Annotated in this window: 55 protein-coding genes and 1 pseudogene (2 of these 56 only partly in view); 22 read left to right on the top strand and 34 right to left on the bottom strand. The window is 50.3% G+C overall.

From position 1 onward, the window contains the following. The 9 genes from SPIGRAPES_RS13865 to SPIGRAPES_RS13905 all read left to right on the top strand — a co-directional run. On the top strand, positions 1 to 228 hold the final stretch of the coding sequence (locus SPIGRAPES_RS13865) for a TRAP transporter substrate-binding protein (protein ID WP_014271376.1). It extends 762 nt beyond the left edge of the window; only the last 228 of its 990 coding nucleotides appear in the window; the start codon falls outside the window, past its left edge; the stop codon is at positions 226 to 228. 122 nt (positions 229 to 350) lie between these two features. Beyond that, positions 351 to 1370: a TRAP transporter substrate-binding protein gene (locus SPIGRAPES_RS13870; protein ID WP_014271377.1), complete on the top strand. Its 1020-nt coding sequence runs from the start codon at positions 351 to 353 to the stop codon at positions 1368 to 1370. 69 nt (positions 1371 to 1439) lie between these two features. Then, positions 1440 to 1979, top strand: coding sequence for a TRAP transporter small permease (locus SPIGRAPES_RS13875; RefSeq protein WP_014271378.1), 540 nt, complete (start codon positions 1440 to 1442; stop codon positions 1977 to 1979). Then, entirely contained in the window at positions 1979 to 3295 is a 1317-nt protein-coding gene (locus SPIGRAPES_RS13880; RefSeq protein WP_014271379.1) for a TRAP transporter large permease, read from the top strand. The genes SPIGRAPES_RS13875 and SPIGRAPES_RS13880 overlap by 1 nt, the downstream gene beginning before the upstream one ends. Positions 3296 to 3632: 337 nt before the next feature. Next, positions 3633 to 4034 carry an IS66 family transposase gene (locus tag SPIGRAPES_RS13885; RefSeq protein ID WP_425358214.1) on the top strand — a complete coding sequence of 134 codons (402 nt, stop codon included), beginning with the start codon at positions 3633 to 3635 and terminating at the stop codon, positions 4032 to 4034. Positions 4035 to 4477: 443 nt separating this feature from the next. Further along, entirely contained in the window at positions 4478 to 5467 is a 990-nt protein-coding gene (locus SPIGRAPES_RS13890) for a substrate-binding domain-containing protein (RefSeq protein ID WP_014271381.1), read from the top strand. Between the two features lie 117 nt (positions 5468 to 5584). Further along, positions 5585 to 7093 carry a sugar ABC transporter ATP-binding protein gene (locus SPIGRAPES_RS13895; protein WP_014271382.1) on the top strand — a complete coding sequence of 503 codons (1509 nt, stop codon included), beginning with the start codon at positions 5585 to 5587 and terminating at the stop codon, positions 7091 to 7093. Beyond that, positions 7090 to 8181, top strand: a complete 1092-nt coding sequence (locus SPIGRAPES_RS13900; RefSeq protein ID WP_014271383.1) for an ABC transporter permease — start codon at positions 7090 to 7092, stop codon at positions 8179 to 8181. The genes SPIGRAPES_RS13895 and SPIGRAPES_RS13900 overlap by 4 nt, the downstream gene beginning before the upstream one ends. A gap of 1 nt (position 8182) precedes the next feature. Further along, a complete protein-coding gene (locus tag SPIGRAPES_RS13905) occupies positions 8183 to 9268 on the top strand; it encodes an ABC transporter permease (protein ID WP_014271384.1) in 1086 nt (361 codons plus the stop codon). A gap of 34 nt (positions 9269 to 9302) precedes the next feature. On the opposite strand, the gene SPIGRAPES_RS13910 is transcribed toward SPIGRAPES_RS13905, so the two are convergent. From SPIGRAPES_RS13910 to SPIGRAPES_RS13920, 3 genes are read right to left on the bottom strand one after another with little or no spacing between them, the layout of a single operon-like run. Then, on the bottom strand, positions 9303 to 10892 hold the full coding sequence (locus SPIGRAPES_RS13910) for a response regulator (protein WP_014271385.1): 1590 nt from the start codon (positions 10890 to 10892) through the stop codon (positions 9303 to 9305). Then, a complete protein-coding gene (locus tag SPIGRAPES_RS13915; RefSeq protein ID WP_014271386.1) occupies positions 10885 to 12357 on the bottom strand; it encodes a sensor histidine kinase in 1473 nt (490 codons plus the stop codon). Before SPIGRAPES_RS13915 ends, SPIGRAPES_RS13910 begins: the two co-directional genes overlap by 8 nt. A 1-nt stretch (position 12358) precedes the next feature. Further along, complete coding sequence (locus tag SPIGRAPES_RS13920) at positions 12359 to 13363, bottom strand: ABC transporter substrate-binding protein (protein WP_014271387.1); 1005 nt, start codon at positions 13361 to 13363, stop codon at positions 12359 to 12361. 783 nt (positions 13364 to 14146) lie between these two features. Here SPIGRAPES_RS13920 and SPIGRAPES_RS13925 point away from each other — a divergent pair. Further along, positions 14147 to 14482, top strand: a complete 336-nt coding sequence (locus SPIGRAPES_RS13925) for a SymE family type I addiction module toxin (RefSeq protein WP_014271388.1) — start codon at positions 14147 to 14149, stop codon at positions 14480 to 14482. Positions 14483 to 14557: 75 nt separating this feature from the next. Here SPIGRAPES_RS13925 and SPIGRAPES_RS13930 read toward each other — a convergent pair whose 3' ends face one another. The 4 genes from SPIGRAPES_RS13930 to SPIGRAPES_RS13940 are packed head-to-tail and all read right to left on the bottom strand — an operon-like array spanning position 14558 to position 18505. Continuing rightward, complete coding sequence (locus SPIGRAPES_RS13930) at positions 14558 to 16582, bottom strand: recombinase family protein (RefSeq protein WP_014271389.1); 2025 nt, start codon at positions 16580 to 16582, stop codon at positions 14558 to 14560. After that, positions 16570 to 17874 (bottom strand): recombinase family protein, encoded by a 1305-nt coding sequence (locus SPIGRAPES_RS13935; RefSeq protein ID WP_014271390.1) that lies wholly within the window; start codon positions 17872 to 17874, stop codon positions 16570 to 16572. The genes SPIGRAPES_RS13930 and SPIGRAPES_RS13935 overlap by 13 nt, the downstream gene beginning before the upstream one ends. Before the next feature lie 53 nt (positions 17875 to 17927). Further along, entirely contained in the window at positions 17928 to 18089 is a 162-nt protein-coding gene (locus SPIGRAPES_RS17070; protein WP_014271391.1) for an SHOCT domain-containing protein, read from the bottom strand. Beyond that, positions 18086 to 18505, bottom strand: coding sequence for a hypothetical protein (locus SPIGRAPES_RS13940; RefSeq protein WP_014271392.1), 420 nt, complete (start codon positions 18503 to 18505; stop codon positions 18086 to 18088). The genes SPIGRAPES_RS17070 and SPIGRAPES_RS13940 overlap by 4 nt, the downstream gene beginning before the upstream one ends. Before the next feature lie 1243 nt (positions 18506 to 19748). Here SPIGRAPES_RS13940 and SPIGRAPES_RS13950 point away from each other — a divergent pair. Continuing rightward, positions 19749 to 20144 carry a hypothetical protein gene (locus SPIGRAPES_RS13950; RefSeq protein ID WP_014271394.1) on the top strand — a complete coding sequence of 132 codons (396 nt, stop codon included), beginning with the start codon at positions 19749 to 19751 and terminating at the stop codon, positions 20142 to 20144. Positions 20145 to 20176: 32 nt separating this feature from the next. Continuing rightward, positions 20177 to 20647: a hypothetical protein gene (locus SPIGRAPES_RS13955; RefSeq protein ID WP_014271395.1), complete on the top strand. Its 471-nt coding sequence runs from the start codon at positions 20177 to 20179 to the stop codon at positions 20645 to 20647. 24 nt (positions 20648 to 20671) lie between these two features. On the opposite strand, the gene SPIGRAPES_RS13960 is transcribed toward SPIGRAPES_RS13955, so the two are convergent. Next, on the bottom strand, positions 20672 to 22048 hold the full coding sequence (locus SPIGRAPES_RS13960) for a lipoprotein N-acyltransferase Lnb domain-containing protein (RefSeq protein ID WP_014271396.1): 1377 nt from the start codon (positions 22046 to 22048) through the stop codon (positions 20672 to 20674). Between the two features lie 302 nt (positions 22049 to 22350). Here SPIGRAPES_RS13960 and SPIGRAPES_RS13965 point away from each other — a divergent pair, with 302 nt between their 5' ends. Further along, positions 22351 to 22722, top strand: coding sequence for an ArsR/SmtB family transcription factor (locus SPIGRAPES_RS13965; protein WP_014271397.1), 372 nt, complete (start codon positions 22351 to 22353; stop codon positions 22720 to 22722). Between the two features lie 3 nt (positions 22723 to 22725). Further along, on the top strand, positions 22726 to 24897 hold the full coding sequence (locus SPIGRAPES_RS13970; protein ID WP_014271398.1) for a heavy metal translocating P-type ATPase: 2172 nt from the start codon (positions 22726 to 22728) through the stop codon (positions 24895 to 24897). Positions 24898 to 25440: 543 nt separating this feature from the next. Here the strand turns inward: SPIGRAPES_RS13970 and SPIGRAPES_RS17075 are convergent. Beyond that, positions 25441 to 25584, bottom strand: a complete 144-nt coding sequence (locus SPIGRAPES_RS17075) for a hypothetical protein (protein ID WP_155816765.1) — start codon at positions 25582 to 25584, stop codon at positions 25441 to 25443. Positions 25585 to 25837: 253 nt separating this feature from the next. Here SPIGRAPES_RS17075 and hflK (SPIGRAPES_RS13980) point away from each other — a divergent pair, with 253 nt between their 5' ends. The 6 genes from hflK (SPIGRAPES_RS13980) (at position 25838) to SPIGRAPES_RS14005 (ending at position 34166) form a co-directional block, all read left to right on the top strand. Continuing rightward, the gene (gene hflK, locus SPIGRAPES_RS13980; RefSeq protein ID WP_014271400.1) at positions 25838 to 27352 is read left to right on the top strand and encodes an FtsH protease activity modulator HflK; all 1515 of its coding nucleotides are present in this window, start codon (positions 25838 to 25840) and stop codon (positions 27350 to 27352) included. 118 nt (positions 27353 to 27470) lie between these two features. Next, positions 27471 to 28367, top strand: a complete 897-nt coding sequence (gene hflC / locus SPIGRAPES_RS13985; RefSeq protein WP_014271401.1) for a protease modulator HflC — start codon at positions 27471 to 27473, stop codon at positions 28365 to 28367. A 23-nt stretch (positions 28368 to 28390) separates the two neighbouring features. After that, positions 28391 to 29560, top strand: coding sequence for an FtsH protease activity modulator HflK (hflK, locus tag SPIGRAPES_RS13990; protein ID WP_014271402.1), 1170 nt, complete (start codon positions 28391 to 28393; stop codon positions 29558 to 29560). A 15-nt stretch (positions 29561 to 29575) separates the two neighbouring features. After that, positions 29576 to 31702 carry a peptidylprolyl isomerase gene (locus SPIGRAPES_RS13995; RefSeq protein WP_014271403.1) on the top strand — a complete coding sequence of 709 codons (2127 nt, stop codon included), beginning with the start codon at positions 29576 to 29578 and terminating at the stop codon, positions 31700 to 31702. A 380-nt stretch (positions 31703 to 32082) separates the two neighbouring features. Continuing rightward, the gene (locus SPIGRAPES_RS14000; RefSeq protein WP_050805780.1) at positions 32083 to 32790 is read left to right on the top strand and encodes a response regulator transcription factor; all 708 of its coding nucleotides are present in this window, start codon (positions 32083 to 32085) and stop codon (positions 32788 to 32790) included. Beyond that, the gene (locus tag SPIGRAPES_RS14005; protein WP_014271405.1) at positions 32787 to 34166 is read left to right on the top strand and encodes an ATP-binding protein; all 1380 of its coding nucleotides are present in this window, start codon (positions 32787 to 32789) and stop codon (positions 34164 to 34166) included. The genes SPIGRAPES_RS14000 and SPIGRAPES_RS14005 overlap by 4 nt, the downstream gene beginning before the upstream one ends. Positions 34167 to 34351: 185 nt before the next feature. On the opposite strand, the gene SPIGRAPES_RS17490 is transcribed toward SPIGRAPES_RS14005, so the two are convergent. The 5 genes and pseudogenes from SPIGRAPES_RS17490 to SPIGRAPES_RS17610 form a co-directional block, all read right to left on the bottom strand. Beyond that, positions 34352 to 34483, bottom strand: a complete 132-nt coding sequence (locus tag SPIGRAPES_RS17490; RefSeq protein ID WP_281047892.1) for a hypothetical protein — start codon at positions 34481 to 34483, stop codon at positions 34352 to 34354. Positions 34484 to 34512: 29 nt separating this feature from the next. Beyond that, positions 34513 to 34995 (bottom strand): hypothetical protein, encoded by a 483-nt coding sequence (locus SPIGRAPES_RS14010; protein WP_041384707.1) that lies wholly within the window; start codon positions 34993 to 34995, stop codon positions 34513 to 34515. Positions 34996 to 35094: 99 nt separating this feature from the next. Next, entirely contained in the window at positions 35095 to 35931 is an 837-nt protein-coding gene (locus tag SPIGRAPES_RS14015) for a hypothetical protein (protein ID WP_155816767.1), read from the bottom strand. Positions 35932 to 35952: 21 nt separating this feature from the next. Next, positions 35953 to 36363, bottom strand: a pseudogene (locus tag SPIGRAPES_RS17605) (radical SAM protein); the annotation flags it as partial. Between the two features lies 1 nt (position 36364). Continuing rightward, complete coding sequence (locus SPIGRAPES_RS17610) at positions 36365 to 36922, bottom strand: hypothetical protein (protein WP_425358206.1); 558 nt, start codon at positions 36920 to 36922, stop codon at positions 36365 to 36367. Positions 36923 to 37023: 101 nt separating this feature from the next. On the opposite strand from SPIGRAPES_RS17610, the gene SPIGRAPES_RS17085 reads away from it, so the two are divergent. Beyond that, on the top strand, positions 37024 to 37341 hold the full coding sequence (locus tag SPIGRAPES_RS17085; protein WP_155816769.1) for a hypothetical protein: 318 nt from the start codon (positions 37024 to 37026) through the stop codon (positions 37339 to 37341). On the opposite strand, the gene SPIGRAPES_RS14030 is transcribed toward SPIGRAPES_RS17085, so the two are convergent. The 18 genes from SPIGRAPES_RS14030 to SPIGRAPES_RS14115 form a co-directional block, all read right to left on the bottom strand. Continuing rightward, the gene (locus SPIGRAPES_RS14030; RefSeq protein WP_014271409.1) at positions 37338 to 40655 is read right to left on the bottom strand and encodes a hypothetical protein; all 3318 of its coding nucleotides are present in this window, start codon (positions 40653 to 40655) and stop codon (positions 37338 to 37340) included. The genes SPIGRAPES_RS17085 and SPIGRAPES_RS14030 overlap by 4 nt on opposite strands. A gap of 15 nt (positions 40656 to 40670) precedes the next feature. After that, positions 40671 to 41717: a hypothetical protein gene (locus SPIGRAPES_RS14035; protein ID WP_014271410.1), complete on the bottom strand. Its 1047-nt coding sequence runs from the start codon at positions 41715 to 41717 to the stop codon at positions 40671 to 40673. Positions 41718 to 41729: 12 nt separating this feature from the next. Beyond that, the gene (locus SPIGRAPES_RS14040) at positions 41730 to 43466 is read right to left on the bottom strand and encodes a hypothetical protein (protein ID WP_155816770.1); all 1737 of its coding nucleotides are present in this window, start codon (positions 43464 to 43466) and stop codon (positions 41730 to 41732) included. A 69-nt stretch (positions 43467 to 43535) separates the two neighbouring features. Beyond that, positions 43536 to 45860 (bottom strand): tape measure protein, encoded by a 2325-nt coding sequence (locus SPIGRAPES_RS14045; protein WP_014271412.1) that lies wholly within the window; start codon positions 45858 to 45860, stop codon positions 43536 to 43538. A 224-nt stretch (positions 45861 to 46084) separates the two neighbouring features. Beyond that, on the bottom strand, positions 46085 to 46534 hold the full coding sequence (locus SPIGRAPES_RS14050; protein WP_014271413.1) for a hypothetical protein: 450 nt from the start codon (positions 46532 to 46534) through the stop codon (positions 46085 to 46087). Between the two features lie 5 nt (positions 46535 to 46539). Beyond that, positions 46540 to 47499 (bottom strand): phage tail tube protein, encoded by a 960-nt coding sequence (locus tag SPIGRAPES_RS14055; protein ID WP_014271414.1) that lies wholly within the window; start codon positions 47497 to 47499, stop codon positions 46540 to 46542. A gap of 23 nt (positions 47500 to 47522) precedes the next feature. After that, on the bottom strand, positions 47523 to 47981 hold the full coding sequence (locus SPIGRAPES_RS14060) for a hypothetical protein (RefSeq protein ID WP_014271415.1): 459 nt from the start codon (positions 47979 to 47981) through the stop codon (positions 47523 to 47525). Beyond that, complete coding sequence (locus SPIGRAPES_RS14065; protein WP_014271416.1) at positions 47978 to 48496, bottom strand: hypothetical protein; 519 nt, start codon at positions 48494 to 48496, stop codon at positions 47978 to 47980. Before SPIGRAPES_RS14065 ends, SPIGRAPES_RS14060 begins: the two co-directional genes overlap by 4 nt. A gap of 1 nt (position 48497) precedes the next feature. After that, complete coding sequence (locus SPIGRAPES_RS16680; protein WP_014271417.1) at positions 48498 to 49043, bottom strand: hypothetical protein; 546 nt, start codon at positions 49041 to 49043, stop codon at positions 48498 to 48500. Positions 49044 to 49123: 80 nt separating this feature from the next. Continuing rightward, positions 49124 to 49372 (bottom strand): head fiber protein, encoded by a 249-nt coding sequence (locus SPIGRAPES_RS14075; protein ID WP_014271418.1) that lies wholly within the window; start codon positions 49370 to 49372, stop codon positions 49124 to 49126. A gap of 12 nt (positions 49373 to 49384) precedes the next feature. After that, positions 49385 to 50587: a phage major capsid protein gene (locus SPIGRAPES_RS14080; protein ID WP_014271419.1), complete on the bottom strand. Its 1203-nt coding sequence runs from the start codon at positions 50585 to 50587 to the stop codon at positions 49385 to 49387. An 11-nt stretch (positions 50588 to 50598) separates the two neighbouring features. Continuing rightward, positions 50599 to 51327 carry a head maturation protease, ClpP-related gene (locus SPIGRAPES_RS14085; protein WP_014271420.1) on the bottom strand — a complete coding sequence of 243 codons (729 nt, stop codon included), beginning with the start codon at positions 51325 to 51327 and terminating at the stop codon, positions 50599 to 50601. Continuing rightward, complete coding sequence (locus SPIGRAPES_RS14090; protein WP_014271421.1) at positions 51260 to 52588, bottom strand: phage portal protein; 1329 nt, start codon at positions 52586 to 52588, stop codon at positions 51260 to 51262. The genes SPIGRAPES_RS14085 and SPIGRAPES_RS14090 overlap by 68 nt, the downstream gene beginning before the upstream one ends. 18 nt (positions 52589 to 52606) lie before the next feature. Next, positions 52607 to 54208 carry a terminase large subunit gene (locus tag SPIGRAPES_RS14095; protein ID WP_014271422.1) on the bottom strand — a complete coding sequence of 534 codons (1602 nt, stop codon included), beginning with the start codon at positions 54206 to 54208 and terminating at the stop codon, positions 52607 to 52609. Between the two features lie 71 nt (positions 54209 to 54279). Then, positions 54280 to 54504: a DUF7678 domain-containing protein gene (locus SPIGRAPES_RS14100; protein WP_014271423.1), complete on the bottom strand. Its 225-nt coding sequence runs from the start codon at positions 54502 to 54504 to the stop codon at positions 54280 to 54282. A 136-nt stretch (positions 54505 to 54640) separates the two neighbouring features. Beyond that, complete coding sequence (locus SPIGRAPES_RS14105) at positions 54641 to 54820, bottom strand: DUF5049 domain-containing protein (RefSeq protein ID WP_014271424.1); 180 nt, start codon at positions 54818 to 54820, stop codon at positions 54641 to 54643. Next, positions 54813 to 55259, bottom strand: a complete 447-nt coding sequence (locus SPIGRAPES_RS14110) for a gamma-glutamylcyclotransferase family protein (protein ID WP_014271425.1) — start codon at positions 55257 to 55259, stop codon at positions 54813 to 54815. The genes SPIGRAPES_RS14105 and SPIGRAPES_RS14110 overlap by 8 nt, the downstream gene beginning before the upstream one ends. Positions 55260 to 55339: 80 nt before the next feature. Further along, positions 55340 to 56245, bottom strand: coding sequence for an amidoligase family protein (locus SPIGRAPES_RS14115; protein WP_014271426.1), 906 nt, complete (start codon positions 56243 to 56245; stop codon positions 55340 to 55342). 207 nt (positions 56246 to 56452) lie between these two features. Between SPIGRAPES_RS14115 and SPIGRAPES_RS14120 the strand changes: the two genes are divergently transcribed. After that, positions 56453 to 57202 carry a hypothetical protein gene (locus SPIGRAPES_RS14120; RefSeq protein WP_014271427.1) on the top strand — a complete coding sequence of 250 codons (750 nt, stop codon included), beginning with the start codon at positions 56453 to 56455 and terminating at the stop codon, positions 57200 to 57202. Here SPIGRAPES_RS14120 and SPIGRAPES_RS14125 read toward each other — a convergent pair. Beyond that, a complete protein-coding gene (locus tag SPIGRAPES_RS14125) occupies positions 57159 to 57407 on the bottom strand; it encodes a DUF4314 domain-containing protein (RefSeq protein ID WP_014271428.1) in 249 nt (82 codons plus the stop codon). The genes SPIGRAPES_RS14120 and SPIGRAPES_RS14125 overlap by 44 nt on opposite strands. Positions 57408 to 57471: 64 nt before the next feature. Next, on the bottom strand, positions 57472 to 57671 hold the 3' portion of the coding sequence (locus tag SPIGRAPES_RS16685) for a hypothetical protein (RefSeq protein WP_014271429.1). The gene runs 37 nt beyond the window's last position; the window shows 200 of its 237 coding nt (coding positions 38-237); its start codon lies off the right edge, out of view — the gene reads right to left on this strand; its stop codon occupies positions 57472 to 57474.

The following is a 57671-nucleotide window of genomic DNA, read 5'->3' on the forward strand; positions in this document are numbered from 1 at the left end:
TTGTTTGTCGATGTCCTTATCGAGTGTGCAAAGGAGAGCGGACTGTATGAACGAAAGCTTTGGCAGGAAGAGGAGAAACGCGCCTACGAGGCAGCAGTGGAATCCGGGGTGATATTCACCATTCCCAGCAAGGAAGACCTGCTTGAGCTGAAGAAATCCATGGAGCCACTGTACGAGGAACTCAGCCCGCAACAGCGCGAAATTGTTAAGAGAATTGGCGATGCCTAGAGTTTTCAATTTTTTGGATAGGTTGCACTTTCTTTAACTGGCACTTGCGTTCCCGATTTCTCGCTCTTACATTTTTGCTTATGCCTGTGGTAATCAGGTCGAATGTATTAGAGGAGGCTATTATGAAACGTGTAGCGTTTGTTCTTTTGGCACTTTTACTCTGTTCTTCCCAGGTTTTTGCTGCGGGAGAGAAAGAAAGTACAGCTGCAGCTCCTGCAGGCGAAAAAAACGTCAAGCTTGTATACGCAGAGGTCAATCCACTTGATACCATTGTGGGAAAGACCGGCCTGTATTTCAAGGAACAGGTTGAAAAGCTCAGTGATGGTTCAGTTACCATCGACATCCAGGCTTCAGGTGTACTTGGCTCAGAGAATGATGTGCTTGACTCAATCCTCGGCGGTGCTACGTCGATCGATATGTCCAGAATCTCCGCCTTCGCACTTACCAGCTATGGCGCTGAGAAGTCCAAGCTTCTTTCCATCCCGTTCACTTTTGAGAACCGGGCACATTTCTGGGCTTTTGCAAACTCCGAACTTGCTCCGGAATTCCTGAACGAGCCCCAGACCATCGGTCTTCCTATCCGCGGAGTGTTTTACGGTGAGGAAGGGTTCAGACATTTCTTTACAGTCAAAAAGGTTGAAAAGATGGGCGACCTCAAGGGAATGAAGCTTCGTGTATCCAACGACCCTGTTATGAACGGCATGGTAAAAGGTCTTGGTGCTTCTCCCACCGTTGTTTCCTTTGGTGAGCTGTATTCTGCTCTGCAGACCGGGGTCGTCGATGGAGCCGAACAGCCGATTGCAAACTACAAGTCCAATGCATTCCATGAAGTTGCCCCCAACATGATTCTTGACGGCCATACCCTTGGTGCCATCCAGGTCATTATCACGGATAATGCTTGGAACAAGCTTTCCGAGAAGCAGAGAACCGCCATCATGGAAGCTGGAAAGCTTGCACAGGCGTATAATGCGCAGATTAGTGAAAATGCAGAGAACGAGGTTCTTACCTCACTCAAAACAGCAGGTGTGAATATTGTGGAAGTCACCAACAAGGGTGAATGGGCCGACGCCTGTAAGGCTGTGATTGAACAGAATACCAAGAGCCAGGCAGCTCTGTATCAGAAAATCAAGGCTATGAAATAAGGGTTTACAACCAGCGCCAGGTGGGATTGATGTTTCAATCCCACCTTTTCAATTCTCAGGAGATTAACCATGCCAAAGTTCTTTGCAACTGTGGACAAAATTAAAAAGGCATATGATTGGACAGATAGGATTGTACTGCTAGTTTGTAAAATTTTACTTATAGCTGACATTTCGATAACCAGTTATGCAGTAGCCGGCCGTATGCTCAATCAGTACTTTCCCTTTCTGAAGGATCCGGCTTGGTCGGAAGAAGTGGTGCTGACCTGCATGTCCTATATGGCAGTTCTTTCCGCAGCCCTTGCCATACGAAAGGGTTCACATATCAGGATGACGGCTTTCGATAAATATCTTCCCAAGCTTGCTATCAAGATTCTCGATATCCTCTCCGATATTGCCGTCCTCAGTCTTGGCTTGATCATGGCGCATGTCGGTTGGCGGTATGCCACAACGCTGGGAGGACGAGGCTTCTATGTTTCCATGCCGTGGCTTAGCCGATTTTGGATGTATTTCCCTGTACCTCTTGCAGGAGTTGCCATGATCATTTTTGAGCTTGAGTCGATTTATAACCATATTAAGTCCTTCTATGTGAAGGAAGAGGAGAAGGCCTGATGGACGTTAATAGCATCGCAGTCCTAATACTGCTAGGGAGCTTTTTTGTCATGATCTTTCTCCGTTTCCCTATCGCCTATGCGGTAGGCCTTTCCTCTGTCTTTTGCATGCTCTTCCAAGGGAACAATTTGAATGATATCTGCCGACTTATGGTCAAAGGCATCAGCTCGTTCTCCTTGATGGCTGTTCCTTTTTTCATCACCATGGGTGTGTTGATGGGTTCCGGTGGAATCTCACAAAAGCTCATCGCTTTGGCAAATGCCTGCGTAGGGTGGATGAGGGGAGGGTTGGCCCAAGTAAATATTGTTGCTTCCTACTTCTTCGGGGGCATCTCCGGGTCGGCTGCTGCCGATACTGCTTCCCTCGGTTCAATCCTCATTCCTATGATGGTCAATGAAGGTTATGATGCAGACTTCTCCACTGCCGTCACCATTACCAGTTCCTGTGAGGGACTGCTTGTACCTCCGAGTCACAACATGGTCATCTATGCGACAACGATAGGGGGAATTTCCGTTGGAAGCCTTTTCCTAGCCGGCTATCTACCTGGCGCGCTCCTTGCTGTCACCTTGATGATCGGCTCTTACATTTTCGCGGTGAAGCGCGGTTATCCAAAGGGAGAAAAGTTCAGTCCAAAGAACTTCATTATCCAGTTGGGGAAATCCTTCTGGGCGCTCGCAGCAGTTATAATCGTTGTCATCGGTGTTGTGGCAGGCTTTTTTACTGCCACTGAATCTGCTGCAATTGCAGTAATCTATTCCTTGATTGTTTCGGTCTTCGTGTACAAAGGCCTAACTTGGAAGGGTGTATGGAAGGTCTTGGATGATTGTGTGGGTACGCTTGCCATAGTACTCATTCTCATCTCTACTTCCTCAGTGTTCGGGTATTGTCTCACTACGCTTCATGTTCCCGATCTTGCAGCTGCTGCAATCACCAGTCTTACCAGCAATAGGATACTTTTGATTTTGCTTTTGAATGTCATTCTCTTGGTGTTGGGTGCGATCATGGATATGGCACCGATCATTCTCATTGCAACTCCGATTTTGTTCCCGATAGCAACAGGAGCCTGTGGCCTCGATCCTATCCAGTTCGGCATTATGGTGGTGCTCAACTGTGGTATCGGGCTGTTGACCCCTCCGGTAGGAGCAGTGCTGTTCATTGGGTCGGCTGTAGCAAAGATTTCCATGGAACGGGTTGTCAAGGCAACGCTTCCTTTCTATATGTGCATGATTATAGCGCTGCTGTTGGTATCATTCGTTCCAGACATCAGTCTTTTTCTGCCTAAAGTTATCGGGGGGTATGTTCCTTTTGGTGTGTAGTGTTTTAACGTAACGTATTTCATGTACAAAGAGGCCATCTCAAAATCAAGTTTTGAAATGGCCTCTTTCGCATTTACCCAGGCATGGACAATACCCTGAGATCCCTTCGTCTCAGAATGCATGAAGGGATCTCATAAGATATAAGATGCCAAACACTGAAGCAAACTGTGAATGTCAAGGAAGTTTTTCATTGAGGAGGTGAAGACATTATCTTGGACTCCATAACGAGAGGGGAATGTATTCATACGAAGAAAGGAAGAAAGCCGTTGAACTTTATATAAAGTTTGACAAGAGCGCTTGTTCCGTCGTAAGGGAACTTGGGTATCCCACCGGGGTCCTGTGCAGTGCGACTCCCCACAAGCCGGCCGCTTATTTCCAGTATGACCTATCACGCTCCAGCGATGTGCTGAAGGGCATGGTGGGGGAGTACAACGGATATCTGCAGGCTGACGCCGACGCCGGCTACCAGACCAGCAAACAGGATTACCGGTTCACCCTCTGCCTTTGTGCTGCGCACCTGAGGAGGAAATTCGTCGATGCCCAGAAGGCCGGCGCCTACAAGCAGGGTTCGCCCGGGTACATCACCCTTGAACGAAAAATTCCGCCGGTGAAGCCGAGCTCACAGGCTCTTTTCTATCAGAAATACCAAACCGATTATATGTTCTTTACGCTGCTCATTTGTCTCGTTTCAGTACTGAAAAGCATTCAACAAAAAACCAGGATTGGTTTCTGCTGTTGACTATTTACAGAAATCAAGTTGACTGGTCTTGCCAGAGGACGATGCAAGTCATGCTGTGGATGTGTTTTATGCTTATCCTACGGTTTATCAGACAGATCCCTTCATCAGAAGTAGCCAATAACCTATAACGCATTCCTTACGTAAGAATGCATCTCTACTTTGGATAAATGTAATTGTGGAATTCCCATTTTCTATGCTAACTTTTCATGACAGGTGCACAAATTCATCTAGAATCGGAAGAAAACAAACCTTTATCGTAAAATAACATACCTTTTTTCTCTTTGCTTTGGATTTGGCTTGAAAGCGTAAAATAATATACCAAACTCGATAGAATACAACATGTACTTCTGGTATTGCAGGATTTAGTCTTTTAGCAATGGAAGCGGCGTTGCCGCTGAATGACTATCCAAATTTTTTTTGTGATTCCTTAAAAGGAGGAGAACATGAAAAAAGCTCTAAGCATTATGTTGATTCTGGTTCTGTTGGGGGCAGGTGTTCTGTTCGCAGCTGGTGCAAAGGAAACTGCTGGTCAGACAAAGATTGGTATTGTTAATCTGCCGCCAGAAGAATCCGGATATCGCCAGGCTAATGTTGAAGACATGAACAATGTGTTCTCAACTGCTAACGGCTATGATGCAAAGCAGACCAATACAGGCGACAACAGCGAGCAGATCGCTGCCGCTAAGGGTTACATTCGAGACGGAGTGGACTATCTCTTGATTTCAGCGGCTAACGCTTCTGGATGGGATGACACCCTGAAGTCAGCAAAAGATGCTGGTATTAAAGTAATTCTGTTTGACCGCGCAATCGATACTGACGCGTCCAATTACCAGGCAGCAATCCTTTCGGATATGGGCTATGAAGGTAAGAAGGCAGTGGAATGGGTTTTGAACCTTGGTCTTAATAAGATCAATCTAATCCTCATTCGTGGACAGATGGGTTCTGCAGCTGAGATTGGCCGTAGTGCAGCAGTGCTCGAAGCTGCAAAAGCTGGAAAACTCAACATAGTTGCCGATGGAACTGGTGGAGATAGCTGGAGTCTTGAAGAAGCCCGTAAGGTTGTTGAAGCAGCAATTGCAGCTGGCAAAGATTTTAACGTCATCTATGCCCAGAACGATGGTATGGCACAAGGTGCAGTACAGGCTCTCGAAGCAGCTGGCATCACTCATGGAAAGGGCGGAAAGGTCAAGGTCATTGGATTTGACTTTAACAGATTTGCACTTCGGAACGTACAGGCTGGTTACTGGGATGCCGACATGCAGTGCAACCCCCGTCAGGCAGCAGAGATCGCCAAGTGGATTAAGAGTGGAACCATTCCTAACGGAATCGTCTATCAGGAAGAGCTTCTCTTGACAACCGATACCATTACCGATGAACTCATCGATAAGTGGGGAATCAACGCAGATCCTGGTAAGGGCGTAGTCACAAGATAAGTATTTGTAATAATTTACAAACACCACTATGTTAGATATGCAGTGCGGTACGCGGATATAATTCTGCATACCGCACCGCAGTTAGGTTGTACCGTATCAGTATAAGGAGATCTTTGATTGTTGTCAGAAATCATACTTGAAATGAAGGATATCAGCAAATCATTTCCAGGGGTCAAAGCTCTGGATGGAGTGGACTTCAAGCTGCGAAAAGGTGAAATCCATGCCCTCATGGGCGAAAACGGGGCAGGTAAATCCACACTGATAAAAATCATTACCGGAGTCTACGAGAAAGACGCTGGTTTAATTACCTTGCAGGGAGAACCTATCCACTTTAAGACGCCCCAAGAAGCGCAAGACAAAGGAATAGGTACAGTATATCAGGAAATAATGCTGTGTTCCAATTTGACTGTGGCTGAAAATATGTTTATCGGCCGTAGTCACGGCCCAGTCGTTAAATGGAAACAGATGAACGAAAAAGCGGAACAGTTGCTTGCCTCACTCGGTATTCCGGCAAGCCCAACGCAGGAACTTTCAAGCTGTTCGCTTGCAGTGCAACAGATGATTGCGATTGCTCGTGCAGTCGATATGGACTGTAAAATACTTATTCTGGACGAACCAACATCTTCTCTTGACGAAGATGAGGTACATAAACTCTTTGAGCTCATGCGTGAGCTGAAAGATAGAGGTGTGGGAATCATCTTTATTACCCACTTTCTCGAACAAGTATACGAAATCAGCGACAGGATTACCGTGCTTCGCAATGGTAAGCTGGTCGGAGAATATGAAACAGCCTCACTTCCTCAAATCGAACTGATCTCGAAGATGCTGGGGAATGTTCTTGAGGACATCACAAAACTAAAGAAACATGAGTCTGTTGTAACCGACACCTCAGACCCTGTCTTTGAAGGGATAGGGCTTTCCAGTGTTGCGGGGGTGAGACCCTTCAACTTTGCCATACAAAAAGGTGAAGTGAACGGGTTTGCCGGCCTCCTCGGTTCCGGACGCAGTGAAAGTGCCCGCGCGATTTTTACTGCAGACAAGGTAACAGGTGGCGAGGTGAAGATGAAGGGCAAACGGGTAAAGATCAAAACACCTTTACATGCCATAAAGCAAGGAATAGGCTATCTGCCTGAGGACCGCAAGGGTGATGGTATTATTGCTGACCTGTCGGTACGGGACAATATCATCCTAACGCTGCAGGTCCTGAAAGGCTTTTTCAAACCTTTCTCATTAAAGCAGGCTGAGGAATTTGCCGATGATTATATTGAAAAGTTAAACATCAAGACTCCGACTGCCAATACTCCGATCAGATCTCTGTCTGGAGGAAACCAGCAGAAAGTCATTCTGGCCCGCTGGCTGCTCACTCACCCAGAGTACTTGATTCTGGATGAACCAACCCGTGGAATTGATGTTGGAACCAAAGTTGAGATTCAGAAACTTGTGATTCAACTTGCTAATGAAGGAATGAGCGTGACATTCATCTCCTCAGAAATTGGCGAGATGATCAGAACCTGTTCCCGCTTGATAGTCATGAAAGACCGTGAAATCGTAGGGGAACTCAGGGGAACGGGTTTGACGGAGAACGATGTAATGAACGTAATAGCAAAGGGAGGAAAGAACGTATGAGTAAAATGAAAAAAAGCTTTTCTCACCTTTTTCTCCCACTCTCGGTTATGGCTCTGCTTATTATCATCAATCTGGTAAAGGGCGCCGATTATTTCCGCATTACCATGGTTAATGGGGCATTATACGGAAATATCCCGAATATCTTGTTTGGGGCTTCGGAGTTAGTCATTTTGTCCATAGGTATGACTTTGATAACTGCATCTTCACGAGGACAGGACATCAGTATTGGGGAAAGTGCGACCATTACTTCCGCAATATTTGTCCAATATGTCCTTCAAGCCAGTGAGGTCACACCTCTTACCATAGTTGTAGCTTTCCTTTTAAGTTGCGTCGTGGGCTTGGTTCTTGGTGCATTTAACGGCACCCTGGTTTCTATATTCAAGGTTCAGCCGATGGTTGCATCCCTCATACTGTTTACCGGGGGCAGGTCTATAGCCTTTATGATCGACGGGAAATTGTCTCCCATCCTGGCTAACGATATATCGAATAAAATCGGCACTGTAATACCGGGAATACCAATACCAACTCCAATTATCCTGACTGTTGTTTTCATTGTTCTTATCGCAGTGGTGTTCAAGACAACGAATCTCAGGCTCTATGTAGAGGCTGTTGGAATAAACCCGAATGCGGCACGTCTGAATGGTATCAATCCAAAGAAAATCATATTTCTGACCTTTTTGATTATGGGTTTCTGTTCTGCAGTTGCGGGCTTCATCGCAGTTAACAAGGCAGGTCGTCACGATAGTGTAAACTTGCTCAAACTGATCATGATGGATGCAATCCTTGCCGTGGCAATAGGCGGAAACTCTCTAGGCGGTGGAAAGTTCAGCATTACCGGTTCCATAATCGGTGCATACACCATAGAGATGCTGAACAGGACCCTGCTTAGGCTGGAGATTGAACCGGCGATGATCAAGGTATTCAAGGCAATCTTCATTATCATTCTCATGGTAGTTGCATCGCCTGTAGCCAGAGCTTTTTTCACGAAAGCACTGGATAAGGTACGCTCTTTAAATAAGAGAAAGGGAAGTGTCCCAAACGATGCTCATATTCCCACCATGAACATAGCAGGGAAGAAGGAGGAATAGGATGGCTTCTGTGAACGTAATCAAACCAAAAACAAGGATGTCGAATTCGAATATTCTGTTTCTCATAGCTGCGGTCATATTTGTATTGATGTACCTATTTGCAATCATCAGTTATCCAGGCAGTTTCACGCAGTTTCAGACTTTCTTCGACTTGTTCAATCTGAATGCTCCACTCATCATTATGACACTGGGTTTGTGCATCGTAATGGTCGGTGGAGGTATCGATATCTCTATTGGTTCAGTGTGCGGGTTGGTGACAATGGCCTGTGCCGTATTTCTGGAATCCGATAAGGGGAACATCGGTGGTGCCATCCTTATTTCTCTGGGCATAGGTATCGCTTTCGGTATCTTACAGGGGTATCTCATATCCTATCTAGAGATTCAACCGTTTATCATTACCTTGTCAGGGTTGTTCTTGGCTCAGGGATTGCTGACCACACTTCACAAAGATCCAATCAACGTAACCATGCCTGCATTCGTGAGGTTAAGGGATTTTGATATTGTGATTACATGGCTTGGCACGAAAAACAGACTGGGTGTTTTCATTCCGTGTGAAATTAAACCAGGCACGATAATTGTTGTAATCCTTCTTATCCTGCTTGCATCCGTGATGAAGTGGTCTCGTTTCGGGCGCAATGTCTACGCCGTTGGTGGCAATAGTCATAGCGCTAATATGCTCGGCATCAACGTTAAGAAAACGATGTTTCTCACCTATGTGATAAGTGGATTGACAGCTGGTCTCGCGGGCTTTGTGTACATAATGACAACAGGAGCCGGCAATGTCGGGAATGCGTCTGGAGCCGAAATGAAAGCAATAGCTTCGGCTATCATTGGTGGTACACTGCTCAACGGCGGGGTAGGAAACCTGCTTGGGGCACCAATAGGCACCCTAACTCTCTTGGTAATTAACGAACTGATCCGTGCAGCTGGTGTTCAATCAAACTTTCAAGCGATGGTAAGCGGACTTCTGCTATATTTCTTCATAGTGTTGCAAAGTATCATCATGTCGCTTCGTGACAAGAAGAGATTTAGTTTAGCTCTACCGTCTTGGCTGCGATTGTCAAACAAAGGACAGCCCGGAAACTAAAGGAAGCCGTTACAGTCATAGAGGGACTACTTCCTTAATTCAGGCATTTGCTTCCGGTTCTAAACTCCCGGGGGGAAATGCCTGTATATTTCTTGAAAATAAAACTGAAATAATGGGGATCTCCAAATCCTACTTCATATGCGATATCCACGCTTCTCAGTTGTGTGGTCAGTAATAGGTCTTTTGATTTGTTTATTCGGACCCGTGTAAGATATTCGATGAAGGTTTCTCCGGTTTCCTGAGAAAAGATGGTACTGAAATGATTTGGGCTTACATTTGCGACCGATGCCACTGAATGCAGGGAAATATCTTGGTCGGCAGAATGAAGGTTTATATACTGCTTCGCTTTCTGGATCATTTCATAATATTTTCCCGCTGATTTTGATTCCCTGAAATCTATGAACGTATTGAGGATTAATTTCACCCCGTCACAGAATGTCTCTTTTGAGCTTGCAATCTCTGAAAGCTGTGTTTTCTGTAATCCCCAGGGTATCACTTCCTGAACAACACCACCCAGTTCATCAATGATCTTAGATATGGCAACCATAAGATCATACAGAAGGTAATATCCAATGAGTGTGGTCTGGAAAGGGTGTTCTCCTACCATGGTGATGTATTGGGCAATGATTTCATCAATGCCTGACTTCTTCACATATTTCAGCCGCTCCGATATGGGACTTCCATCCAGTTTCAAGAAATCTATCTCGGAAAAGGCGTTCAGATCATGTGATCCGACTATGAGTTTCTGACCGGTCTTAACAGAGAATTTCACAGCTTTTTCCGCTTCAGCATATGATTGGGACAAGCTTCCGATTCGTTCAACCAATGAGCCTATTCCGATTACAACCATGCATTCTGTGTTTCGTTCAACCTCATATTTAATTGCCTGGCCTAATGTATAAGCAGTTTCCTCGAGAGATTCGGATACAAGCTGCTTCAACAACAAGATGATGGTATCCCTGCTTTGGGAGAAGCATAATACCTCTTCCTGATTGTCTATAAGGCTGTTTATATGGAGCTTGGCGGTAATCAAATCTGAATAGTTTTCTGAGGAGGTGGATAGCTTGATGATTACAACAAGGTAACCATGAGCAATGAGGTCGATGCCCATATTACCGCCTTTCTCAAGTGCATCTTCCGTCTTTACGATTCCGGTTACAAGGTCGCATAACCAGCGTTCCTTAATTAGGTCAGAATTGGACTGGGCCTGCTGTTTTAGATTTTCTATACTTGAAAGATGGTTTTTCTCTTGTTCAATCCTATCTACCATTTTATTGAGTGTTGACAGCATATCTGAAGCGGAAATGGGCTTTAGCATGTATTCATCAACACCAATTGATATAGCCTCTTGTGCATACTGAAATTCGTCATGACCTGAGATTATGATTATTTTTATCCAGGGAAGTATTTTTTTGATAATTCTCGAAAGACTGAGTCCATCAACAAAAGGCATCCTGATATCAGTAATCAGTATGTCAGGTTTCACATCCTTCATAATTGACAAGGCCATCTCACCATCTGAAGATTCACCTACAAGAACAAAAGGGCCTGTCCCAGACTGTATGCTGTTTCGCAGTCCTTCACGTACTACTATCTCATCTTCTGCAATAAAAACTTTATACATTGAGTCCAGCCTCTGGTATGCTGAAATATACAGTAGTACCCTTTTTATACTGACTTGTTATTTGCAGCTTCGTGTCTTTATCATAATACAGCTCAAGTCTCTTGTTAACATTGTATAATCCATAGATATTATTCAGATCTTCAAGATCGGCAGAACCACTAATCTGTTCCACGATAGATGCAAGCTTTTCTTCGGTCATACCGATACCATTGTCTTCCACGGAAAAACAAAGGTGATTGTCTTCACGCCAGCCCTTCACCGACAATAATCCACGACCTCTTTTGTACTTAATTCCATGGTACAATGCGTTTTCAACGAGAGGCTGGAGAAGAAGCTTCAATATTTGACAGTTAGCCATTTCAGGCTGGTACTCAATTGTATAGTCCAGGATGTCACTGTATCTGATTTTCTGAATGGTCAGATAACTCCTGACATGTTCAAATTCTTCACTTACCGTTAAAAAGTCTTTACCTTTGTTGAGAGATATCCTGAAAAAGCTTGAAAATGCACGTGTGATGTCAATAACCTGATCATTCTTCTTTTCCTCGGCAAGCCAGACTATTGTATCGAATGTATTGTAGAGAAAATGGGGTGTAATCTGAGCCTGAAGAGCTTTCATCTCTGATTTTTGGAAATTCTGCTGTTCTCTGACATTTTCTGCGATTAAAGCCTGGATTTTGACTGCCATGATGTTCAGGTTGTCGGTAAGGCCATCAAGCTCGCTTACCTGAGGAAGTTCCACTCTTGCAGTGAAATCTCCCTCAGCAATTCTCTTTGACAGGTTTTCAAGTTTCTTGATTGGATTATTGATACTGGCGGTAACTGAGCGCTGCGTTAGGATTGCGAAGATGGTAACAAGAAATACGGTGAAAATCTGGATTATGGTAAGTGCGAAAGTAATGCGTTTGAAATGCTCATTTGATATTGTGGCCGACTCTATTACGCGTACCGTATAATTCTGAAGGATGTCAGAGATTAGGGCTGATACACCTCGAATTTCATCGAGGCTCTCCTCGTTTTCACTCACCAGGGAATGGTTTGCCATCTGGTTTCCCAGTCTGTCGACATTACGCTTCAGTGTATCGACTGCACGACCGGCAACTTCGAGCATCTGTCTGTTCTCTCGATCTTCAGTCGTTCTCATGATATCTTCCAGGCTCTCATTGATGCCATCAATAATGTTGTACTGTCTGCCTTCCTCGAATTTCTTGTTTCCAGCCACGATGTCCCATACTTCATTGGAGATATCCATCTTCACCGTCTGGTTGAGGCGGTTCGTCTTACTGACACTGGTTATAATACGGTCATAGCGACCCATTTGGACAATAAACGAAAAAATCGTGATAACCGGAGGTGTTATCATCAGAAGGATTATGATTACATAGGAAATTTTAATTTTCTCTTTTATGCTACTACTCTTAAATACTGAAAAAATTCTTTCAATAATGGATATCTGTTTCTTCATGCTAATACCCGCGGGGCTCTATGAGTGAAAGATCATCTGTTTCATAGAACACTTCTTCATGAACATATTGTAATCGTGGTATGCTCTCACCGGCTGCCAGTTTCTCAGCCAGCTCGATTATTTCTGGACCGGTTTTTGGGTTGCACTCGATGACACAATTCACCTTGCCTCCGCGCAGCGCATCGATTGCTGCCTGCTGTGCATCAATAGTGATAATGACGATATCTTTGCCAGGACGAAGTCCTTTCTCTTCCATCGCCTCGATAGCACCAAGGGTCATCCCGTCATTGTGGGAGTAAATGACATCGATATCATCATACATCTCAAGAAATTCAATAGCCAACTCGTACCCTCTTGAGCGGAGGAAGTCACCTGATTTACTGTATATGATGCGGTATTCGGGATGGTCCTTTAGAACTTCCCTAAAACCTTCAGCTCTTCCGAGTGCTACTGAAGAACCTTCTGTTCCGAATAACTCCACGATATTGATATGATCTTTGTCACGTTTGCTTTCAAATGTATCCAATACAAATTGTCCGGCATTCCTGCCTTCTTTAAGGCTGTCGGTACCAATAAATCCTGCATATAACGATTGATTTTCGACATCAATTTTACGGTCAGTGACTAAAACAGGAATTCCGGCATCCCGGGCTTCTTGCAATACATTATCCCAACCATCAGTTACGATCGGTACAAATACTATTACATCAACTTGATAAGCGATAAAGGAACGTAATGCTTTGATTTGATTCTCTTGTTTCTGTTCAGCATTGTCATATACCAGCTGCACCCCTCGCGCAGCTGCAGCTTCCTGTACAGAACGGGTGTTACATGTTCTCCATGCGCTTTCAGCACCGATTTGCGAAAAACCTACAATAATCCCGTTGTCTTTTTCAATTTTGGAAGTATCCTTTTTTGATGCGTTGCATCCAAGAAAACAACATATGCATATGAAGAAAATGATAATACGGAATTGTTTACTGATTTTCTTTTTGGTTAGAAACATTGAAAAGACCCTTTTATGTGTAAGCTGACTAATTATACATTCACTACACAAGAATTAACAAGGAAAATTGCGGGTATGCATCCTTTCCTGCCGGTATTCTTGCAGCAGTAATTTGCACAGCTTCAAGTCCAAAAAGTTCGCGCATTGTTTAGCATGATGAGATCTTTATAGAATAGGAAATGGTGGCTGTTTCCTTGGACGAATGATTCACCCTATATGATTTTATCAATATAAGTACTTGATAATTCCAGGGAGAGGCTCCTGTTATGAGCAAAATTCTGCTCCGGCTAATATTTTAAAATGGTTTGCTTATGAGCATTTTGAATTGCGAACTGCCTACAGAAGACCTAAAGGATTTCCTTTTCATATTGGGCTGTTATCCTGGCGAAAGGAGCGTGTAGCTCCTTTAAATCTTGTAGGTTGGGAAGTATGAGAGCACTGGCGGCACCAAGATGAGGGTGCATTATGTAATACATAGAAGTTATGTTGATCTATCTTTATACCGAAAGGAGAAGTTATCATAAAGACCGTTTTGGCAGTAAATCCGAATAGTAGGAAAACCACTGAAGCAATATGACTCCAAATGTGTCTACAGTTCTGAACACCTTTTTGGAACGTACCCCTGAAAGCTGGGCTTGAGCCTGGAGAGGATCTGAACCACAAGGTGTTTGGAGGCTGGTATGAATAATTTGAATTCTGTGCTGCTTGACGTTTGTATTTCTAACTCTATATATTGTAACGAGTTAACTGTGTATTGCTATGGCTTGAGTAGGGGAGGTCGCCATGAATTATCAAGATGATGAATTGATGCAATTCTTTTCAATGTTGGATCTTCACTCGAGCGCGGATCGGAGTAACCTAGATAACGTACTTGATAAAATCTCCTATCCTGAGCAATGTTTTGACCCCATCAAACGATATCGTTTGGAGACTAAAACACACCGAAAGCTGAAGATCTGTGCCCAAAGTGGCTATAAATACCAGGCTGTTCCAGCAATAAGATTGCAGGGGAAATGGCTTGAACAGTTTGGTTTTTCTGTTGGTCAGGAAATCAATGTCCAATGCCAGAAGGGCTGTCTGATCATCCATTTGGAAGACAAGCCCTCTGATGCACGATAGCAAGCAATCAGATAACTGAAGGCAGGCTATGCTGATGCAAAACCTGCCTTTCATGATTTTTCTAAAAAGCAGAGGTCAGTCCCTTGAATCTCCTTCTTGCCCCCTGTGCTCGGAATAGCACTTTCGGCTGCAATATTTTCGGTTGGTGCCGTAGGTCACAAACGTCTCGCCACAGTTTTGACAAGTAACTTTGTTTGTAGCCCGTCCTTCGCCGGCTTTGAATTTTGCATACCGATTCCACCAATCCTGCCTGCAGCCGTCCGAGCAAAAAATCTTTTTCCTAAACCCGGGGGTATGCTCTAGCTCTTTTCCGCAAGTCTTGCAGAGCACATGCTCTCCATCTTCTTGTACAGCAGCCTCATTCCCCGAAGTTCTGGAAAGGCAGAAGCTGCGAACCTGTCCACGAGGAAGGTTCAGCTTTTCTCCGATCTTCGCATAAGACATTCCATCTCGCCGAAGACTGCTGATCTCAGTCATCTGTTTCTCTGTGAGAGGAGGGCGTTTCTTTTCCTCTTCGGATAAGTCAACCTTGATTTCAGATCCATCGCGGAAGATGAATCGGACATCATTTGGAGAATGCACCTTGAGATGATCAACCAGTCCGCTCCATAGGTCCTCATCAAAACGCACGACCTGGCTATTCTGTTTCTTGAGATTATCGAAGAATGAAGTTGCAAGTGCTTTTTTGGCTACCTTGTCCTGGATAGTATTGTCGAGCTCCTCTTTACGTTTCTCAGCCTGCTCATATCGTATCTGTAGTGCTTGATACTCTTGAGTATGGGTATATCCATTGGATCTTGAGCTGGGTTGTCCGCTCGACATACGCTCCATGAGTTCGGCTGTAACACTCATGTCAGCTATGAGTGCCGTCCTTTCCCTTTCCAGACCAGCGGTATCGAAAACCGTATCGTAGACAAGTTTCTGTGTTTCAAGAATGCTGGATGAATCCTTCAGTAGTCTGTTGACTGCTACAACGAACATTCTCTGGACATCCTGTTCTATCAAGTTGCCTGAGGTACATTGGGAGTGTGCCTTATCATATTTCCCATTGCATTGCCAAACCACTTTCTGATATTTGCTGTTTGGATGCCATTTCTTCTCTCCAAACCAAGATCCGCACTGGGCACAGAGGATTCGTCCTGAAAGCATTCTCCGGCGGTTTCGTCTGCCAGGCATTCCATCGCGCCGTTTCATCTCGTTCTGGACTAGAGCAAACATTTCTTTGGATACGATCGGTTCATGATGGTCTTCCACATAGTACTGAGGTACCTCACCTTCGTTCACCTTCTGCTTGTGGGTAAGGAAATCTACGGTGAAGCTTTTTTGCAACAAGGCATCACCGATGTATTTTTCATTCTGCAGGATACTCTTTATGCAGGAGGAAACCCATTGTTTCCCACGTCCGGGTGAGGGGATGTTTTTCTCGGTGAGAATCTCGGCGATCCCATTCGGGCTCTTTCCCTGAAGGAACAGAGCGTAGATGAGTCTTACCAATTCAGCTTGTTCCTCATTCACGACCATGTTTCCATCAGGCCCTTTGTCATACCCAAGGAAGTTGCTGTAGGGAACTGAAACCTTGCCATCCTTGGCTTGCTTTCGCTTACCCCATGTGGTGTTTTCGGAGATCGACCGGCTTTCTTCCTGTGCGATTGAGCTCATGATGGTTATCAATAATTCACCTTTTCCGTCGAAGGTCCAAATGTTTTCCTTCTCGAAGTAGCATTCTACATTCTTCTCCTTGAGCATGCGAATGGTGGTCAGGCTGTCTACAGTATTTCTGGCAAACCGGCTTACCGATTTTGTGACGATAAGATCGATCTCTCCCAATAAGGCGTCGTTTATCATCTGCTTGAAGCCTTCCCTGCGATTGGTGCTGGTCCCACTCACGCCTTCATCGGTATAAACCTTGATGAATTCCCAATCAGGACGACTCTTGATGAATTCGGTATAGTACTCGATCTGGGCTTCATAACTGGTGAATTGTTCATCACTGTCAGTCGAAACCCGGGCATAGCCTGCGACCCTTCTTTTCGTTGAATGGGGGTTGTTGCGATTGTTTGTTATGATTTTCTTTGCTGGAATTATCCTTACCTTTGCCATGCATGCGCTCCGTTGTCATTGGTTTTTCTTCTTCTATCGATTGCTGCCTTATAGGCTTTTTCCCTGGAAGGCCAGAACCGGTTGATTTGCCGTCCATCACGAAAATGGAAGGTATATGAGCCCTCTCCATCACCGGAGATGTGATCGACCTCCTTGTAAAAGGCTTGCTCATCAAACTCGTCGATCCCCAACATGAAATTGGACAGAATCTTCAACTGTTCCTCATTGATACCGATGCTCCTGCATCCTTTGATTCCATCTCTTCGGTTGGATTTGCATCTCCAATTCGCATTGGTTGGTGTCTTGTAAGTCCGGATATAGTTGTTTCCGCATTTCTCGCAGATGATTTTACCGGTGAAACAACGCCGACTCACCTTCGGCATGTTGTACACCCCGAGTTCTCTTCGACGGTCAATCTCTCTCGAGACGGCTTCGAATATTTCCCGCTTGATGATCGGTGGGTGCGTATCCTCGACATAGTACATGGGATGCTCCCCGCGATTCTTCTTCCGGGGCTGGGACATGAAATCCACGCAATACGTTTTCTGGAGCAAGGTATCACCGATATAACGCTCATTGTGTAGAATGGTATGGATAGCCACATCATTGAAAGGTTTCCCAAAGTGTAGGATGGAACGATTGTTCAGTTCGTCTGCAATACGTTTCATCGACTTTCCCTTCAGATAATCCCTGAATATCTTTCTCACTACCTTTGCGGTCATCGGTTCAATGACGAGCTCCTTGCCGGTCCACCGGTATCCATAGACGCGGTGATGCAGGCTGATTCCCTTCTCGTAACGCTTTCTGACTCCCCACCTGAGGTTTTCAGAAGTACTTCTGCTTTCCTCTTGAGCAAATGATGCCAAGACGGTCAGAAGGAATTCTCCTGTACTCGAGATTGTTTCAATATTTTCTTTCTCGAACCTGACATCGATGTTGAGTTCCTTCAACCGCCTTACAGTCTCAAGCAAGTCGACCGTGTTTCTGGCAAATCGCGATATCGATTTCGTCAGCACAATATCAATCATGCCTTGCTCGCATTTGGTGATGAGTTCTTGGAATTGCGTTCTGCCAGATATCTGTGTTCCAGAGACGCCATCATCAATGTAGATCCCCTGGTATTCCCATTCAGGATTAGCTTGAATCAGTCTCTTGTAATGATCGACCTGGGATTCAAGCGAATGCTCTTGTCGTTCATGTACCGTAGAGACCCGTGCATAGGCTGCAACTCGCTTTTTTCGATTTTTGGTTGCCAGTTGCTTTGGTTTTTGTATCAGCTTAATTGTTCTCACTGGTTCCTCCTAGGTCTATACATCCCTACGAATTGAGATTAAATCAAGTCATGTCAAGGAGATAGATTGCCAATTATTGGCTGGTATCTAACAATGAGTTTTCCTTGGACAGTCTTGAATTCCTCGTCAGTCAACAGGTCCTGAGCAAACAGATTCTTGATGAGCAAAAGAGCCATCTGGTAATCGGCCTCTGCCTTGAACTGCTCTTTTGTCATTTGCTTACTTCCTTCTTGAACCTTGTTTTGATATAGCACTCGTGGCTGCAGTAACTGCGTTTGGCATTCCCATATGCCGAGAATGATTTGCCGCAGCAAACGCAGGTGAATTGGTAGAAGGCCTTACGCTTCACCTGATCCTGATGGGCATTCCACCAGTCCATGCGACAGCCATCCGAGCAGTACTGTTTCTTCCTTTTGCCGGGAGTATGCTCCAAACGTTTACCACAGGTCTTGCAATAATCTTTTCCCAGATCTTGAGGAACATGGCTAGGAGATCTCCTACCCCTGAGATTGTGGGTTCTACAGAAGGACCGGACGCAATCCTTGGATAACCCGAGCCTTGATGCGATGGTGGTGTATCCCAGACCATCATTTCTCATTTCAGTGATTTGTGTAGTTTCTTTTTCAGTCATTGTGTTCTCCTGCTTGATACCGGAGAACCGTACCCCTGAAGTTTTTTGAAGCCCCTGAATGGCAAGGGAACAAGAGAACTATCGTCAATCTTCTGCTCCAATCCTTATGGCTTACTCTGATGAACTACATTGGAGTAATCTGCAGGAATCATTGGGTTTTGAAATTTGAGGTTGAGAGCTGAATCAGCGATAATGAAGAGGATTCGTGAAATTGGGAGATGCTTAACAACTCTTACTTGGTATGGTAATTGCTGGGAGTAATTAAAAAGATTGGCCGGTAAAAACCGGCCAAACACGATTCCAAAGAATACTATTCCTTGGATAGTTTCAACAAAATCCCTAGCAACTGATTTAAGGTTCGTTTCCTTAATCGAAGTTTGGGACCCCTGCTACTTTTCCCTCTTGGAAAAACGAGCCTTGATATAGCAAGAATGGCTGCAGTAGACTCTTTTTGCATTTCCGTATGAGCTGAAGGTCTTACCACATTCGGCGCATGTGAACGAATAGTATGCTTTTCGCTTCACCTTGTCCTGATGCGCATTCCACCAATCCATACGACAAGCATCCGAGCAGTACTGTTTCTTTCTCTTTCCAGGAGTGTGCTGCAAGTATCTCCCACAAGTTCGGCAAGTGTTGTTACCCACTTCCTTATCCACATGCGAGGAGGATCTCCTCCCCGTAAGTCCGTGAGTCCTGCAATAAGATTTTACGCATTCCTTTGGAAGCCCTATTTGGTTTGCAATCGTAGAATATCCAAAGCCACTTTCTCTCATGTTCGTAATCTGCGTTGATTGTTGATCAGTCATTACCTTCTCCTCGTTTAATTTGTTGGTCTATACATTCCTACAAGTGGGATGTAAGTCAACTTGATAAAACGTTATAAAGAGAAAAGTTGGTAATCCTCAGCATAGGTGAAAGATACTTATTCGACTATACAGAAGGAGTCCGCTTTCTTGTCACTGTCATGATAGCAAATGAACAGCAATCATCGCATACCGCTGACAGCTTCACATCAAGTATCCAGTAATGACCAAAACTGATGTGGAATAAGTTCATTTCGTCCTATGTGTTCTTCCATAAGCTTTCCAAAAAATAAGGTAATGATTGCTCATCCAAAGGACTCAGGAATGGGTAACACGGTTATCGTATCCCAAAACAGCTGCATTATTTTCTTGGTTGATTGACAATTACTGTGATGGCCTCATAGTGTTACCATAGTCTACTATTAAAGGATGGTTCAAATATGAAAAGCACAATCGATTATTCAGAAATTGTAAGCCTTTCGGGTATTAATGAGATCGAACAATTGGTGACTACTTATTACATCAAATATTATAGGGCACCCAAAGATCTTAAGGTGGAGATTTTACAGTCACTCAAGGATGGTATGTTTACCGGTAAGTGCAACTATGCATTCTGGGGTCCCGGCCAATTTGATCCTTATCGGGATTTGCATAGTTATCCCTCGGTTGAACAAGCATTGCATTTTTCAATCAATGGCTTTCGGCATAATGATAAACCCGACTATCCGAATGACTTGGTTTTCTGGAGATCCGATAATGGAAAGTACTTAGATGGTAATGGAAAGCAAGTGACTATTAAGGAAATCCAAGAAAGAAGAAATAGACTCAAGCATTAAAAAACCTGATGTCTGATTATGGAGGGAATGGGATGTCTGAGGAAATCAAATCACGTGAGGATTTGTATAGGGCTGTTTGGTCAAAACCTATGATGAAATTGGCCGAAGAATTTGGAATATCAGGAAGAGGGCTGGCAAAATTATGTGAGAGGCTCAAGGTTCCTGTTCCTCCGAGAGGTTACTGGAGGAAAATCAGCCTTGGACAGTTAATCAAGAAGATACCTTTACCCGAGGTGGAATTCACCAAGTATGAGCTATGGAAAAATCAATCATCCCTTGATGATCTTGAAAGACGTAGAAAAGCAGAAGAAGAACGTTCAGCTATTTTCAACAATCCAGATATTGAGATTAAAGACAAAGACATCCAGGAGATTGCTTCCAATACATTACGGGCCGAACAAGCTAGAAATCCAATGGTGCTTGTGTCCGAGCAAGATATAACCAGCCCTCTGGTCAAGAAATTACTAATATCACAGACACGTAACAAAACTGCTCCACCATAGCAGGTGGACAAAGGGGACAATAGTTTAGGAATCGGAATCGTCGATGGTACGGTGGCGAGGAATGAGGAGTCGCTCGAACGGTATAGTGCTATTTGCCAAATAGAGCGGGAGAACGGTGAGCACAATATGCCAATTCTGCTGGATCAGATGGTCGATGAATACCAACTTCATCACCATCCAGGTTATGGTGATGATTACCATCAACATGTTGGCCCGGCGGAATCGAACGAGGGGGCGGTTGTGGCCGAATCCTCCGCGAAGTGCCTGAATTCCCATCAACATGAGATACGGGTTGATAAAAATGATGTTCTCATTGAAGTAAGTCACATCATGGTTGCTGACAATCATCATGAACGTAAGCAAGAGAGCCAGCCCACCTCCTGTAGTGTATAAAAGGAAATTGATTGTACCGTAGACGAATCGTCGTGCGCGGCGCAACGGAATCGGGAACTGAGTCTTCTGGAACCCTCCAAGGAGGATGGTCAGTATCGCGGTGCCGATTCCAAACAAGGTGAACCGAATGGTATAACTTGTCCAGGAATCGAGTGGCCTTTCCCGTATCCCCCCAGTTGCCATATTCAGGATTTGACGTCCGGTGGTCAACGGCATAACATTGCCCTCTGTATTGATGTAGGTGAACCCGAGGAGCGCCGATTCGAAAATTTGCGGGAGGAACATAGCCTCCCATAGGGTTATGGGTTTATCAATCGAGCCGCTTTGGAGAAAGTCAAGGATCCATTCGATTGCTGGGTTTGTTCGGGTATACCGACCGACGAGCATGCGAATCGTCTCCTCCATTGGGATTGAGGTGGACCAAGCCCGAAGTTGGCCGTCAGTCGCTTTGTCGATAATATCGCGGAGCCTCGTCGAACAGTTCTCCTCATACTGATGATACAGGTAGGTATTAGGACCCTCCTGGATGTTGTAGTTCAAGAATTTGAGTACCTCGAGTCGTGCTGAAAGAGGAAGGTCAAGAATAATCTCGGTCATATCCCTATTTTCTTTGATGGCGAGATCGATGCGTGCCGGGGTGGATGTCGCCCAGACCTCATAACTGAGCCGACCAAGCACGAATGTACGGTAGAAATCGTCTTTGAAGTTGAAAATTCCATAATCATACATCACGCTTTTGTTGTTACTTGTGTTTGTGGCCACAAGTCCCGAGTGGCCGAACCAACTATAAAGCGGATCGCCCCGACCCGTTGTCACCAACGAGATTCGCAAATCCTTCACAGGTTCGGCTTCACCAGGTGCCAGGTCCCGCAGAAAGTTTCTACCTTCCAGAAGTTTTTCTGACGCATACGGATCAGTGAACATAGGTTCTTGGCGTAACGAGGCGCCAAAGAGCGAAGAGAGGGTGAGGAACACCAGAAAGATTGAACACAACCGGCTGCTGGACATACGAGCATCATAGCACAGTACAACCTGTTTTGTATTATCGAGAGGTGAAGTATCAATCTTTGTGGTTGTTCAGTGAAGATATTACCTTTCCAGATAAGAGAGCATCAAGTTTGTAGGATGCAATGGATAGTGATTGCCACCTGCTTCTCGTTATGCTTCCTTCTTTTCTGCCATAGTCGCTTCCGGTAGAAACGTCTTGATTCCATAGAATGCCACATCTCAAGCGTGTGCAGTTGACAATATCTGGACGACTTGTTACAATTAAACAAACATTTAATTGTTGTAGATATGGAGAAACTTCTATGAAACAAAAGATTCTTGAGCGACACCCAGATGTATGTTCAGAGTACAGCATAAACTGTAGGGATAACGAGGGTGAGCTTCGCAGTTCGCTCTTTGAGGTATTGGGGCTCTCGGAGTTATTCCACGTACTCGCCGATGAGACGCGAACGAAGATTCTTTTCTTGCTTTCCAAGCAAGAGTTGTGTGTTTGTGATCTTGCTTATCTATTGGAGATGTCTTCACCAGCGATTTCACACCATCTGCGATTGTTGAAGATGAGACACTTGGTTCGAGCACGACGGGAAGGCAAACAGGTGTTCTACACACTTGACGATGAGCATGTGCTGGCTCTGATCAAGACAAGTCAAGAACACTATAAGGAGGAGCGTTAAACTATGTCAAAGAAAGAAAATATGAAGAAGTATCGTATCAATGGTCTGGATTGTGCACAGTGTGCGAACGAGATCGAGTCGGGACTCCGTAAGATAGAGGGTTTTGAAGATGCGACGGTCAGCTTCGGAACCGAGTCGATTGTTATTCCTGAATCCGGCCTACAGACTGCCCAAGATGTGATCGCACGAATTGAACCGGATGCGCGAATCGTTGGCATCAATGTTGATTCACATACACATACCGACCATGGCCACTCCCACGATCATAACGGAACTTCTGGAGATGACGAAAATACAGGTTGGCGTGTTGTACGTATGGTGCTAGCCCTCGTTCTTACTGGAGCTGGAATCATCTTCAATGAGACCCTTCATGCGACGCAGTATCAGGTGGCCGAGTACGTTGTCCTCCTTTCCGCATATCTGCTCGTCGGCGGACCGGTGCTGCTGAGTGCAGGAAGGAATATTCTTCGAGGTCGCCTGTTTGACGAAATGTTCCTGATGAGCGTTGCAACATTGGGAGCTATTGCCATCCATGAGTTACCTGAAGCGGTCGCGGTAATGCTTTTTTATTCCATCGGTGAGTACATACAGGACCTTGCTGTCGGTCGGTCGCGTAGATCGATATCCTCTTTGATGGACCTCCGTCCGGATTCCGCGCGCGTTATCTCAGACGACGGAATGAGAGAAGTCAGTCCCGACGTTGTAGAGGTCGGTGCGATTATCGAGGTCCGGCCAGGAGAGCGTATCCCGCTTGATGGGGAAGTTACCCAAGGCGAATCGGCTGTTGATACATCCGCGCTTACCGGTGAGTCGGTCCCGCGATCGGTTGGGATTGGTGATACTGTACTTTCAGGTTTTGTGAACGACTCGGGAACGATACGGATCCGGGTTACTAAGCCATACAAGGAATCTTCAGTTTCCCGAATCCTTGAACTAGTGGAGGACGCCGCCGCCCGCAAGGCCCCCACAGAAAAATTCATTTCCAAATTCGCATCTGTCTATACACCGATTGTTGTCGGTCTTGCTGCGTTGGTCGCATTCTTGCCCCCCTTGTTTGTTCCGGGTGCCGTTTTGAGTGAGTGGGTCTACCGGGCTCTTGTTGTCCTTGTCATCTCTTGCCCCTGTGCTTTGGTCATTTCGGTACCGCTCGGTTATTTTGGGGGTATCGGAGGTGCGTCACGCAAAGGAATACTTATCAAGGGAGCAAACTACGTTGATGCCCTCAGGGATGTCTCTACAGTAGTCGTCGACAAGACGGGAACACTTACGAAGGGCGTCTTTAAGGTGACAAAGACGGTGCCGAGAAACGGCTTCACCGCCGATGATGTGCTTCGTTTGGCGGCAAGCGCCGAAGCCCATTCGACGCATCCGATTGCACGATCAATAAGGGAAGCATACAAACACAACATCGACATGGAGACAATCACTGATGTTAAAGAGGAAAAGGGTTATGGTGTGATCGCTCATGTAGGGGGTCGGAAGGTTATGGCCGGCAGTGATCGGCTCCTTCACCGTGAAAACATTGAGCATGGCGACTGCGACGCGGAAGGAACGGTAGTGTATGTGGTGTTGGATAAAAGCTACGTAGGGCATCTGGTAATTGCTGATGAGATCAAAGCGGAAGCCGCCGAGGCTATAGCTGACCTGAGGGCTGCCGGTGTACAGCGGGTGGTGATGCTTACTGGAGATAATGAAGCGGTTGCTCGCAGTGTCGCCGAGGTTGTCAAAGTTGATTTGTGGTATGCCGGGCTACTACCTGAAGATAAGGTGAGGATTGTCGAACAACTCTCTAAAGAGCTCCCGAAGGGGCAGCGATTGGCGTTCGTGGGAGATGGCATAAACGACGCTCCGGTTCTTATGCGTGCGGATGTCGGATTCGCAATGGGCGCACTCGGTTCGGATGCGGCTATAGAAGCTGCCGATGTGGTTCTTATGGATGACAAAGTCAACGGAATCGGCTCAGCGATACGTGTCGCCAAACATACCCGGTCGGTGGTCATGCAAAATATTTCCCTTGCGCTGCTAGTCAAGTTTGCCTTTCTGGCACTCGGTGCGGTCGGTTTCGCTACCATGTGGGAAGCGGTCATCGCGGATGTTGGGGTCTCCCTGCTTGCTGTCCTCAACTCGACACGGACGTTGCGGTATTCGCGACGAATCGGTGATGGACCAAAGTAATGCATGATGCCGATGATTGTATCGGAAACATCGTTGGCTTGCATGAGATGTAATCACAGTGAGATTGAAGTGCGGTCGAGGTGTCTATTTAGAACACAAGTTTCCATATACCACGGTTCATCATCATTGCTGTAACAGTAATAACTGAATATCCGAAAGGAATAGGTTTTGATAATTTTTGACAACTGATGCCAACGGGGGAGCCAGCAATGACTAGTCCCCTTGGCGGAATGAAACAACTGCAGGGGTATTTTGCTGGAATGGAAAACTATCCAAGTGGCAATAACAGACTGCCTCGCCTCGGGTATCTCCGATATGTTTCGTCATTATTTAAATCTGTTTGCATTTGGGCCCAAGGGAATGGGGGATACCGCTCAAGCATTGGGACCCGGACTACATATCCCCAGACAGCAATTGCGATGGTAGAAGTAATTGACTACTGCTCAAGATCAAAAGCTTCTCTTGGCTGTTTCCCCAAAAAATTCTTCAAGGTTTGAGGCTGAACGGAGAATAGTATTATCCACACGACTTCATTCGTCACGTTTATATCGAGGCAACAATAGATACAATCGTTGACGAATAGGAGCCAGTTGTGTCCCCTTTATGAAAGTAGCGGATACATTGGGCAATATGGAACGAGACATGCCAGAAGCGTCCACAGGCGGCATACATTTCATCAACCAACACTTACCGCTAACTCCTCCGGTGAATCTACCGCAACCTAAAAGGGTGGCAATAGTCACTTGACTGATTGCCTTGGTTTACTAGAGAGAATTTTATGAAGGATAAACATGTGTTGAAAATTCATTTTTTGTTCATATGGAGACATTAACGTTCAAAGACATGAATGCGCTTGTGTGAATACTGGACAATCACGGCAAATCGCCGGGTGAGTAGGCCGGGGTCAATTCCAACTGACGAACGGTATATGAGGTGAGGTATGAACAGAAAAGAGAATACGATTCTGGTTACCATTGTTGCCAATTTATTGTTGGTTAGCCTAAAGTTCGGACTGGCGATTTGGTCCGGCAGTTTTGCATTGCGGGCAAGTGCTTGGCATTCCATGGGTGATGTGTTCATTTCCCTTTTTGTACTCGCAGGTCTGATTGCTGGTCGCTGGGAGGCAAAACGACGTCATCGCGTGGGATTAATAGAGAATATCGTTGCCTTGGTCGTCTCAGGATTCATTTTCTACGTGGCGTATACTATTTTCATTGAGGTAGTTCTTGCAGGCGAGCAAGCCGGACTGCGCAATCCATGGTTGGTGGCGCTTACGTCCCTACTTACGATTGCGGTAACCTACTTCATTGCCCGGCTTAAAAATTATGTGGGCAAAGCCACCAATTCTCCAAGTCTGATTGCAAGTGGCTATCATTCCCGAATGGATATGTACGCTTCAGCACTGGTAGTGACGAGTCTGATCGCTTCCGCTCTAGGTCTCGGTTCCCTGGATCTTATCGTCTCACTTGCTGTTATTCTGCTCGTCCTCAAATCTGGATGGGAGATAGCAGCATCGGCAATAAAAGCTCTCTTCTCTGGTGGTCTTCTCAATCTGGAGGAGGATAATATCGCTCGCGTGAGGCGCCATACCAAGCGCTTCGCATCTATCGGTATTGGGGCACTAATAATCGGGATATTCTTATCAGGCGTCTATGCCATTCAACCTGATGAACGCGGTATCGTTCGGCAATTTGGTCAAGTAGTTGCTGATGTGGGACCGGGTTTGCATTATCGATTGCCGTTGGTCAGCCGGATGGACCGGGTAGCTCTCGACCGGGTGAGGCAACTGCAGACCGAGAACACTCTGGTGCTTACCGGAGACACCAACCTGATCGAAGTCAAGGTGGGTGTCCAGTACATCGTATCGGATCCAAATGCATTCCTTTTTAATGTTGTGAACTCCGAGCAGCTTGTAGAACAAGAAGCTGAGTCATCCGTCCGACAGATTGTCGCGCAGCGAAGTGTTGATGAGCTTCTAACCACCGGAAGGGGGGAGATCAATAACCAAGCGAAGAATCTAACCCAGGCGCTGGTTGATGAGCATCAGGCTGGGTTGAAGATTGTAAATGTACAGCTACTCGCGGTTAATCCTCCCTCCTCGGTTGCAGACGCATTCCGTGATGTATCCAGTGCGCGGGAAGACAGGAGCACATACATCAATGAAGCGATGGCCTACCGAAATGAAGTCATCCCGTCTGCTCGGGGCCAGGCTGTTGGTATTATAGAGACCGCGCGGGCGGAAAAGACTCGAAAGATCGATTTCGCGATTGGGGAAGCGGCAGGCTTCGAGTCTCAACTGGCAGCCTATCTGGTTGCTCCCGGTGTGACCCGAACCCGTCTCTATCTCGAGACGCTCGAGAGAGTACTACCAAGTGTCAACAAATTTATCATCGATCCGACTGTACGGACCGACGGTACCGAGTTGTGGCTCACGAATCCTGAGGCAACGAAATGATGTCAAGGAGCATTGTCTCTGCGGAAATTTAATTGCCTCTCGATCAGGATCATTTGTCCATTTCAAAGGATGCCAGGAGGGACTTGATGCCCTTCCAAAGTATTATAGGAGGAACGTTATGCGTGTGTTTCGTTACCTTATTCCGGCGCTGATTGCAGTTTCAGTCATTGTCGTTGGACTATCACTGTTTCAGGTAGACACTACTGAATATGTTATTGTTACTCAGTTCGGCAAGCCAGTCAGGGCGATTACCGAGCCAGGTTTGTATGGTAAGTGGCCTGCTCCCGTACAGAGCGTCATCCGACTGGACCGGCGCTTGCAGATGTACAACGTAATGGAGACTGAATTGCTTACGAAAGATAAGAAGAATATCTTGGTCGAAGCCTATACAACATGGAAAATTGACGATCCGCTAAAATTTTTCACGAGTGTACGCGATCCTTCGGGGGCTAATAGCCGTCTCTCTGACATCATGTCGTCTGAATTGGGGGTGGCTCTGAGCCAATATGACTTGACAAATCTGGTCACGACAGATCCCGCATCGATGCAACTGACGACCATGACAGAACGGATCACCAACCAAGTTGCACTTCGAGTGGCACCTTACGGATTTTCCGTTACAGATGTAAGGCTCAAGATGCTTAATTTCCCAGAGGCGAACCGACAGAGTGTTTTCCAGCGGATGCGTGCCGAACGTCAAAGAATCGCTCGGCAGCTACGATCCGAAGGAACTGAGCTGGCTACCGTCATCCGTGCTGAGGCGGAGGCTGAACGGACAACAATCCTATCTGAAGCCCAGAAGCAGGCAGAACGTATCAGGGGAGAAGGAGAAGCTGAAGCCATTAGAATCTACGCCGAGGCATTTGGCCAGGATCCGGAATTCTACCAATTCCTACGCACTCTCGAAGCCTATGACGATGTCATTACACCGGGAACGACGCTCATTCTTCCCTCCGACTCCGAGTTGCTAAAGTATCTCGATGCTGATGGCACAGTCGTCCGACCCGGAGCCTGAAAGCGTAAAATGAGGAGATCATGATGAATGACAGACATTCGAAAAACGATTCTTCGCCGGAATTCGAAGCAGATTCGAAACAGGTTGCAGAGGACATGAACGCAAATAAATCCGAACCAGTCTTGAATAGGTTGCGTCAGGTTATCCATCGTGTTCGTGGAATGGTGAGGAAGGGATTTGAATCACAGGAAGACGGATTGTCACCATTGGACGATGTGAAGAGTGCGTTTAAACATCTGGACCTTAGATTCATTGTAATGGCAGCAATATTGCTGATCATTCTAGTTTACATACTATCAGGCGTATACACTGTCCAACCTGGAGAAATAGGAGTGGTTCAACGGTTTGGCCGGGTGATCGCGACAAATGTGCCCGCCGGTTTGCATTATCGTTTACCATGGCCCATTGAGTCTGAAACAGTTGTGAATATCGCACAGGTTCGCCGAGAGAGCGTGGGAGTATCGGAATCAGAGGAACATCCGCTTCACCTTGATGGTCCTCGAAAACTGCAGGTTTTAAGTGGAGACACGAACATCATCGACTTTGAGGTAATTGTCCAGTATCAAATCAATGATCCTGTTGCTTATCTGTTCAATATCGACTATCCCGCGTACCAGTTGGTCAGGGATAGTGTTCGATCGGCGGTCGCTGGTCTCAGCGGGCGATCAGCAGTGGACGATATCTTGACAACTGCAAGACAGCAATTGCAGAACGATGTGCGTGATAAGGCTCAATCCGTGCTTGACGGATATGATAGCGGCATTCGCATCATCAGCACGAGTTTCCAGAAGGCATATCCCCCAGAAGTTGTAGCCGACGCGTTTCGTGATGTCTCGAGTGCAAGAGAAGACAAGGATAAGATGGTAAACGACGCTGAGGGGTACCGCAACAGTGTGGTCCCACAAGCAAGGGGCGAGGCGAAGAGCATCCTGTCCCAAGCAAAAAGCGCGGCACAAGCTCAAAAAGATAAAGCCGCAGGTGCTGCCCAGAGTTTTAATGCCGTACTGGCTCAATATCGTACGAACAGCAAGATTTTTGGAGAGGATGTGACCAAATTCCGATTGTATCTGGAGAAGATGGAGAAGGTTCTGCCCAAGGTGAACACGTATGTTGTTCCGCCATCCGAGAAAATTGATCTGCGTATTCTGAATGGAAGTAGAACGTCAACCTTTCCACCAAAACTGGACAGATGAGAGGAGAACGAAAGCATGATTGAAGGCTGGCGACAGATATTACGTGACATTAGGGCTGCTTTAAAATTGCCGGTAAATGGATCAAACACACATCCGGGACAGAACGGTGATCAACGGAACCCTGAGCAACTGGCGGGAGGAGAACCACCGGTCCATGGAAGTGATGCACAGATACTTGAGATGACACGTACGAAGAAGAATATTGAAGACGATTCGCCACAGGTGTCTGATCTGAGCGAACAGCAAACCAATAAGATGGCTGAAAGCAAGATTCGTGCAAAAGGGTTTTCCGTTAGCTATACAGTGAAGTGGTGGATTGTTGTGATGATCGTGGTGTTGATTGGCACTTCGCTGTTGTTCGGTGAGAAGTTGTTCGGCAAAAGCGCACCGGCTCCGGGAGTCGTAGCGACTTTTGTTGGGGGGCAAGTAACTGTTGGGGATATACGAAAGCACATCGAGGAACTTGCGCTGAATGAACCTCAACTGAACGAACAGCTGCAAACTATTGAAGGTTATCGTGCGATGGTTGAGGAAATGGTATCGGACGAGTTGGTGCGGCAATGGTCGAAGACACGTGATGTTAAGCAAGAACAAGATTTCCGCCATGTGATGGAGCACATCGAAGAGGACATCAACCTTGGAGATATCGATGCAGCTCTGCACGAGAAGGGGATGGGGGTGAGTGAGGAGGATCTCCAGTCGTATTACGATGCCAATCGGGAAGATTTTGGTGAACTGACACTTACCCAGGCAAAGGATGATATCCGGTTGTTCCTGCAATCACAGCGGGAAGGAGAATTTGTCAAGCTTTACATTGATAATTTGAGGACTAATGCCAGCATCACCAGTAATCTTGAGCTACTTGAAGTACCAGAACCTAGCGAGTCGGACTACCTCAGGTTTTTTTCCGAAAATGAGGAGAAATTTCAAGTACCAGCAAGGATACAGGTGGACGAAATCCGGATACCCGTTGGTGCTGATATCGAAGCGGCAAGGAACAAGGCTTCCCAAATTCTTATTCGTTTACGGTCAGGTGAGACCTTGGGTGCCATTGGTACGACATCGGGAACATCTGTAAAATCGGGGTTGATTGTGAACAATGGCCAGAACCCACCAGGTTACGATGAAGTTCTTGACAACTTGGATTACAAAGAGTTCAGTGAAGTGTTCCTGGCAGGAGAGTCCTTCTACATTCTTCGCCTGATCTCGAGAGAACCTCAGCGGACATTGACACTTTCCGAGGCTAAGCCAGCCATAAGGACTATTATTCTTCCGGAAATACAGGACCGATGGTTTGATTCAAAGAGCGATCAAACTTTGTTGACCGTTAATGGCCAACGACTGACTGTGGGAGAATTCTGGCAGGAATTCAAGGAACTCCCGACAAGTTTTGCATTGGAGTATCAAGGCATACCAGGGTGGAAACTCCTTGCTGAACGATTAATCGATCGTCTTTTGCTATTGGATGACAGTTCGAGGCAACTGACAGATTCCGATGATTCCATTGCCATTGAAGAAGCCCAACTCGATGTACTTGCCCAAATGATGGAGCAGGAAGAGGTTGACGATCTCATTGAGGTGACTGAACAAGAGACCAAGACATATTATGAGGAAATCAAGGAAAAGCTTGTAAGACCACCACAGTCCCAAATCCGATTCATCATGGTGGATTTAGGCCAGTCCGAAGAAGATTCTCGCCGTGCGTGGGATCGTGCAAAGGAAGCCTACGAATTGCTTGTTCCTGGTCTCTTCAGAGATGGTTCGGATTTTGCCGATGTTGCTCGGGAATATTCTGACGATGAGACCACCGCCGAGCAGGGCGGCCTGTTGGAGGGCTGGATTGGTGAAGGTCCTGATCTATTTATGGAAACGGAAGTCCATAGTTTCCACCAATCGGTTATGGCGATCGATGTTGGAGAAATCAGCCGACCGTTTGAATGGAATGGGGCTATCTATATCATTCAGGTTACGGACAGGACCGAAGCAGAACAACTTACATTTGAAGAAGCCAAACATTTCTTGGATGAGGATTTGCGTTCCCAGAAACATAAGGAGCTTCGCGATAGACTGTCTTCGAAGCTCATGGAGCGGTACGATGTCGAGTTCTATGAGAAAGAGCTGAAAGCGGCTTTCGATGAGTAAAAATTAAATATTCACGAACGGTTGGATTCGATTGCACTATTAGCCTTCCTGTTCTTTGAATTATATCATTGACCGCGTTAAGGATCTCTAGGGAGACGTAGTGACTGAGCTCGACGGCGGGTATGATCAGAATCCGAGAGGCAGGGATCGTGTTCATAGACAGGTACAATTACACCTTGGACTCTACTGGTGTATCATTATCCAGACCGATTGTGTGTTCAAGCATCTTTTCCTGGTTTAGGGAAGTTTGATAAGGAAGGTTGGTAAGATACATGCCGCATCAGATTTTGGTTATGAATGGTTCCCTTAGTGCCTCAATAACAGTGATAGGTAATTGAGTATGCTTGATATTAGTTCCATTCCCACATATGATTATTTGCATGTCAACGCGGAAAAATTTGAAAGCCCGAGGAACAGTTCCAAGCATATTGGTGATAGATGATGAAGTTGCATTCGCGGACTACTTGTGTCGAGGCCTGAGTTATGAAGGATACAAAGTAACGGCTGCGCAGAATGCTGAGGAGGGTTGGGATCTGATCTTGCTTAGTAATCCAGACCTTGTGATTCTCGACGTTGGATTGCCGGACGTGGATGGAATAAGTTTATGCCGTTCCCTTCGGCTTGAAAGACACCAAATGCCCATTTTAATGCTTACCGCACGTATCAATGTATCTGATCGTGTATTGGGCTTGAATGCAGGCGCAGATGACTATTTACCGAAACCGTTTGCGTTTGATGAACTTATTGCAAGAATTTCAGCTCTGCTTCGCAGGACAGGTGCCAACGGCGATCAACTATGTCTTGGTGATTTGAGCCTTTATTCCCAAGAGAGAAGAATTCGAAGAAATGACATCACCATTTCACTGACACCAAAGGAGTTTGAACTGTTATACTTGCTCTTTCAACACCCCCGGCAGATTGTCCCCAGAGAGACAATATTATCTCATGTTTGGGGATTTGAGTATGAGCCGGAATCGAACGTCGTTGAGGTTTACATTCGCAGGCTTAGAAAAAAACTTGGCCCTCCGAATATGATAGAGACAGCTCACGGTCTTGGCTATATCTTACGGGAACCCGACCGAGTATGATGTTATCATTGCGTCAACGTTTGATTATATGGCAAATGGGGTTCTTTGTAACAGCACTGGTGTCATTTGCGGCCATTTCGTACAGCTTCCTAGCTGTAGGTATGGAATCTGGAATCGATGAAACATTGCGTGAAAGGGCAGAACATGTATCCGAAGCCCTTCAGGAGGTCCCAAACCGAGGATTTGATATGATAGATAGCGCAACTGACGACTTTACGCAGTTGGGGGTTTATGTCCAAGTTTTAAAACCCGATGGAGAAGTAGTTGCTCGCTCTTATAACATTGGACCGCACAGTCTCCCAGTCGACCAAGCTGTTATTGACCAAGTTCTCGGTGGCGATACACCCTACACAACGACTACTTTAAACGATCAACAGATTAGACTCTATTATCAGCCTATTATTCGGGATGGAATCCCAGTGGGTGTGGTACAAGTGGGTCAATCACTTCAGGAATTGACTGAAACGCTGTTGCGGTTGAAAGCTCTTTATATGATTGGGATTGTCGTAACCCTCCTACTGGGAACTGGAATCAGCTTGTTCTTGCTTCAACTGAGTCTACGGCCTATTGTGGAGATTTCACGAACTGCGACTTTTATCTCCGAATCCGTCGATCTGAAAGCAAGATTACAGTATCGAAATGTTGGTGACGAAATTGGGCAGCTTATGCATGCATTCAATCTGATGATGGAGCGACTGGAAACCGTAGTTGATTACCAGCGAAGATTCATCGCCGACACAGCTCATGAACTTCGAACGCCGTTGGCGACCATAAGGGGCAATGCCGATCTTCTGGTTCGCTTCGGACAAAATGCCGAGCGGAGGAATTTGGCTATTGCAGGTATTAAACAAGAGACTGACCGTACCACCCGTCTCGTGACAAACCTTCTTTTAATTGCCCAGGCGGATGCCGGTCTGGTAATGGTACCAACACCGCTCGAGTTGGATGAGATCCTTTTGAGTGTCTACGAACAACTAATTTTCTTGCCAGGCAAAACAAGGGTTGTTTTAAAGCGGTGTGATTCCACAAAAGTGATGGGCGACAAGGACAGACTCAAGCAAGTTATCCTAAATCTGGTTGATAATGCTCTTCGTCACACCGACCCTTCGGGTAGGGTGGTTTTGTCTTTGTGTTCCGATGAAAGGACGGCCCAACTCACCGTGAGTGATACTGGAACAGGCATCGCTGAAGCCGATTTGCCACACATCTTCGACCGATATTACAAAGGTTCCGGTAAATCGTCGGGCTCCGGGTTGGGGCTTTCGATTGTCAAGTGGTTTGTCGCCGAACACTCTGGTGAAGTAAGCGTTGAGAGTAGGTTGGGGTATGGGACAACCTTCACCATTAGCTTGCCTACCTTGAGGGAGAAGGAATAGTCGAACAGTATATAGATTATGGCATACAGCACGGATACAGGATTGGGCGGGTTTTCTGATTTTGGTCTTGCTGGAGTTCCTCGGAGGACGAGACCTACAACAGTTACGCGTGGAACCAGTTTTTCTGCGACGGTAATTAAAGTAACTACAGGTGTAAGAAGCGACAAGTCTTCATACGGTATAATCTATACTTGGATCTCCATCCCATTCTTGAAAATAAACCGCACATCTTCTTTGCTGTAGATCACAGCATGATCGGCAAGGAAATACCAAAGGTGCTCGGTGAATTCGGTAACCACACCCTCCTGCTTCTTCAACCCTTGAGAAACAGTTCTGTTTTTGTCTTTCAAGACTTCCGTTCATGTATCGCGCCTTCCAAATTTGTCAGATGTTTGTTGACCTCGGTGTACTCGCTGCTAAGTTGTTTGAAACGGTCCTGATATGTGTGCTGGTCCATTGCTACATTGGCATTCTCGGTATTGAGTTTTTCCATGCGTGAGACAATTTCGCGACGTTCAACTCTCACCGCTTCCAGCTGTGCTTCATTTTGGGAAGTGTTGAAGATTTCTTCGGTTAGCTTCCCAAAGTTTCCTATGATTTCATCCTTACGAGTGATGATACTGTTGACCGCTTTTACGAACATGTCTTGCAATGCATCCTCATACAAGTGTGGAGAGCTGCACTTGTGGTGACGATCAGCATATTTTTCATTGCACTGCCAGACAATCTTAATGAAATATTGGGAAGAGCTGTCCTCACAGTTAATACTATTGAAAAGATTGCAAACCAGATCAGTTCGCAGCAAAAGGTTCAAAACGATGATAGACATATAGATCTTTCTGAGTTTCCAACAGAGACGATTCTAGCAAAAGAGTAATTTACTTCATCCCTAAGAATATCGTCCCAAGCATTGGATATTCAATGCCGTTCATTGTTTGATACTCTGGATCCCATGCCGGTTCCCTTTCTCCATTGCTTCAACAGCCCAGTCGATCGGTTCCAATCCCTCAAGCCGGTTGTACTCGTCCCAGTACCGTCTGGCCCATTTGACCAGCAGCTTGGTTATCTCGCAGATGTAGGTCGTCCGCCTGAATTCGCCGAACTCCGAATAGCAACCTCCGATGCAGTATGAACAGGCACTCTCCACCTCGCAGGTCCTGCACTTTTCGTCGAGTGAGCAATTGGAGCGATAGGCGCCTTCGCGCACTCTCAGAAAGTTCTCCTTGTGGGTAAACCCTTCCTTGGCAGTCCCGACGATGAACTCTGCCTTGTCGATTTGGGTATGCGGCAGCCATCTGATGCACGGATAGATCCTACCGTCCACCGAGAGGGCAGGCATGGCTCCGCTTCCGCAGTGGCCGGTACAGTCCCAGTCAGGTCCTGTGGACAGGTGTGCGTAGCCGAATTGCTCCTTGCTGAGCATGCTCCAAAACAGATCGTCGCGATGCTCGAGTACATAGGCGGTGCACTTCTCCATCTGACGGTCCAACTCATCATAGTCGGTTTGTGTGCATCCGGTATCCTCCATGATGAAGTTCTGGTTGATGTACCGCAGTCCCAGCTGTTCATGCAAATACACCAGCGAGTCGTAAAGGTAGGGGATGCTCTGGCGGTTTGCGGTGGACTTTGTCTGCATCGACTGGATCGGGAAGGTCTTCTTATACCACGGCCAATGGCGGATGATGCTCTGCATCGAACCGGACCCATCGGAGAACACCCGGTTTGCGTCATGGATCTCAGGACAGCCATCCAGCGATATGCCCACCAGCAAGAGGTCCTTGTATTTCTCGCAGAACCGCCTGGCCTGCTCGGAAAAGAGCGTGCCGTTGGTGGAAATGGAGAAATGAAGCTTGCCCCGCCAGTTTTTGGCATTGGGGGTATCGGTGGTCATCACCTTGGCCAGCGTGTAGGAGCAGATCTCATCCAAAAACGGCACATCCATGAAGCTGTCGCCACCGATGAAGTCCACAACCAACCCTTTCTGGTAGGCCTTGCGGAACACTGGATCCGGATCATCGAGCAGCCCTGCAGGATCGGGATCGGTGAGGATGTGGCCGATGAATGCCTTCGCATCCTCCATCGAAAGCGTTCTTCTTCTCTTGTGCACCTCATAGCAGTAGGTGCACCTGAGGTTGCAGTCTTCGGTGGTGTTCAGCGTCACGTTGAACAAGCCGGGTTCTCTAAAGGGAATGAGCATATCAGCCTCCAATGCGGGATGAGTTCGAGCAACCGCTCGAGCAGGAATTCTTGCATGCACCCGAGCAGTTCACATTGCAACTGGCGTTGCAGTTGGTACTGCAGGAGGTACAGCCCGAGCAGGCACTTTGGCAATTGCCGGTGCATCCACCACAGCCGCGACATCCTCCGCATCCGCTGCACCCATGGCACGAAACACACCACAGTCCCCCTTTACAGCTGTAGCAGTTGCCCGAACATCCGCTGCAGCCCGAACAACCGCTGCACCCGGTGCACGAACTGGTACATCCTCCGGTGCAATTGTGGCAGCCGTTGTAGCACGTCGAGGTACACGTATTGCTGCAATTGGCACAGCCGCGCAGATCATTGATGTCCTGTTTGTACTGGTCGATCTGGCTCAGCAGATTGGCGCTGATCAGGCTCCCCGTTGCAACCGATGAGATGGGGTAGGTGGTGTACAGAAGCGCGCGGGTATTACCCTGCAGAGCATCCTTCATCGAGTTCATATCCGAGGCTCTCATGGGAAGGCCGATGGCAAAGCCAGCAGGCGGGGAGAACACATAATAGTTGTCGTAGCGCTGGTAGCCGTTGACAAGGAAGGCCTCCTGGATCGCCTCGAAGCGGCTTTTGATATCATTATAGGTTCCCATCACGGCTCCTCATGGGCGAAGCACTCACCGTTGATCACCAGGAGCTCGCCCTCCGGGTAATTGTAATGGCTACGGACGCGACGCTCCCAGGTGGCATACAGGAACCTGCCCTCCGCCATCTCGTCGAAGACAGCCTTGAAGTAGGCGTAGATGTCCCTGTCCTGCTCAAATCGGTAGGATGCGTACACCTCAGCCTTCAGGGCGGTCTGTGCGGTATTGATCTTATCGATCGCCAGTTGCATGTCGGCGATCTCACTGTCGTCCAAGATAAAGGGCAGCTTGGTCAGCTGCCGTCCACATTCATTGCATTGCATGGTTGTTCCTCCTAGTTCCATACAGCCCCCCACACCTTGTTGGCGGTGCCTTGTGTATTCACATTTCCCGTCACATTACCGGTGACGTTGCCACTCACATTCCCACTCACGCTCCCTTGCAGATTCCCATGGAACGTGTTCGCATGGACATTCGCATATGGATTCGAGGACACGCCGATATCAAATTGGCTGGCTTGTTGGGGATACAGGGCCTTGGTATATGCTCCCTTCGCCTCGGCGATCACGGTGAAGGAGATCGAAAGGGCAGAGAACAGGTCGTTGCTGCGGATGCGAGAGGTAACTCCCCCGGCACCGGTGATCGTCAAACTGGTTCCCGACCAGCTTACGATCGCAGGACTCGCCACAGGTCCTTCGATGCTGTTGTAGATGCGGCTCCAGGCAATGGCGATGCTTTGGAACATGTCGAAGGCCCCGGCAGCCACCTGGGTGCCAGCTTTGAAGATGCCTGCGAACTTGTAGTAGAACGAGCCTAGAGCTGCAGAAAGGTTGGTCCCGTCGAAGATGAACGTGCCGGCATAATAATCCTTTGCTGTGGTATGGCTGCTGATCTTTGCCCCCTGCCCATCCAGGAGGTTCACTCCCACATCATAGGCGCTGTAGTTGTAGGCTGCACTGAGTGTCCCGGCCGTATAGGAGGTGGGTGTTGCCTCACCCAGCGTTAGGGCACTGAGATACCCCGCGCTGTCGATGGCGTAGAACACCCGCTGTAGCGTGGTACCCGTCGAAACGGGATTGGCTCCACTGGCGGCATAGACGGCAGCTCCCATTTTGGTGGGCGTGTAGCCCAGGGAGCGTTTGGACCAGATGGTTCCTCCGTTGCCCGAGACATAGTAATACGCACTGCCGTATTCATAGGCGATGAAGAACCCGTTGCCCCAAGCTATGCTGCTGGGGCACGTGCTGGCGATATTGATTGCACTCCAGTTCATCCCGTCTGTGCTTCGATACACCGATGCTGATGAGAGGGTGACATAGCTTACCTGGATGTAGACGCCGTTTCCGTATGCGATTCGCGAGTTCATGAAATCGTTATTGTAGGATGGGAATGGATGGGCACAGGTGAAACCTGCGGCTACCCATCCGCTTCCGTTGGTCGAGCGTTTCCAATCGGAGGCCCCTCCGCCAAGCACATGGGCGTAAAAGTATCCATTGGCGAAGAACAGGTTGTCGTAAGCCTCGCTGGACAGCTCGCTCCACGAAGTGCCGTTCGCTCCACCGGAGAGTACCCGGCGTTGGACCGAGCCCGAGCAGATCGCCAGGAAGATACCATTGCCGAATGCCAGACCAATGGTGGAAGGATACGCAGTGCTCAGCGAATAGGATGAGACCGAGCCCACGTTCCCGGTGGGAAATGATTTGAGCGTCGAGCCCCACGCGACTACCATCCTGCCGTTTCCCTCCGCCAAGTGAGGGGTTGATGAGGATGTCGAACTGATGCCAGATACTCGTCCGGTCGTACAGGCAGCCGGGTCATACAAAACGCCGCTGAGCACTTGGCGTACCTTGACCGTCTTGCCCGCAACCGTCGCATGGTCGAGGGTGCGGCTCTCGTAGTCGCTCCAGGTGCCCCCTCCATCGAGCGAGTACTGCTTCTTGCCTGCAACCTCAGCACCTGTGGAGGTGATTTTCGCAAGGTAGTTGACTCCTCCGAGCTTTAGTGGAGACTGGGTGTAAGCAGGCAGGGCAGGGACGGTGAAAGCGGTTCCCGCATTTGCCGTGGTGACCTGCTGGTTGAGCAGGCTGCGGTCCTGATCACGCTCGCCAGAAGAGGTGACATGCAACACGTTCTCGAAGACGGTGGATACAGAGCCACCTTCCACCTTGGTGGCCATGAACGAGCCGCCCTTGTGCACAACCGCGTTGGCTGCGACCAGGGCGATGAGGTCCCCCATCACCGTCCCCATGTCCCAATAGGGGGTGGAGGACAACGAGCCGTTGAATGATTCGCCGGTACGTACCTCGTTGACGGTGCGCAGCACATCGGCATCAAGGCGCTCGATGCGGGTCTCCGAGAGATCGGCGTTGCGGATGACCGTACCGACGAACTCGCTGGTTCCGTCGCTGTTGATGATGAAGCCCGAGTTCCCATCCCCGATCGCATGCTTTCCCATCGAGCGGATGCGTCCGGTATCGATGATCTGCAGATCCTGTGTGGAGAGCACATCGATATTCGCCGACTGCGCATACAGGGTACGATAGTATGCGTACAGTGCGGTGGAGGTGACGGGAATATTCGCCCCACCGAGGAGCACCGCGTTGCCGCATTTGCTCATCGCCTCGGGATATTGGGCTGCGTTCTGGCTGGTGATGGGAATCCACGAACCGCTGGCGAACACCTGGGGAACGTAGTCGTCCCCCGTCTGCAGCACATAACAATCCCCTTCGATTGCATCGCTGATGGTCCCGGGACCTCCCAGGATCCCGTAGCTCCTGGTGTACTCGGTCACATCGTTGGCCGAGAGGGTGAGTGTGCGTATCATCGTCTCGGTACTACCCAGACGGGTATAAGACATCGTGCAGGTGATATCGATCTGGGGTGGCGCCTGCTTCTTGGGGATGGTGAGTGTCAGCTCTCCTCCCGCATAGGATTCGGCATTGATCAGCCATTGGAAGGTAGCGTTCTCGTACCCCCGGCTATCGGCAGTGAGGACCACGACCGAATTTTCCACGCTGCGTACATTGCGCTCATAGGTGCTTCGGTTGCTTTTGATGGAAAACGAGATCGAATTGCGCAGCAGGGTGTTCGCCCCGACATCCAAAAAAGGTTCTGCGTAGGTGATATGGGGTTCTTGGGGAGTGGAGTCGCTCCACACCTGTTTGACGCGCGTCCAGTACTCATAACCGTAATACCAAGGGCCGGGCAAGCTTTCGCTCCACTGTGTAGCGGCCCCCGGAGATAACCCTTCTTCAAGAAGCGCGAACTGGTGGATCGGGGTGACACTGAGCCCATCGGATCCCGCCTCCCCGTCAGAGCCCGCCTCTCCGGTCTCACCATAGGAGACGAATGAGGTGGCCAGCAGCTCGGTCTTGGACGAATCGGTGTAGATCTGCACATCGAAGGCACCCGCCGAGCTGTAGCTGTACGAGCGAACTCCACCTGTCATGGTCCCGCTTGCACCGCTTTGGGCCCAGCTGCTGCCGTCCCAGCTGCGTGCATGCACGTATACCGAGGGTGTGTACAGCGACCCGTTCTTGTAGAAAGCCAGATCCAAAATCCCTGAGGAGGCAGAAGACATCGTCAGCTGCAGTTGGTACGAGGGAGCATCGCTGAGGGATGTGAGGGTATAGCTTGCGCCGGTTAGTGCCATGTGTTCTCCTTTTGGTCAGCTGACAGAACAGAAATAGGTGGCCTTGATCAACACGTCGTCGTGCGAGACGGATATTGCCTTCTTCTTGGTGGTGACGATCGAGCCATGGGCAACCGCCGTGGGGGTGAACGCCACCGCTGTTCCGTCCTTGTCGGTCTTGGTCCAGCTGTAGGTGAGGCTCACCCCGGTCCCGTCGATCTCCTCGCCGTTCTGATACACACGGCAGATGAGGGTGGTGCTTCCCGTGTCGTTCTTGAAATAGCTTCCCGCGGTGGACTCGATGACCGCCTGGTAGGGATCGGTGACGTCCAGGATCGAAACGGCCTCGGTGTCGTAGCTGATGTTGAAAGTGTCGGAAGTGGCGTCGGTGTCCAGAATTGAGCACTTGAACATGGCAAACGAATCCACCATGGAAGGAGTGACAGCCAAGGTGGCCGCAGTTGCTCCTGCGATATTTTCCCAGACGGTCCCGTTGATCGATTTTTTCCACTGGTAGTCGAGGTTTGTCGTGTCCTTGGTGGTACCGCGGATGAGCTCGGCCTTGAGCGACAGGGAGGAGGGGCTGTGGTTCTTGAACTGGCTGCCTCCGGTGGCGTAAGCCCGGGCGACCACGAATGAGGTGCCGTTGGCCACCCGCGAGAGGGTGATGGCGACCGTCACGGGAAAGGCGAGGTTCAGAACCGGGTCGGTGTAGGTGCCGCTGAATTGGTAGTCGATCTGCCACACATCGGTCGTGAGCTTGTCCTCACTCACCGTGAGTACCCCGCTGGTGGCATTGATTGTTTCACCGTTGGAACCGCTGGTGACCGTAGTCCAGGTGGCAGAACCCGCGATGCGGCGCTTCCAGGTCTTGGCTGTCATGGTAGAAACGACATCGGTCCCTCCGGCCTTGCGCACCACGGGGGTGAGCTGCAGCGAGGTGTCTCCTGCCCACGAGGGGTTGAGGGTCTGGTTCGATGTATCGTACAGGCTGGTGAGGGGCAGATTGCTGTCGATACCGGTGATGAGGGAAATACCGTCGGTATAATCCATCAGCGTGAAACTGGCGCTTGTCTTTGCCATTGTATGTGCTCCTTATGCTTCGTAGCCGGTCAGGTCGATCTCACAGAAGAAGACCGTACGCCCGACGCAGTCTGCGTTTTTGATTTCGACACTCTTATGGGCGATTGCCTTTGATGAGGTGTTCCACCGCCCGTCATCGATCGGGTCGGCACTGAGGCGCTTCCACCGAAAGCGCGAGGCATCCAGCTCTTCGGTGATCTCGGTGGTGTTTTTGTGGACGTGGCAGGTGAGGATCGTATCGACCTGCTCGGGCCGGAAGATCGAGCCGTTGGACGACTGGATGGATACGGTGTACGACGATCCGTCCACCCCCGGTGGCCCCGGGGATCCGACGGTGTCGTTCTTGCCCCTGTCGAGTACCTGAAGGTAGGCTGGGGCACTCAGGTCGAATGCCGAGATGCCCACCGCCTCGTAGCGGTACACCGCACTCTCATCGGTGAAGGTGCGTGCGGTCACCAGGACTGAAACATTCAGGCCGCTGAAGGCATCGTCGATCAGGCGTACCAGGGTGCCGCAATTCAAGTCGACGGCCGAGAAGAATGTGTACTGGCTGCCAGCATGGCGGTGGAACTGGCCCAGGAGGTTCGCATGTTCTTGGGCCAGGGTTCGCTCGTGTACGAACACCAGCTCCTCGGAAAGCAAATTGTCCGAATTTTCACCTTCGTAGACGCTGTCGGCTGTCCTGACGATGTTCGTGTCACGCACATAGATGATATCGGCATAGGCATCGAGTCTGGTGATGTGGTAGGCCAGCGTCCCGTTGTTGTGCGCCGCCACCTGCAGGTACGGACCGCCTGCAGCAGCGATGTTGGCGGTGATGTAGCCGCTTTCGGCGGTGAACTCGGTGCGCACGTTCGAGACGGCGATGATGTCGCTCGATCCCACGATATCGATCTCACTAGCGGCGTTGCAGGCTTCGATGAGGGCTAGAGTGCGGAAGCTGTCCGTCTGGGCTTCGGTCCACTCTCCTTGGGTATAGATTTCACTGCCGTCGAAGTGCGCACCACCTTCCAGCTTGAGGTAACAATACGGGTGCCCATCCCCTCTTTCTGTGGTATTGCGGTACACCAGATAGTCGCCTGCCGTCCCTAAACGGGTAAATGAAACCCGCGCACTCTTGTACTGGCGGATCTTCTTGGAAAGCGTGATCGCCTTGCCTCCCACCACAACCAAGTCGTCCTTATCGAGGGTGGGAAGGTTCTCAGTGGAAGTGCAGTCCACCTTGAAGAGCCTGAGGTGTCCCAGTGCATCAAAGAAATACACATGACCCAGTTCATACACCAATTGGTCCAACAGCTCGCCGCAGGTGACCGATCCATCCACGCTTCGGGTGACCGGTGCAGTGAGGGAAATGCAATCTGGTGATACGGTGATACCCGCTCTTGTGCAGATAGAGGCGATCGCCTCGCTGGCTGTGCAGTTGAATAGGTGCCGTCCACTTTCGATGAAAGCCTTTCCCAACAACCGGGTGCCGGTGTCCTCGATAGTGATCGCCAGCGCTTGCTTTCCGCTGTCGGTGAGCATCCAGTTGTAGCTGGTGGACAGGTATCCGGTGAACACGGTTCCTGCCCCATCGGCGAGGATGGCTTTCACATCGCCTTCGGTGGCGATGATATCCTCGATTGCAGGGCAAGCCTTATCCAAGAGCAGATCAACCTGATTCGAAGCGCTTTTCAAGCCGGACAGCAGCTGCTGGTGGAAGGTGATCGACCTGCGTGCGATATGCTGTTCGCCGATCGTCTGTACCAAGGAGTGTCCCTCCTCGAGGTCGCCTCCCAGGAAGGTGAGGGTGAGAGAGGGGCTGTGTATGATGCTCATCTAGGTTGTCACTCCGTAGTAATCCAGCCGCTCGAACTCGCCTCGGATCATCCGGGCGAAGGCGCGCATCCCGTCGCTGCCTACAACCGGTGCCTGCTGGTAGATGTTGATGGTCACTTGCGTCGCTCCCTGATACCCTGCGTTTCCCACTGCCGTGGTGGTGGAGACCGCGTCGGTTGCCACGCTCCCCTGGTCTGCGATCGCATCGATGTTCGCCAGGCGATCAGCAAGGCCGCTGAAGGCGTCGCTGGAAAAGGATCCGGGACTGGATGCATAGCTTTTCTTTCTGAACGGGTGCACCAGGTTGTAGGCCGCGGTGGCAATCACGGACCCGAGGTACTGCACCCAGCTTCCGAGCCACGACAACAGGTCCGCGACGTACTGCAGTGGGCTCATGAGGATCGTGAACGCCTTGGCCACCAACAGCAGGATGGGTGAGAATGCCATCATGATGCCGCTGATGACCTGGAAGACCGGGGCAAGGCTTTGCAATACAGGGGTAAGGACCGCCATGAGGATGTTTCCCACCAAGGCGAAGGCTGTGTGCAGCACATCCAAGACCGGCAGGAACAGACTTGCCAAGGTGGTCCCGATCCAGGTGAAAGTGTCCACCAGTGGCTGGAACACCGCCGTGAGCGCCGGCTCCATCACCGATACGAACCCCTGGAGGATGGTGAGCAGGATGCCCAAGGGAGAGAGGGTATTGAAGATGATGTCGAGGATCGGCTGCAACGTTGATATGATCGCGGTAACCCCTCCCAGCATCTCGGTGGCCACCATGCCCATAAGGCCTCCGCTTACGTCCCCGAACAGGCCGGTGAACACACTGGTCAATCCGTCAGAGAGCATCGAGGCGATCTGAGAGCCCATGCGTGTGTCGGTCTGCTTGGTGTTATCGGCTGTCTCAGCTGTAGAGGCTGCCGTGCCCTCACCACTGGAGGCGATCTGGGAAAGCAGCTTGGTCTGATTCGCCGCATCAGCCTTCTGGGCGATCGCCTCAAGGTCAGGTGCGACAATCTCATCGAGTGCAGTCTTGAAATCAAGGCCGATATCGCCGTACAGGGAAGAGACCATGTCGGCACTATTGAGCACGACCGTCTGGGCGGTATCGATCGCATCGGTGAGCGCATCACGCAACAGCGGTCCCAGATTCTCAAAGCTCTGGTCGGCTTGCTGCTTGTAGAAGGTCGCCTCATCCTTGCTTTCAGCGGCTCCCATATCAAGGTTTGCCAGCTTGTCACCCAGGCCGAAGATCTTTCCCACCCAGGTGCCCTGGATCTTGTCCCCCGCCTTGTTGATCGCATTCTGGAATGCCCCCAGGATCGCACTTTCGATGTTCAGCGCGATGTAGGTGACCCAGCTGATGATGCCCACCACTGCATTGCCCAGCAGCTTGGGAATGCTTTCGAACACCGCCTTGAGCATGGCACTGATGACGATGCCGATATTCTGGGCTGTGGTGGTGATGATCAGCTTGAGCGAATCCCACTCGAATGTGCGCTTGAGCAACTCCCACACGGTGGAAAGCGTCAGCTTGAAAGCTTGGGGCAGGTTCTTCATCACCGCCCCTACGTAGTTGATGAGAGCAGTGAGGTTGGTCTTGATGCCGCTGAAAGCTACATCGAGGTTACCCAACCACGGACCGAAGTTGTAATCGATGATGCCGCCCACCTGCTGGCGGATGTCGCCCCAGGTGTTCTTCATGTTCGTCAGGTGTTGGGCGGTATCCCCATCGGCCATCATCGCCGAGTACTCTCCGAGCTTGTCGATCACCTTGTCGACCGCCGCTCCGTGTGCGAGCTCGTCCTTGGTGAGGCCATCGAGCTCGATGCCGAGCTTTCTCAGCTCCCCGGTGGCCCCGGTGTAAGAATCCAGCAGGTTCATCATCGAGCCGTTGAGGTCCTTGCCCGTCACGTTGGACAGGTACACTGCAGCCTCGGAGATGCTTTCAATTTCGTCGGCACTCTTGCCCAGGGCGGCCAGCTGGGCGACCATGGATTCGATATCGCCCTTGCCAGAGAGTGTCTGGCTGCTCAGCCGCTCGACCACGGCAGTAACCTTCTCATACGAGGTGCTGTCGCCCAGTGCGAGGGCGAGTTGCTTGTAGGATCGTTCGGCAGCGGAGAACTCGGAGAATGTTGAGCTCACCGCGCTTCCCAAAGCCTTCACTGAAGCGATGATCGCGGTGGCGGCGAAGGCGCCTTTAAGCACTCCACCCAGTTTGGTTGCAGCACCCTTGAGGCTTCCCAGGTCGGCTGCAGCTGATTTGACAGCCCCTCCGATGTCGTTCTGGCCTTTGATGATGACTTTCGCTTGTGCTGCCATACTCGCTTTCCCCTTATGCAATGTAAAGGGCGCCCCATGGACGCCCTGTGATTAGTGTTTCTGTGTCATTTTCTTAGCCTGCTCATGCACATGTCTCCGGTAGTTGAGCTGAATCAGCTTGAGGATCTGCATGCTCATGTACGGCTGGTCCATGAGAGAACCAGCGAACGGTAGGTGCCTGAAGTCCCCGCTCTCAGAATCGCAGCAGGGAAGGAAGATATCGGTTATGTAGAAGAGCCAGTGGCCGTACTCGGCGTAGAGCTCTGCGCTTCTTCTTCCGTTGAAGACCTCGCAGCAGAGGGATGCGATCTGCCGCCGCTCGCGTCCGCACGGGAAAAAAAAGCGGCATGGGTGTATTCGTTGACGACCTTCACCGTCAGATCCAGCGACTCGAATACCAGAGAGGCAACCTCGCGGTTGTCCATCTTCTTTTTGGCATCCGCATCCTCGTAGAAGTTGTGGTCAACCAGGATCGAGGGAAGCAGATCACGAAGGAGGGTGAGTGTCTGGTTCTCCCCCTGCTCTGAGGCTTCCTTGAGTCGGAGCATCTCCAAGGTGGGCAGTTCCTTGAGTACGATATAGGCTTCATCGTCCGCCTTGAGGCCCACCAGTGTTCCCACTTCAATGCGCACCTTCTGTATGCACGCGTCATAATGTCTTGTCTTGATGAACATGTCTGTTATCCTCCGTAGGGTGTCGAAATCTTGTCGGTGATCACGATGGTGATGGGCTCTTCGGTGCCCACACTGAGTGCCTCGCCTGCAACGGTGGAGCTGAGTATGCCCGTTCCCCCGACATTCGCATCCACCTCGCTGATCGCCACATGCGAGAGGGTGATGGTAATGCTGTGCCCTGCACCAGGGGATGAGAAGGTCAGCTGAACAGAAGCGTTCTCCTCGCTGGTCAGGTACGAACTCTTGAGCGTTTCCACCTCGGCGCTGTAGGGGATCTCGAAGTTGATGGTCACAGCTCTCTTTCCATGCTGGGGCCTGCCTGCATACAGGCCCGAGGCATAGGTACGCGGGGAGCTTTCGAGCGCGTTGTCGATCTTCAGTGATGCGCTGGTGATGTCGTACGTGCTTCCGTTGACCGTGAAGGTCGCATTGGTGCACCGGTACGAGGGGATGGAGAAGCTCTTCAGTGCCTCTTCAATGGTTCCGTTCTCTTCAGTGGTCCCCTTGATGTCTATGCTGCCCTTCACATAATCGCCGGCTGCGCAATCCAGGCTGAGGGCGCTGATGGTGCACCCCGCGTAGCGCTTGATTGCCGCCTTGCGGTCGATGGTGAAGGTGAGGCTGGGAAGTGCCTCGTTCACATCGCAAAGGCCGATGGTGTGGGTGTACGATTCCGAGTCTCCCACCTGGGCGCAGGTGTCTTCTCCCCCCAGGGCGGCGTGCAGGATGAGACCGGCCGATTCGGGCCGGAGGATGAAGCTCACCGAGCCCTCCACCGTCACCGCCAGAAGATCGCGGTTCGTAGCAGTCTTGCTTCCCAGCAGCGAACCCTCGTCACCTTTCTCGACAGCCACCTTGATGCTTTCACTGGTCAGATCGACCAGTGTTGTGGGACTGGCAGCTTGGGCGAAGGAGCTTTCCTTGCCTGCCTGCAGCCGCGATCCCGTTCCTGTGTAAAATGCCATATGCGTTTCCTCTCTTGTGGTATCTAGAATTCCTTGGACCACTGCAAATCGATGCTTGCCTCGATGGCGGTGACCGTCGTGCTTGCGGTTACGGCAGGGTAGTAGTCCATGTCGGTGATGCGCGCGTCCTCGATGAATCCTCCCAGCGTGGGATCACCTCGTACGAGTAGGTACAGGGCTCCATACAGTGCGAATACACGCTTGACCAGAATCGCGTTGGGTGCACTCTTGCACAGGAGAAAGATGGTTGCGCGCATGGTGGCCAGGTCGCTGTTCATGCCCAGCGGCTCGAGGTTCTCATAATCGGGCTGGATGTAAAGCATCGTGGGTCGCCGCATGCTGTCCACATCAGGAAAGTCGATCTCTATGTTCTTATCGTCGAAGTGCTCGATGGAAATTCCCTCTTCGCTCTCCTGCAATCCGACCAAATCGGTGGCAATCACCGCCTTGAGCCTTTCGAGCACCTGCATCTCGGTTATCATCGTTTACTCTCCTTTTCAATGCGCGCCACTTCCCGCTGCACCAGCTGATCGAGCTTCGTCTTGAAGGCCGTTGTGCTCAGGTACTTCTTCACCGGAGCGGCCACAAAGTCGCGCTCGGGAAGCTTCACCGAGTGCACGCGCACCCATTTTCCGTCCTTCTGGAATGTGAGGTATCCCCCATCCTTGGCAGTGATCCGAGCTCCCTTGGCCAGTGCGTAGCCGTAGAATACTTTGGTCTCTTGTGAGGAAGCTTTGGCCTCGACAATGACAGCTTTACCGCTACGGATCACGCGGCGGCTGATGCTCTTGTACAGCGCCCCACTACCTTTAGAGAGCCCTTGGGACTTGTAGGCCTTACGTACCTGGGCTCTTGCGGCCGTACCGATGCCGCCCAGAATGCGACGCATCGCCTTGTGCCGCTTCGCCCCCAGACCCTCGAGGAAGGAAAGTGCCTCATCCAGTTCGGTTTGAACTGATATGCTTTCAGTGCTGTATCGTTTCCGTCTCTCAAACATGTCAGAACCCCAGGATGCGCAAGCTGTCCAGCGGTTGGAGGTATTTGCGGTAGTTGCTGTAATTGACGAACGTGCGGCTGTTGTCGGCAAAGCTCTTGCCTGTCAGGCCGATGTTCCCCCCGGTCTCGCTGAGCATGAGCGTGGCGATGCGTAGGATCGAGACGACGATCACCGAAGGCATCTGCTCGATTTCCCATCCAGCGGTGTAGCTGAGGCGGATATTGTCTTCCCCGATGGGAAACTTCGTGGCATGGTCGATGAAGCTGATGTAGTCGTCGTAGGTTTTCACCTGCGTGGTATCGATAGGCGTAGTCCCCATGATAAGAGACTCGACCGACTGGATATTGCGACAGGGTAGGTACAGGCGACGAGAGCCCGAGCCCGAGGCGACCACATCGGTATACTCCTGCTGCTTAGGATCGAAGCCCAAATACGAGGTCACGATATCCTCAGCAGTGGACAAGAAGGCGCCCTTGAGCTGCACGGCCTCGCTTACGTCCTCGTAGTTGCCGCTGTAGGTGTTGAACATGGCGATGCTTGCGATCATGTACTTCCTCCTTCATCAAGGTGATGGACACCCCGGCTCTCACCGGGATGCCCCCAAAAATCCTTGGAATCCGTTTACTGTCAGCTGGCCATCAGGCCCGCACTCCTTAGCTTTGCCAGCAGTGCATTGAAATCCATCACGAGCTCTTCGATGGTGGTCGCTGTGCTATCGACTTGGCTGGCAGCAGGAGTGAAGTTTCCACCGGGCAGCCCATCGATGATCGCCGCAGGATCGATGGTTACCTTCGCATTCGCTGCGAGGATGACCTCGCCGCCGATGACAGTTTTCTCACCGCCTTGCTCGCGGTAGTTCTTGGTGTTATATGACATCAATTACCTCCCTTAGGCTTTCTGCTGCAGGACCTTGACGGCCTCGCCGAGTATCAGTCGCCCATCCACACGCTGGGATCCGAGGAAGCCAACCTGTCCGGTCGGTGCGAACAGTTCGCCCAGGCGCTTGAAGGTACGTCCCTGGCGGTCGGCGATCCAGTAGTACGAGAAGTCCCCGAAGGCCAGCGTCTTGGCCCCGCTTGCGATTTCGGGCATGTAGGCCGAAGTCTTCACCGGACAGCTGAGGATAGTGTCGGGAGTGCCTGCAGTCAGCGAAGGCTGCCAGATGTACTGTCCGTTGCCGTCCTTGAGCTTGCGAAGTGCCTTGACGGTGGCATCATTGGTCACCCACACCGCGTTCTTGCGGTACGGACTACGAAGCGCATAATACAGGTCGATGACTTCGTCGGCATTCAGGGCGGTTGCGGAAGCCGCGTTGACGCCGATCTGTGCACCCCCTGTGGCCGCGAGGATACCCAGCGGCTTGCCCGATCCGTCCCCGGTGAAGAACGCTGCCTCTTCCTTGGCCCCGATGCGGCGGGCGAACTCGGTGGCGATGTAAGACTCGATGTCGAACACGCTGTCGTTGATGAGCTCCTCGCTCACCTTGATGATCGTACCCAGCTTGTAGGCGCTGATGGTCACCTGCCCGAAGCTGTCATCGCTCTCAGGATACGTTCCCTCCTCATCGATCCATGCCGCCTCGCCCTTGGATGCGGAAATGGGAATCTTGCGATCGCCGCTGGCAGTCTGGATGATCCTGGCAATTGAGCGGAACAGGTTCTCCTCCTCCAACGCTGTCACGAGGGTGTGTTCGAATTCGTCGGGCACCAGGTAGCCGCCTTCGGTGTCGGTGCCAACCTGCAATGCGTTACGCAGTTCTGGTGCGTTCTCGCGGCGTCTGAGGTGGTTCCAGAATGCCTTTCGATACTCGTCCGAAGCTCGTCCTGCTTTCTTCTCAGCCTTCTGCGCTCCATCGGGGCGGCTAGTGATCGGAGAGCCCACGTGCGCGTTCAGCTCACGCTCGAACGCCTCGATGCGCTCCTGTCGTTCGATCTCGTGGCCCAAATCCACGATCTCCTCTTCCATACGTTCGTAGGTGGTCCTATCCTCGGCGCTCAGGATGCCCTTGTCGTTGCGCCTGGAGTCGAGGAATGCCTTTGCCTGTTCCCAGGTCTTCGCGCGCTGTGCACGCATGTCGTTGATCTTTCCCATTGTGTCTTCTCCTATTGGGGTTTGATGAGATTCAGTCGTTTCTCGAGCTCGTTAAGCCCGGCTGTGCCTTCCTCAGGTGGCTCCTGGTCTTCTGCGATTGCATATGTTTCGGTGATCTTGTTCATCAGTGAGAGCTGCGAGGTGCGCATCGAGAACGCATACGAGGCCTCATTGGACGCTTTCTTCGCGTCCTCGAGGATCGCATCGGCGAAGCCCAGCTCGATGGCCTTCTTCGCGTTCATCCACGTCTCGTTGTCCATCAGGTGGCTGATCTTCGCCCGGGTGAGGGTCGTCTTGATCTCGTAGGCGTTGACGATGCTTTCCTTCACCTCATCCAGCATGCCGATGGCCTTTTGCATGTCCTGATGGTTGCCATAGGCGAGCGTCATGGGATTGTGGATCATCATCAAGGCAGTGGGCGCCATGAGCACCCTCGTGCCCGCCATCGCGATGACCGAAGCTGCGCTCGCTGCGATCCCGTCGATCTTCACCGTGATTGCTCCCGGATAATCCATGAGCATCGCGTAGATGCGACTCGCTGCGATGCAATCCCCACCGGGGCTGTTGATCCAGATGGTCACCTCGCCGTTGTAGGCGAACAGCTCATCCTTGAACTGCTCGGGGGTGACATCATCATCGAACCAGCTCTCCTCGGCGATCGTGCCCGAAAGCTCAAGGATTCTCGCTCTGCCTTCGTCTTCGCTCTGGTTTTTCCATTGCCAGAACTTCTTGTTCTTCATTACTCTCCTCCTGGGATGTGTTGGTAACCTTGTCTGCGAATGCCCCTGCCCGAGAGAGGGGGAGCATGTTTCCGTTGATGAGGTAGAGGTTCCCCCCGTCCTCGTCGGCTATCTGGTCCATGTCCTCCAGCGTTCGGATATCGTTGGCACTCATCCAACCGTTCTGGCGCGCGGTGGCATACCCGCCCATGCGGCTCTGGTAGTCGCCACGCAGCAGACCCTCGACGTTGAAGCGAAAGAAATGCGTCTGCTTCTCATCGGAGGCCAACAGTGCTCGCGAAAGCGCCTGCTCCCAGCGGATGACCCACGGGTCGAGTGTGTACTTGACGAACTCCAGGGACTGCTGCTCGATGTTGCTGAACGAGGACTTCTCCAGGTCCCCCACCATGTGCGGAGGGACGCGGAAGATGCGTGCGATCTCGTTGATCTGGAACTTGCGTGTCTGCAAAAACTGCGCCTGCTCGGGCGAGATCGAGATGGGGGTGTATTTCATTCCCTCTTCGAGTACCGCGACCTTGTGCGAATTGGATGAGCCGCCGAATTGGCCTTGCCACGTATCGCGCAGGCGGGAAGGGTCCTTCACCGTTCCCGGGTGCTCCAGCACACCGCTGGGAGCCGCGCCGTTGGCGAAGAACTTCGCCCCATACTCCTCGCAGGCGATCGCCATACCGATGGCATTCTTTGCCATAGCAATCGGCGAGTAGCCCACCAACCCGTCAAAGCCCAGGCCCGGTATGTGCAGCACCTCTGAGGCGTCCAGAACCACCGAGTTTCCCTGCATGGTGGGAGCGTCCTCGGCGCTGGTGGTGTATTGGTAGTAGAGCTTGCCATGCTTGTCGCGGTCGACCTGCATGCGGTTGGGCATCAGCGGATAGAGCGCGGCAACCTGGCCCTTGCCGTTTCGGATGATCTGCGCATACGCATTGCCCCAGAGCAGCAGGTGGGTCATCAGCGTCTCGCGGAACACGAAGCTGGTCATTTCCGCATTGGGCTCGCTGTGCAGCAGGGTGTACAGCGGATGATCCTTGGCCTTGTGTTTGCTCGAGTCATCGTCGTGACGGTAGAGGTGTAGCGGCAGTCCTGCGATCGCCTCGGCGAGGATTCGCACGCATGCATAGACTGCGGTCATCTGCATCGACGATCGTTCGTTCACCGCCTTGCCGGATGTCGATCCTCCGAAGAGAAAACTGTATGAGGACCCGCTGGTCCTGTTTTGCGGTTTGTCACGCGTTCTGGTGACAAGCTTGGATAAGAGTCCCATATGTGTATCTCCTGATTCCTAGATGAAGAGGATGCCTCGGTCCTCGTAGACCGATTCGCGCACTTCGTTGCCGCACCTGATCGCCCGGTCCAGTGCCATGATCGTGGCAACCGCGCCGTCGATCTTCTCGGTGGACTTCTGCTTGTCGGGCTTGATGTTCCCAGCCGGATCGGTGCGGATGAAAATGTTGTCCATCATCCAGCGGAGCACCGGATGGCCTGCATGTGCGATACTCCGCCCCAATACCAGCTTCATCAGCTCCTTGGTCGGGGGGCTCATATCTTTGAATCCCTGTCCGAAGGGCACCACCGTGTAGCCCATGCCCTCAAGGTTCTGCACCATCTGCACCGCTCCCCAACGGTCGAACGCGATCTCTCGGATGTTGTATCTCTTGCCGAGCTCGCCGATGAAGGCCTCGATGAAGCCGTAGTGGACCACGTTGCCTTCGGTGGTCTGTACGTGGCCGGTTCGTTCCCATACGTCGTAGGGCACATGATCACGCCTCACACGCAGGCCCAGGCTGTCCTCGGGTATCCAGAACCAGGGGAGGATCACGAACTTGTCATTTTCATTCCTGGGTGGGAATACGAGCACGAACGCAGTGATATCGGTGGTGCTTGAGAGGTCCAGTCCCCCGTAACAGACCCTGCCCTCGAGCTCCTCGGCATCGACGGGGAAGTTGCACAGGTCCCATTTCTCCATCGGCATCCAGCGAACAGCCTGCTTGACCCATTGGTTGAGCCTGAGCTGACGAAACACGTTCTCCTCGCCCGGGTTCTGCCTTGCGCTGTCACAGGCCGCCTTCACCTTCTCGAGGGTGATGGTATGCCCAAGCGACGGGTTGGCTTTCTTCCATGTCTTTGTATCGGTCCAGTCGTCGTCCTCTTCTGAGCCGTAGATCACCGGGTAGAAGGTCTTGTCGTGTTTGCGACCTTCGATGATGTCCTTGGCCTTCTGGTGCTGCTCGTAGCAGATGGAGTGCTGGTCGGTGCCTGCGGTGGTGATCAGAAAGAACAGCGGCTGGGCCCTGGCATCGCCCGAGCCCTTGGTCATGACATCGAAGAGCTTGCGGTTGGGCTGGGTGTGCAGTTCGTCGAAGACCACCCCATGGATATTGAATCCGTGCTTGGAGTAGGCCTCTGCGCTCAGCACCTGGTAGAAGCTGTTGGTCGGCAGGTACACGATGCGCTTGGTGGCGGCGAGGATCTTGACGCGTCGATTCAGCGAGGGACACATGCGCACCATGTCCGCTGCCACCTCGAAGACGATCGAGGCCTGCTGGCGGTCGGCCGCGCATCCGTAGACCTCGGCGCGTTCCTCGAAGTCCCCGCAGGTAAGCAGCAGCGCCACCGCAGCTGCAAGTTCGCTCTTGCCGTTCTTCTTGGGAATCTCGATGTAGGCGGTGTTGAACTGCCGATATCCATCGGTCTTGACGATACCGAACAGGTCGCGGATGATTCTCTCCTGCCAGGGAAGCAGCTTGAAGGGCTTTCCCGCCCAAACCCCCTTGGTGTGGCAGAGGCATTCGATGAACCCAACTGCACGGTCGGCCAGGGTCTTGTCGTAGGTCGATTCCTTTGCCATGAAGGATGTAGGGGTGTATTTCTTCGGTTTCGGCATAACTTATTTCATTCCTCAGGGCAAACAAAAAGGACCCGGCGTGGGTCCCTTCAAGTGGTGGGTACTTGTTGTCAGTTGTATGTTTTCTTCAGGCTCACAAGGGCCTGCCTGGTATCAGTGTCACGTGGCCTGATGTCCCAGCCGCGGTCATAGTTGCATACGACGTTGCCATTCCTCTTGAGCATCAGCTTGGAGATCCTGCCCTCGTCGATCCCGTATTCCGAACCCTCCCCGTACACCTTGATACAGTAGGTGAAAACGCTCTTCCCGATCTCCAAAGTTCCTTCTCTCCACATGCTCTTGCCTCCGTGTCCGTTTTGTTGGTGTATACATCCCTCAAATCGGAAACTATAGCAACCTGTTACAGAGCAATAATTTGAAGAAACACACTACTGGTGCAGAGTCGGGTATGACACCTTGTGAAGGCTCCTGTCATCCTTCGCCTGTGAGTATGAAGTGAGCGTATTCCCTTGTGTTGTCCCCATCAAGGTAGTCGACAAGTTCCGTAAGTCCCATCTGGGAGGCAATCCACTGGACCGCCCCCGTGTTGAACATGTTCGTCAGACCGCTGTCACGTACCTTGAGGATCTGATCCCTTATCTGCTCAGTCATTGGCGGCCTCCATCGATTCCATAACCGCCTGCTTGAGGATACCTTCATCGAAGCCACAGTCGTAGTAACCGTCAAGGATGGTCGAGTAATAGTATGCATCCGGCATCGCCAGCGGAGGTCCTTCGTTCATGACGTAGGCCATCGCCACCAACTCATCCCCGTCAAGGTTCACCATCAAGCGCTTTTTACGGTACAGGTGGGGGTGCCCTTCGTAGCGGTCCAAGGCCTTCTCGCACTTCTCGGTGATCTGCCAAAGCAGCACCGGAACCCTTGCTCCTCGTTTCATTTCGATGGTGGCCACGCCAGTATGTCGGCCTCCCCGAAACAACAGCTGATAATCATGCAGTACTGTTGTTCCGATGACTGCGGCATCGGGGCATCGCTCTCCCATCTGTTCGAGGTTCAGATTGCTTCCATAGGCCAGATAGACTTTCTTCATCGTTGTTACACTCCTTCACTTGGTCTTCTACCACCCCAAGGGCGGTTGTCCCGCCCTCAGGTTGCAGATCCGTCGCCCCTTCAGGCGGCAACCCGCCGTCTCCATGCGGCGGATCCGGTGAGGCGCTTGGTCAGGTGCTCCCGGCAGGCTTTGAACTCGTCGCCGATGAAGCCGATGCGGTTGAGGTAGGTGCGCATCGCGAACTTCTCGTTCTCGGCCTGGGGCTTCTTGGTGCTCGCCGAGCTTTGTGTGAGCGCTTGGCTGTTCAGCGCGAGGGCGAGGACTATGTAGCTTCTGACCTCCCCGGCGTGCAGAGTGCTGTTGAAACCGCGTAGCTCGACAGTTTTGTGGCCGTGGAAGAAAGAGTGCAGGTTCAAGAAATGGTAGCGGCTTTCGTGGTAGTGTGCGTCCCGGTTTCCCCGGTAGCCTTCGTACCAGATGCTCTCGATCTTGGCGAAGGTGGTCGGCTTGGCTCGGTTCATGGTCGCCACAAGGTGCTCGTCCATCCTCTTGCAGTACCGTGCCCGTGAAGCCTCTATGCCGAGGGCCTTGTAGAACAGGTCGTTTCGGGCGTAGATGATGTTCACAAAGTTTCTGATCGAGCGTGGTGTGTGCGGCTGGCCATCAAGGTGGATGTGGATGCCGCAGGAGCTGTTGGTGAAGGCCCCGGCCTTGCGCAGTGCCCTGATGACCTCCTGCAGGTTCTCGATGTCAGCTTCGTAGGTGAGGATCGGGCTGACCAACTCGACGCTATACAGGCGTGATGCACTCTCTTTGATCCCTCGAGTCTTGGTTTCGCATCGAATGGATCCGTCATAGGTGAACTTCCATGTGCGGCCATCGAAGGTCTTCAGTTCGTAGGTGTCGTAGTAGGAACCACCGTAGAGCAGCTCTCCACCGAGGACCGTCTGGGCAGCCAGGGCTGCGTCCTTGCGGGTGATGCCTGACATCTCTATCTCGATTCCGAACCGTGTTGTCTTTTCCATGCCGTCTACCTCTCTTTGGTGTGTTTTTCTTCGTACTGTAGTAATCACTCAAAGAGGGATATATAGCAAGTGTATATAAGCAAATAAGATACACTATTTTAGTATTATGAATGGATCGAATTTTTGTTGCCTTTTTACGGACCCTGTATGACAATGCATGAGGTTCCCAACCCGGATTCCATACCAGAAACAACCTAGGAGATCCTCTTGAGCAACACCAATTCGATATTCACGATGCATGATGTGCCCGTTTTCAGGGCACTGGACAGTATCAGCATGAAAACCTTCCAGCTTCTCATGGGCTGCGGTACGATCGACCCGGTCAATCCATCGCTCTTCGTGCTGGGCTTTGGGAGGACCGAACATCTGTATGAGGCTGACATGCTCGTCCTGGAGCTGAGCCCGCTATCAGTGCGAGTGATAGAGGTCGGCAAGGCAGCCCTGGGTGATCTTCCTGCCTTCGAGATGAACCTCGAGCCTCTGTTCGCCCTGATGGGACCGGCCTGTCCGTCCCTTCTGCTCTCGCCTACGATGCTGCCTCCGATGATCGTGGAGAAGCTGTACCATCTGTACTTCCGTTCACGAAACGACGGCTGGCGGCTCCTTAAGGGTGTGAGATGCTATCCGTGTAACCCGTTCAAACGAGTGAGAAGAGAGCTTGGGGCACGATACAATGCCTCCGGCCCATTGAAGGACCGAAGGCTGGAAAGAGATGAGGCAACGGAACTGGCATCGCTGTTGCTTGAAAAAAGGGCCAGCGATATGGAATGGAAGACCTTCATCCTCTCATGGGGCGACGCCGCCAGCAATGCACTTGATGAGGATCCGTCGACCCTTGTCATGAGCCTTGAGGATTTCCTTTCCCTTTACGACGACCTTCAGGAAACCTGCCGTCTCAAGTGGAAAAGGCACACTAGAAGATCTTATGCCGGGGGATCTCCTCACCCGGTTTCCTGACCATGTCGACACCCGGCACCACACCCAGTGTCGAGCCGGTCTCCCAGGCAACGTGCAAGGTCCCGATGTCGTCCACCTGGATCACGACTCCCTTGGTCCCCTTGGGTGGGGCTTGCTCGTCATCCATGTGCACCAGCTCAACCGTACATCCCTTTGGGTATTGGAGTTTGAGTACCTCAATTCGTTTCTTGTTCATCTCATCCATGGTGTACCCTCCTTGTCAGGCTGCATTGATTGCCTAGGTTTCCGCTAATAGCAAGTCCCATACCCTAAGGTTTTGACAACGCATCCAGGATAAGGCCGATCTGGCGCAGGTATTGCTCGTAGCGGTGAGCGAAAAGCGGAAGTTCGTTCTCCCCGTAGTCCAGAAGCTTGTCGGCATCCGTCTCCGATATGCAGTACAATCCATTCTGGTATGTCCAGTTCAGGGTGGGGAAGGCCGGGATCATCGGTGCTTCGGGAGCCATCG

The organism is Sphaerochaeta pleomorpha str. Grapes (assembly GCF_000236685.1).
GTDB classification, from domain to species: Bacteria; Spirochaetota; Spirochaetia; order Sphaerochaetales; family Sphaerochaetaceae; genus Sphaerochaeta; species Sphaerochaeta pleomorpha.

Coding starts and splice junctions, on each gene's coding strand:
- SPIGRAPES_RS13870 (WP_014271377.1), top strand. CDS start 351: ATGAAACGTGTAGCGTTTGTTCTTTTGGCACTTTTACTCTGTTCTTCC.
- SPIGRAPES_RS13875 (WP_014271378.1), top strand. CDS start 1,440: ATGCCAAAGTTCTTTGCAACTGTGGACAAAATTAAAAAGGCATATGAT.
- SPIGRAPES_RS13880 (WP_014271379.1), top strand. CDS start 1,979: ATGGACGTTAATAGCATCGCAGTCCTAATACTGCTAGGGAGCTTTTTT.
- SPIGRAPES_RS13890 (WP_014271381.1), top strand. CDS start 4,478: ATGAAAAAAGCTCTAAGCATTATGTTGATTCTGGTTCTGTTGGGGGCA.
- SPIGRAPES_RS13900 (WP_014271383.1), top strand. CDS start 7,090: ATGAGTAAAATGAAAAAAAGCTTTTCTCACCTTTTTCTCCCACTCTCG.
- SPIGRAPES_RS13905 (WP_014271384.1), top strand. CDS start 8,183: ATGGCTTCTGTGAACGTAATCAAACCAAAAACAAGGATGTCGAATTCG.
- SPIGRAPES_RS13910 (WP_014271385.1), bottom strand. CDS start 10,892: ATGTATAAAGTTTTTATTGCAGAAGATGAGATAGTAGTACGTGAAGGA.
- SPIGRAPES_RS13915 (WP_014271386.1), bottom strand. CDS start 12,357: ATGAAGAAACAGATATCCATTATTGAAAGAATTTTTTCAGTATTTAAG.
- SPIGRAPES_RS13920 (WP_014271387.1), bottom strand. CDS start 13,363: ATGTTTCTAACCAAAAAGAAAATCAGTAAACAATTCCGTATTATCATT.
- SPIGRAPES_RS13925 (WP_014271388.1), top strand. CDS start 14,147: ATGAATTATCAAGATGATGAATTGATGCAATTCTTTTCAATGTTGGAT.
- SPIGRAPES_RS13930 (WP_014271389.1), bottom strand. CDS start 16,582: ATGGCAAAGGTAAGGATAATTCCAGCAAAGAAAATCATAACAAACAAT.
- SPIGRAPES_RS17070 (WP_014271391.1), bottom strand. CDS start 18,089: ATGACAAAAGAGCAGTTCAAGGCAGAGGCCGATTACCAGATGGCTCTT.
- SPIGRAPES_RS13940 (WP_014271392.1), bottom strand. CDS start 18,505: ATGACTGAAAAAGAAACTACACAAATCACTGAAATGAGAAATGATGGT.
- SPIGRAPES_RS13950 (WP_014271394.1), top strand. CDS start 19,749: ATGAAAAGCACAATCGATTATTCAGAAATTGTAAGCCTTTCGGGTATT.
- SPIGRAPES_RS13955 (WP_014271395.1), top strand. CDS start 20,177: ATGTCTGAGGAAATCAAATCACGTGAGGATTTGTATAGGGCTGTTTGG.
- SPIGRAPES_RS13960 (WP_014271396.1), bottom strand. CDS start 22,048: ATGTCCAGCAGCCGGTTGTGTTCAATCTTTCTGGTGTTCCTCACCCTC.
- SPIGRAPES_RS13965 (WP_014271397.1), top strand. CDS start 22,351: ATGAAACAAAAGATTCTTGAGCGACACCCAGATGTATGTTCAGAGTAC.
- SPIGRAPES_RS13970 (WP_014271398.1), top strand. CDS start 22,726: ATGTCAAAGAAAGAAAATATGAAGAAGTATCGTATCAATGGTCTGGAT.
- hflK (WP_014271400.1), top strand. CDS start 25,838: ATGAACAGAAAAGAGAATACGATTCTGGTTACCATTGTTGCCAATTTA.
- hflC (WP_014271401.1), top strand. CDS start 27,471: ATGCGTGTGTTTCGTTACCTTATTCCGGCGCTGATTGCAGTTTCAGTC.
- hflK (WP_014271402.1), top strand. CDS start 28,391: ATGAATGACAGACATTCGAAAAACGATTCTTCGCCGGAATTCGAAGCA.
- SPIGRAPES_RS13995 (WP_014271403.1), top strand. CDS start 29,576: ATGATTGAAGGCTGGCGACAGATATTACGTGACATTAGGGCTGCTTTA.
- SPIGRAPES_RS14000 (WP_050805780.1), top strand. CDS start 32,083: ATGTCAACGCGGAAAAATTTGAAAGCCCGAGGAACAGTTCCAAGCATA.
- SPIGRAPES_RS14005 (WP_014271405.1), top strand. CDS start 32,787: ATGATGTTATCATTGCGTCAACGTTTGATTATATGGCAAATGGGGTTC.
- SPIGRAPES_RS14010 (WP_041384707.1), bottom strand. CDS start 34,995: ATGTCTATCATCGTTTTGAACCTTTTGCTGCGAACTGATCTGGTTTGC.
- SPIGRAPES_RS17085 (WP_155816769.1), top strand. CDS start 37,024: ATGGGCGAAGCACTCACCGTTGATCACCAGGAGCTCGCCCTCCGGGTA.
- SPIGRAPES_RS14030 (WP_014271409.1), bottom strand. CDS start 40,655: ATGGCACTAACCGGCGCAAGCTATACCCTCACATCCCTCAGCGATGCT.
- SPIGRAPES_RS14035 (WP_014271410.1), bottom strand. CDS start 41,717: ATGGCAAAGACAAGCGCCAGTTTCACGCTGATGGATTATACCGACGGT.
- SPIGRAPES_RS14045 (WP_014271412.1), bottom strand. CDS start 45,860: ATGGCAGCACAAGCGAAAGTCATCATCAAAGGCCAGAACGACATCGGA.
- SPIGRAPES_RS14050 (WP_014271413.1), bottom strand. CDS start 46,534: ATGTTCATCAAGACAAGACATTATGACGCGTGCATACAGAAGGTGCGC.
- SPIGRAPES_RS14055 (WP_014271414.1), bottom strand. CDS start 47,499: ATGGCATTTTACACAGGAACGGGATCGCGGCTGCAGGCAGGCAAGGAA.
- SPIGRAPES_RS14060 (WP_014271415.1), bottom strand. CDS start 47,981: ATGATAACCGAGATGCAGGTGCTCGAAAGGCTCAAGGCGGTGATTGCC.
- SPIGRAPES_RS14065 (WP_014271416.1), bottom strand. CDS start 48,496: ATGTTTGAGAGACGGAAACGATACAGCACTGAAAGCATATCAGTTCAA.
- SPIGRAPES_RS16680 (WP_014271417.1), bottom strand. CDS start 49,043: ATGATCGCAAGCATCGCCATGTTCAACACCTACAGCGGCAACTACGAG.
- SPIGRAPES_RS14075 (WP_014271418.1), bottom strand. CDS start 49,372: ATGTCATATAACACCAAGAACTACCGCGAGCAAGGCGGTGAGAAAACT.
- SPIGRAPES_RS14080 (WP_014271419.1), bottom strand. CDS start 50,587: ATGGGAAAGATCAACGACATGCGTGCACAGCGCGCGAAGACCTGGGAA.
- SPIGRAPES_RS14085 (WP_014271420.1), bottom strand. CDS start 51,327: ATGAAGAACAAGAAGTTCTGGCAATGGAAAAACCAGAGCGAAGACGAA.
- SPIGRAPES_RS14090 (WP_014271421.1), bottom strand. CDS start 52,588: ATGGGACTCTTATCCAAGCTTGTCACCAGAACGCGTGACAAACCGCAA.
- SPIGRAPES_RS14095 (WP_014271422.1), bottom strand. CDS start 54,208: ATGCCGAAACCGAAGAAATACACCCCTACATCCTTCATGGCAAAGGAA.
- SPIGRAPES_RS14100 (WP_014271423.1), bottom strand. CDS start 54,504: ATGTGGAGAGAAGGAACTTTGGAGATCGGGAAGAGCGTTTTCACCTAC.
- SPIGRAPES_RS14105 (WP_014271424.1), bottom strand. CDS start 54,820: ATGACTGAGCAGATAAGGGATCAGATCCTCAAGGTACGTGACAGCGGT.
- SPIGRAPES_RS14110 (WP_014271425.1), bottom strand. CDS start 55,259: ATGAAGAAAGTCTATCTGGCCTATGGAAGCAATCTGAACCTCGAACAG.
- SPIGRAPES_RS14115 (WP_014271426.1), bottom strand. CDS start 56,245: ATGGAAAAGACAACACGGTTCGGAATCGAGATAGAGATGTCAGGCATC.
- SPIGRAPES_RS14125 (WP_014271428.1), bottom strand. CDS start 57,407: ATGGATGAGATGAACAAGAAACGAATTGAGGTACTCAAACTCCAATAC.